Below are 56,877 nucleotides of genomic sequence, written 5' to 3' on the forward strand. Positions count from 1 at the left end.
ATCCTATGGTTTATTATAATGACATTTATTAAAATGGCTAACTTTATCTATAATTTAGTTGAATTATGGATAATGAGTTTTGTGGAAATAATAGTGATTGTTTTTTAGTAGATGCGACTTCACATAACTATGAAGAAAAAAGTTAGAAGAAAAGGAAAAATAAAAAACTTAACTCAACATTCGCAGCTCAAACCTTTAACCAAACCTTGATAGCTGGTTAAGCCAGAGATCCATTCTTGCATTTGACAAATCAGTCCAAACTAAGTGCTATCTGTAGCTAGTAGAATTCCTCATACAAGAAAGTTATGTGAAAGTACGTGATAGATAAATAGATACACGAAGGAGATGTAGAAATGACAGATTTTACAAAAGTCAAAGTTGGTTATGCTCTTGCTTTACTAGCAGCATTATTTTCGTTAAATCCATTATTAGAGAAAATGGGGGGGAATGGGTTTGAGCTATTTGGTATAAAACTAGAGATTGATGTTTTCTATTACCTAATTATTTGTCTTCTCGGACTAGCTGTATACATTTATTCTATTGGATTTATTACTGAGAAGCCTTTAAGTTATTTTGAAAAGATAGGAAACGCAATCTATGCTAGTTCAGTTATGGTACCTTTATTATACTTTATATTATGGTTGCTATCTTTAATTGGTTCATTTTTTGAAATGATTCTTAAAACTAACTATTCAGAGCTTGTATTCTCCATATTATCTGCAATTATTACTTCAATTGTAACCGGAATATCATTTTATTTAGTTAACAAACGTATGAATATAAAAGATCGTAATTCTATATCAGAACAATACGAGAGGAAAGAAATAAATTTAATAAAAGACGCAGAGACTTTGTATAATTTAGGAATGTACAGTGCAACTGTAATGCATGCATTTTCTAGTCTTGAATACCTGGTCAGAAAATTAATCGCAGAAAAAGGAATGCAAAAAGATAATAATGTAAAGCTATTTGATTATGCAATAGATAAAGGTCTTATACCTATTGATCTTCAGACCGATATTAATACAATAAGAGCAATAAGGAATCGTGCTGCACACCCAACAACAGATGGTGAAATAAATCAAGCAGAGGCAAAATCTGTTATGAATATTACGAAAAAAGTAATGAATTCCATACATAATGTATTGTGATTTTCGGAATGGCTTTATTGAATATCATTGCATTCATGCATGTTGCTTTATTATTTTTACTCGCTTTTACAAGAAGCATGCGCTCCTTTTGGGAACGGATCAGTAAATGATACTTACGTGGTAGTAGTTAGAGCTAATTTGAATTTAGTCGATATAAGATAGTGTAATTTTAGAGTCTATCTACTATAAATATTTCTGAAGTTTAGCAAAATTGATTCAAATAGTTATACACATCCGTTCAAAGGTTGAAATAACAGGTAACTTATTGTTTTGAAAGAGAATTCTGCGATAGAACGTTAAAGCTGGATAATTAACGAAAACAAGCCGAAGCGATAGAATTACACGCTTCGGCTTGTTTTTAATTGTTTCTTTTAACCCAATTCTTACTTCCCACTTACCGATTTAAACCAATCATTCACTTCTTGCGTGATCTGATCTCCACCATTGGATTTCCAATTGGCGACGAATTGGTCAAAAGCATCAACCGGCAGTTGGCCGTAGATGATTTTGTTGAAGGTTTCCATCTCGGACTGGCGGAGCAGGTTCCATTTGGATACCATGGTTGGTGTGGCTGCGCCAGTGAAATAGTTTTGTTTACGGATGTCGATCTGGGACATAACGACTTTACCTGCATACCAGTTTTCCGGTTTACGGAATTCGGCCATTTGTTTCTCGTAAGGTGTTTCAGGCTTCTCGCCGTTGGCCAGCTTCACGAGTGTTTTCATGTACAGATCCGGTATACGTGCTGGGCCAGTCAGGAACGGGAATTCGTTGGAGAAGTCTTTGATCTTCTCTTTGTCACTGGTCGGTTGTCCGTCTACCATATCCCAGTCGTAACCTTTGGCGAAGCCGTATTCATACTCACTGCCCGCAGCCGGGTTAGCCAGGTTATCGAGCAGGTAGTTGTAGTACAGGAAGATGGCTTCTGGATGCTTCGCATCCTTGTTAATCATGATACTTGCGTTGACACCAGAGTTCTGCCACTTCGTACCGATCTTGCCGTCTGGGCCAGCCGGAACAGGGTAAGCTTTATATTTTGAGCCAGGTACGTTCTTCAGCAGGTCAGGTGCAGGCCAATCGGGTACCCAGTTTGCGCCAGGCAGAATGCCCGCTTTGCCAGCCGTCCAGCTCTCAGCGGATTTACCTTCGTCCCACAGGGCGGAGTCGGTATGGATATAACCTTTGTTCATCCATTCAGCCAGCTTGGCAAGGGCTTGTTTCGCACCCGGGTTAACGGAGCCGTACTCCAGATTGCCGTTTGCGTCTTTGTTCCATTGCTCCTCGATTGTGCCGTATGCACCGAACAACCAGTCGAGCTGCCCCATCCAGGTGTTGGTGTTATTTTTCAGCGAGATCGCCAGCGGGAATACTTTGTCTGGAGACAGACCGTCCGGGTTCTCGTTCTTGAATTTGTCCATGATGTTCTCAAGGTCTGCAATAGTTTTTGGAGCTTCCAGGTTCAGCTTCTCCATCCAGTCCTCGCGGAGCCAGAGCAGCGTATCGTCATTATCGGTGTACTCCATGATCGGCATGTTGTATTTCTTGCCGTCCTTGGTGAACGGATACCACAGTTCAGGATGTGCTGCTGCGTGATCTTTCAGGGTCTGACTCGCGTACTTGTCGAACAACTCATCAATGGCTATGAATTGACCGGAGTCGATCAACTGATTGGTCAATACGGCATTGGTCGGTACGGATACGAAATCAGGCAGCTTCTCGCCAGAGGCGATAGCCAGTTGCAGCTTTTGTCTGTATTGATCGTCATTGGCCGGATACCAGGTATCTTTATGCTTCATACCCAGCGTTTCCAGCATCCAGCGATCGTGTACGTTATTTTCTTTGGTATCCCCTTGAACATATTTCTTCGGCATCAATACCGAACTGAATTCGATGGGTGGGTCGTATTTTCCTTTGGCAAAAGCAGCTTCTGCTTCAGCTGAACCGACGGTCGCCGGTGTATCATCTTTGGTACCATTGTCACTGGCTGTATCGCCACTGCCGCACGCAGTGATCGTGATAAGCGCGATAACCATGAGCAGTGACCACCATGTTTTGAATTTGATCATTGTTCAATCCCCCTACGATGTATGATCTTTACAAGTGTAACTGTACCAATTTGGGCGGGAGGGCATCTATATGAGTTTGTTAGTTTCGATAGGACTCTATTATGTTATTTATGTTGGTCTCGGTACTCTTGTGGCGTGACGCCAAACTGGCGCTTGAACACTTTGATAAAATAAGCCGGGTCCATATAGCCAATCTCCATGCTAATTTCATATACTTTTTTGGTGGTCGTGACCAGCTTGTGACAGGCCCGATCCATGCGCAGGCGAGAGATATAATCACTGATGCCTTCACCGGTTTCGATCTTATAAATTTTGGACAAATGGGTCGGATGCAGATTAACATGGTCGGCCAGTACACGCAAAGAAACATCCAGATGCAGGTTTTTATCCGTAAAATCCTGAATCTTCTTCACATACTCGGATCGGATATCTTTGATCTCGTTGGACGTACCTTCCTTGAGTTTGCTAAGTACACTAAGCGACCATTTGCGCAGTTTACTGATGGTGGTAAAAGCTTCTCCGCTCTGTAACCACTCGATATCGTCACCCATTAAATTAGCCAAAGTCAGCCTGTTTCGGTGTGCGAGATTCGTGAACGAAGCCGTAATTAAAAAACCAGCCTCCATACAATGCTCCCATGATTCCGACCATTTTTCATCCAGCTCCGTACAGACGGCTAGTATTTTTTCTTCTGCCGCATCCCATTGACCACTCTCTAACAGATGAATGAAAGTGGGTGGGGTATACAGGACATCCAGCGGGCCTTGTGCCGACAGAGTCTCCACGTCGCTGACCCGCATGACGAACTCACGCTCGTCACCGACAATTTGCCGGAAATAAGCGGAGGCCTGCCGAAAACGATCATATAGCTGATCGGGAAACGCGAACCATTCGGTGATGACGATGGAAAGGGACCCCTTCAGAAACTGCTTAACTTTGGACTGAAGCTGTACCGAAAGCTTCTCCAGTATGGTTTCTTTGCCAATGTCGGTGTTGTTCATTTTCAGTTGAAGCAGAAACACCAGATATCCATGCTCCTCCTTGACGCCCCACACTTCCATAAACTCTCCCATAATCTCTTCCGCCATATTGATGACCGCATATTCAAGCAAGGTTTGGTCGTTGTTGTCATATTGCCCGAATTCTTCTTCCATACGTACGAGCATTAACGCGCAATCCCCGGCGTAGAAGGGTAGATCGTAATTCGCAAGTTTCCGTGCCCATTCGCTGGAGGCAATTCGATGTCCCTGCAAAGCCTCAAGCAGCAGTCGACCCCGCAAATGCGGTAGGTTCTCTCGAAGGGTAAACTGGGTTCGTTTCAGTGAACTTACGAGTTCCCATTCGGTATTTAATTGATCGATGGCTTTTTGAACGGCTCCCATCAATTCATCGTCTGTTGGCGGTTTCAGCAAGTAATCAACGGCCTCGAACTGGATGGCTTTTTTGGCGTAATCGAATTCGGAATGTCCTGATAAAAGAATACATTTTATTTTTTTGTCACGGACTCTGATCCGTTCGATCAGTTCAATGCCTGTCATTTCGGGCATCTGAATATCCGAGATCACAATATCTATAGGGTGGGTATCGATCAGTTGAAGTGCTTCGTGCGCCGAGTATGCTTTGTGCACCTGTTCGATCCCCAGCGTATGCCAGGGTTTGGTCATGGATAGGTTATCTACCCAGTGTGCTTCATCGTCTACAATGATCATTTGCATGGATGTTTGTCTCCCTTGGTGGTTGGTATAAAAGTAGAATCTCTGTATTACACGTGGCCACTCCGCGGTCAGAACCATCTTTCGATCGCTGTTATCCCCAGATTTTTTTGAATCCCTTATATAAAGGGGAAATCCGGGGATAAAGGCGAGCGCTTCGCTTCTCCAGATTTGTTCTGCCCACTCCGTTTATCGTGTAATGTAGTTCAACTTATATTAGTATCGTTATTCCTCTTTGGGAATCTCCCAGATCATCTCGGTTCGGAATCCGCCGAGAGGGGAGGGGCCGAATAGAAGGTAGGACTGATTGCCGAATAGGTGCATGATTCGCTGATTTGTGTTCCATAGGCCACAGCCCATTTCCTCCTGCAGCGGCTGCTGCATTTTAAGATTCAACGCCTCCAACTGATCCGGGCTCAAGCCGGGTCCGTCGTCATCGATGTAAATTTTGCAGAACCCGTTTGAGCTCTCGCCCGTAATTCGAATTTCGCCGGATGAATACGACTTCGCCACGCCATGAATGACTGAATTCTCTACAATGGGTTGCAGCATTAATCGTGGTACGGACTGGGCAAGCATATCTTCAGGAATATCGATATGATATTCAATTCGTCCATTGCGCAGCTTCTGGATATCCAAATAGTTGATGAGCAGATTAATCTCTTCTTTCAGGGAAGACGTCTCCCGTTCCACTCGTGTGGTATAGCGATAGTAGGCACTTAGGTTATGCGCCATAGAGACGACGGCTTGCTCGTCCTTCATCTGGGCCATGTTGATGATATAGCCAAGACAGTTATATAGAAAATGAGGGTTGATCTGCGCCTGTAGCTGTTTCAGCGTAGCTTCCTTGGCCCTGATTTTTTCCTGGAACACGTTCTCGATCAGGTCTTGAATCTGATGTGACATATCATTGAATCGATGGAACAAAAATGAGAATTCATTCTGATCCTTGCTATGCAGACGGACGGAATAATCTCCGCGCTGCACGCGGCGTAAGCCCTCGATCAGCTTTTTGATCGGATATTGAATGTTTCTATATAACAGAATCGAAGCGGAAATGCCCACCACAAACAGTAGAATCATAAAGAGATAGAATAAGTTCCGACTGAGCGAGATCGGCTGTAGAATCTGATAGAGTGGTACCACATCGACCAAATGCCAATCCAGATAGGAGGACTTCACCGAGCTCACCAAATACTTTTTCCCGTTCAGCTTGACGACATCCTGTGTGGTATCCTCGGTCGAGTGTTCATCCAGATAACGAATGAGTTCTTCGGACAGCTGCTTGTCTGCACTACGGTTCAGAATGGGCGAATTTCCTTTGTGATAGAAAAAAGGATCACCTTGCCCACCTTCCTTATACGTATCCAGCATGTTCTGAATGTTCTCATAACTGAAGCTGGCTTCAATCACCAGATTGCTTCCCGTCAATGTTCCCGGCTGGGCCAAGGAATCCGTAAAGAACCAGTAAAAAGATTTCATGTCCTCTTGAGATTCGGTACCATCACCGTATGTCCATTGTCCGCTCATATTTCTTTTCAGGTAATCCTCATCATACCCGGATGTTCTATTATAGTTGGCGATGACATCTTGATTCTGCTGTGAATGCACAGCATATCGGGTAGGCCATATATCGGTAACCCCGGCTTGCAGCATCAGCTTTTCCTGAATGACATATCGGGTCTGCATCTTGTCATATCGATCATTCCATATGTTCAAGCCATTAAATGCTCTGACATTGGGATCTCTTGAGAGAATAAGACTGAAATCCATCATCTGATTGATTCGGGAATCGATCTGACTGGACAGAAACGTGAGCTGCTTCGTATTAGAGACCTGTAGCTCTTTGCTTACAACATCATAAGTGACGTTGTTTGAGTAGGTATACATGATAATAATGGGGATGAACAGAACCACAATTAAACAGTTTATTTTGGCAAACAGACTAAACCGGGATCTGGACGTTCTTCCCAATGATATAAAGCGCTTCCATGTATTCATAAAAAGTCTCCTTCAAATTCGTGTGTAAACAACCTCTTCAGATGATGTTCCTAACAAAACACTATCAAGCCTAACAATGTTATATAGTCAGACCTGAGAAATGCCTGATACTATTTATAGCAGAGATCCCCATTACACACAAAAACTTTTTTTGGGAACAGGAGCGCGCTATGGAGGCTAATATGGAAGCTAACCGGGTACCTCAGGCGGACATTGGGAGCAAGCCGAACAGAAAAACAAAAAAACGCTACAAACAACCATGGATTCTGCACTTGATGGTGTTGCCGGCGGCCATTATGGTCTTTATTTTTTCATACATTCCGATGTCCGGGATTTTGATGGCATTTCAAGACTATAAACCTGCACTGGGTTTTTTCGATTCCGAATGGGTCGGACTGAAGCACTTCAGATACATGTGGGAAAATGATTATTTCCTGCAAATTACATGGAATACGCTGTTTTTTGCCTGTTCCAAGATCATTATGAACCTAATTATTCCGTTTGTCTTTGCCTTATTGCTCAACGAGGTACGGAAGATGGCGTTGAAAAGAACGATTCAGACGCTCGTGTATCTTCCTCACTTTCTATCCTGGGTTACGTTGTCAGGCATTCTGATCGACATTCTGGCGCAGACGGGTATTGTCAATCAGTTTCTGGTTTCGGTATTCGGTATCAAGCCGATCTTCTTCCTTGGGGATGGTAGCTGGTTCCGATTCACGATTATCGCGAGTGATGTCTGGAAAGAGTTTGGCTTCAATACGATTATCTTCCTCGCGGCACTGTCCGGCATTAATCCGGCGCTGTATGAAGCAGCTGAAGTGGATGGGGCGGGACGCTGGAAGCAAACGATGTATATTACCATCCCGGCACTTATTCCCATTGGGATCGTAATCGCAACCCTGGCACTGGGTAATGTGCTTAACGCCAACTTTGACCAGATCTTTAACTTATATAGTCCATTGATTTACCAGCAAGGAGATATTATCGATACGTTTGTGTACAGAGAAGGTCTGCTCAGTGGGCAGTTCAGTTTCGCTACCGCCGTGAATCTGTTCAAATCGGTTATCAGCCTGATCCTGATTGTGATCTCGTACCGACTGGCTTACCGATTCGCCGGATATCGAATTTTCTAGAAAGGATGACGAACTCATGTATCATAAAACGATGCCTTACCGCATATTCAGCATAATCAACAATGTGTTACTGACCATCCTTTCACTGCTCTGCTTGCTGCCATTGTATCACTTGCTCATGGTATCGCTTAGCTCAACTGCACCTGCCAATGCTGGACTCGTTACGTTCTGGCCGATTGGTTTTACACTGGAGGCATATGCCAAGACGTTTGCTAATACAAATTTCCTTTCATCCCTGTGGGTGTCCGTAGAGCGGACGGTACTTGGAACAGGGCTTGCTTTAATCGTCAATACGATTGCAGCCTATGCGCTCTCCAAGGAGACGCGGGTGTTCCGCGCACGTAACATCTATCTGTGGTATTTTGTCATCACGATGCTGTTCAGCGGTGGTCTCATTCCGGGGTATATCCTGATTCTGAAGCTGGGACTGATGAACACATTGCTGGCCTTGATCCTGCCAGGATTGGTTGCGGTGTTCAACATTATCCTGCTGCTGAATTTCTTCCGTACCGTTCCCAAGGATCTGGAGGAAGCTGCATTTATTGATGGGGCAGGGCACTTGCAGACATTTATCAAAATCTATCTGCCCGTCTCCGTACCCGTTATTGCAACGGTTTCGCTCTTCATGATGGTTGGACATTGGAACGCGTACTTTGACGGGATCATCTACATCCGTGATGCGGAAAAGCTGCCACTCGCGACATTCATGCAGACGATTATCGTGCAGGCCGACATGTCGAAGCTTGATCCGGCAGCTGTTGCGAATCTGTCCCAACGGACCATTCGGGCTTCACAGATCTTTATCAGCGCGCTGCCGATCCTGCTTGTGTATCCGTTCCTGCAACGTTATTTTGTAACAGGGATTGTGGTTGGAGCTGTGAAGGAGTAGTTGAATGTAGGGGTTAGAATAGGGTTGTAAAATGGAGTCACTGAACTGGGGAAGGCCAGGAAGGTGGCTTCTTTTTTTGATAAAAGAATAAATGTGTGTTTTTACCTATCCCTTCAAAATAGTGGAATAAGAAACCTTTAAAACTCCATGCTCATATCCTTCAATTAACGAGCGCTTTTCTCTTATTCAAGAAAAGCGCTCGTTAATTGAAGACTTGATTTAAAGATAACTTTATGCCTCACTCACTTTAAATGTCCGTCAACGCCTACCGCTGAACCGTTTGATCGCTTCCTCGGTCACCGGTTCGAAGAGGTTAACGAGGTTGCCGTCGGGATCACGGAACAACACAGAACGATTCCCCCACGGCATCGTGGTTGGTTCCTGTACCCAATCAGCGACAAACGGCTTCAAGCGTGCGTATTCGGCTTCGACATCGTCGACTCGGAACTCGATGATGACAGTATGATTGTTGGCTGCCACTACGGAACCAGCGCCGAATAGTTGCGCTGTCTGAGAGTGGCCGATTGCCAGGGTGCATGATGGCACAACGAGTTCGGCAAAAACGGGTGCGGGGCGCTCAGCAGTAACACCCATAACTTTCTCATAGAACTCGACGAGACGATCCACGTCGTCGGTAATGATGCGTACAGAAGCGAAATTCACTAAATATCATCCTTCCTATAATAAATAATACGATATATCATTTTGGACCAGAACCAGCGAAGCTTCCGTAAGGGGCAGAGTAGCTGTAGTAAATAGCCAAGCATCAAACAGCCCATTAGAAGGCCTAATTTGCGGGTTGGCCGATGTTCGCTAGTTCTACCTCGCGTTGGTCTAAAGACCATCCTTCCACGCCTAGTTGCGGCTCAATTGATCCATAGAGTGTCCCCAGCGGATGCAAGACATACTTCTCATTTATCTCGCTCCTTTGCGTTACTTTTCTTCAATTATAAAAAAACGCTACTGACAACGGTATGTCAGTAGCGTTTTAATATCTTTTTGGCTTCCTCACGAATCCAATTTCGGTACGGATTATGGCTACGGACAAGAAAGGGTACTGCATGTTCTATCATCGCCAGAGGTAAACGTGATTTATTTTCGCAAAGAGGCATGAAGATATAGAATTTAAAACGGATCATCAGACTTTATATCAGGAAATTCAGGGGATCGGTGCCGAAATATCATTGTAGTACCATGATACCGTTACAGCGTCGAAGTATCTTTGGCATAATTCAGTCCCAAGAGATGCGCCTGGTTCAGCAATGTCTCATAATGCTCAGGCTTGGCATCCAGCGTTTCATATAAAAATTCAACGCTCGACTGGGGCACGCCGCAGTAATTGGCAATACCCACATTGAGCAGATTCGTGATTGATTCATCATAGTTTCGCTTTTGCATCTGTTCTTCCGTCACGCCAGCGAGAGCAATCCACAACATCTGCTGATGATGAAGCTTGTTCGAGCCGTAGGCAAACCCGTTGTTCATGACACGATCCACATACCCTTTCAGCATGGCTGGCAGATGCCACCACCAGAGAGGAAACACAAAAGCGACAGCATCGTGCTTCTTCAATCGCGCAATCTCCGCTTCTATCTCAGGTGAGAATACCTGATGTTCTTCGGTAAAGTCAGGTTCATCTATGCCTTGGAGGACAGGGTCGAAGCCAATGCCATGCAAATCCAATATCTCAAAATCATGACCCGCTTCGGCAAGGCCCTGCACGAAACGATTGGTAACCTGAAAGGTCAGGGAATCTTTTCTCGAATGCGACACAACGACTAATACATTCATCTTATCTTTCACTACCTTTCTGCATTGCAGTCTTGTAGCCATGAATCGCCGGCTGATGCTATTATAAACAGGTATGAAAACATCTGGAAGTACGCACTTTGATGTACTATAGGAAGAATGAAGTGCCATAGGAACATCAAAGTACCCTGAATCACTACCTCGAAATGGAGTTCAAATAACGAAACAAAGAGAAGTAAGAGGGTTATGATTTTACCTCAGCCTCAGCTTGATGAAGGAGGGATAAAAGTTGACGGAACATGGAAAAACGAGCACTCCAAAGAAATATAAAGTCGGTGTGGAGGCGGCCTTGGAAGTGATGGGCGGGAAGTGGAAGCCTTTGATTATATATCATTTGATGACAGGGCGGAAACGTACATCGGAGCTGCGTCGGTTGATACCGGACATCACGCAGAAAGTGCTGACAACGCAGCTCAGAGGTTTGGAAAAGGACGAGATCGTGCAGCGAAAGGTGTATTCGGAGGTTCCTCCAAAAGTGGAATATGAGTTAACGAGTTACGGTTGGGGACTCAAACCTGCTTTGGACTTTTTGTGCTATTGGGGAGAGGAACACCTTGAAAAGGTTCACGGGGATAAGTTCAAGGTATTGGAGCTGCTATACTTTTGCGAATGAAGGGTTTTCATTAAAATGAGAACTGTATTCAGCATGTTTGTTCTGTTCACAGACCTATCGGCAGAGCTGATTTATGTGTTCCTTAAATCCGGCTAATTCCTTTCAAAGCTAGTCCGTTTTCTAGGAAGTTTTCAAGAATAATATTGAAGGAGAAGACAATAGTTATAACGTTTCGTATGATACATCAATTTATTAATTAACAGAAAACGTACGCGTTGAATTACTAAAAGAAAATTTAAACTTAAAGAAATTATGATCCTTGGGGGTTTATTCTATAAAGGGAGGCAAGCTGTTCAGGAGATTGGAAGTATTATTTCTGTTATTAGTGGATCAATTCAAAAAAGAGAAAGGGATAAAAAAAATCGCCGAAAAATTCAATTGGTTTTAACTATTAATGGGATAAATTTCATGAATAGACTAGTACCAATTTATCAAAAACTTGTAGATACTATTTTTAAATCTTTCCAAACACAAGACGCTGTAATACTCATCCAGCTGTTGAAAAAAATCAGTAATTAAACTTAGTGATAAGGAATTCTATCTGATGGTACGTATGCAACAATTGGTTATATACAAACATCCATTTGATAAAATGGCATTCAACCAAGGAAACGCCTTCCTAACTGGGCGTTTCCTTGGTTGAATGCGACATTAACTAATTTGTATCTCAGAAATAAAGTGTGTAAGTATGTTTACTTGTTCGGGGCTTATGCTTTGGTAAGTATAATCATTTCCGATAAGATCGTATGAAAATACATGACAGACTGTGTAAGATTCAGCTTCATTGTGCTCAATGATATAAACACCATAATTTAGGTTTGTTGTTTTATGTTTCCTGCAAATGAATTCCGAAGTAGGGCTAGATTCTATTAGTTGTTTGATGTGTCTGTTTAAATTTGTAGGTAAGAGGAGTGTCTGTGAATCAAAGTTATTTGCTGGAAATTTGTCTTTGTTATTTAGCATTTATTATCATTCCCCCTTGAATTCAGTCCGTAACTAGTTTCATTTCCTTTGTCTTCTATTATACCAAACAAATGTTCTCTTTTTAAGTGAAATACCCACTAAATTTCGTATGATTTTGGAAGAAGATAGGAGGCGATTATACTGCGATTGAAAGTGTTTTCGGCGAAAAAAAGACGATTCTAGGCAGAATTTTGTGACTGCCTCCTTTCATGTGAAAAAATAGAGCGAAAAGATGTGATTAGAAAAGGTACGGCAACCCCTTCGATAACTTTTAGGTTGCAAAAAATAAGTGATGTCATAATTTCGACTGCCGATTCTTCAGGGATATTATAAGATGAAACGTTATGCTACAATATATAATGTCAACCTGTTTTTATGCAATATTGGTTATTATTTTATGTATATTTGTCTAAAATGACATAACTGAGGTAATCAAATGAGATCCATTATAATAAAAAAATAATAAATAATGGCCTCTGATATATTGTGAGACGTAACGAATCGCATTATAATAACTAAAGGTGAATAGGAGGGTAAACATGAAATATAACATTAATTTGTTTGGTTATAATGTAGACTCTGAATTAAAAGTTGAGAATGGAGTATTACGTGTTGAGATTCCAGATGAGAACCAGAATTCATTGAGGCAATATCTACTGCGTGTTCTTCCTAAGTACGGAAGAGAAGTTTCTGAAAATACGACTTTAGAGGAATTAGTACAATTAAGTATAGATGCAGAACGGACCTTAGATGGGCACATGGTAGAACCAAAATTGAAATTACCTTATGAATTTCAACCTGAAATAAAAGAAAAACTTATTGAAGCGGCTGCTCTGCAAGAATTATCAGCAACACAGCTATTGATCCGCATCATAGAAAAGAAATACCAAGAAATTGTAGGATAGGAGGCAAGTGAAATATGGCTTATGGTAATAAAGTAAAGTTTCACTATGATGTTCCTGCGTATATCAAAAAACAACTTGCAGAGGCTGCGAAACAAGTGAAGATGACTGCTACGGAATTGCTATCTAGAACTATCGAAGAAGAGTACGATCGTATAATGCGTGAAAAAGGGAAAGATCACCTCAAACAATCTTAAGTTTTGTTATAATACTACCGAATAATTTAATTTGATATGAGGGAAGGCACTGGGATGAACAGTCCTTCCCTATTTTATCATAGTGATACATATGACATATTTTGTATACTGCTCCAAACTGTTTTTTCTATCAAATATATAAAGGTATTGGGGTATTCTTCATTGATTTCACAAAAAAATAAGGGGAATAAACTCCCGTCAATCATTTCTAAGATATGATGTAAACATCTTGAAATAATACATTCTCTAAGGGTTTAAGTTGATTACAACGTTTTCTGGACTGGTTAGCAGTTTGATTTAGCCCCTTTGTTGTGTATATCAATATATCTACAGTGAAATAAAGAATATATTCCTTAGTAGTATATTTTTTCGTGAAATGTTAGCAGAATCTTTCAATACTCGGCCTTACAATATTGAAATATCTTACATCATTAACCAAAATACAAATTATTTTTGGATAATTATACTAAATTGGAGTGTTAGATATTCTATGTTAGCTCTGCTTGCATTGTAATACAAAGTAATGTATTGAGAAAATTTCAAATATGAGCCGATTCCCATGAAGAGGATCGGCTCTATTAATACTTGCCTGACAGGTCGAAAAAATAACTCTTGGGCCACAGTAAAAGCCCCGTTCTTGCTTCTAATGAGTCCAAGGTTCAACTACTCCCCGGTGGATTCTACCATCGATTGATTCGTTTAGATTCCATGAACTGTAATGTCTGGAATAAGTGCAGTGCTAGTGGGGCTAGTTCAGGCTTATATTATTCGCTTCTCAATCCATTAATGTGTATAGTTCAAGTTGCAGTTTGCATACTACGATCAATTCTTCAACTTACTATATTGTTTTTGCTTATGGCTATGGGTATACCAAAGCAAGTAGTCCTGTTGAAATCTCGGGATCTGGTGTAGAAATTCGTGTTTATGGTTATTGCAATCGTACTACAGGTATTGTAACTAGGTTTAACAAGAAGTATTATGCTTCTGAGCTATACAAAAATGCTCCGATAAGTATACAGTTAACAACTTATAAAAGACATTGTTACTTTTTGATGAAGTAAAAGGCTAGTATTATTAAACAAATAGTTCTTTCTTCAGTCTTAGGTAGCGACCTTTCTCTGTAACTTTCGGGTGAAGGTCGCTCATTTTGATTCAGCTTGATTAGATTCTTTCAAATGCTAATTGTTAGTTGCTAATTGGAGACTTTTCGTTCGAAGAAATCTTTATTAAATTGTCTCAACAATTGCTTAAATAGCATGAGGGTTGTTATTTGAGTGAGCTTTGATTCTTTTATAGACCAAAATTTTTTATAAAATTTAACATTCCAAATGAGAGTATAGGTTAGCTAAATTGAGAGGATTGTTAACTAGTTGGGTCATTATTAGAACAAACAAAAGGAGGATTATAAAGATCGGTTATCACATTCCTAAAAACCGAGATTACAAAGGAATATTAATAGTTTATGACGACACTGGCAAATTGGTTTTTGAACCAAAAGAGGCGTTGGGCGCGGATCGAATAATCCAAGAAATAAGAATGAATCATACGAATTGGATGCTTCAAAATACAGACATTTTCGACAGGCGTAGCTAAAACTAAAGTATATGACAAAGGAAGTTCGTTATCGTCATTTGGACCCCATAAACGGATAAGGCTGTATGAAGCAGTCAGCGTTAACTTTCTGACAGCCGAAAAAAATAGACGTCGGGAGATTATGATGCATGGTGGAGATTCTTCAACCAATTCGTCATTGAGGTGGTATCCTCTTAGACCAACGCATTGCTGCATTCGTTTGTGCAATATGATCAGGGAGATTTGATAGATGTATTGGTCAAAGACGGAAGTACAGGTAAGATAACCGTTCTGCCTCATGAGAATAAAAATAATTTAATAAAATATATTGCGTAACGATACGTTATATTATATAATAAATTCAGGTCATAAATATATTAAATTGAACAAGTAAAGGGGATTTACTTGCTTCGGTTTAAATCCCCGATATTTATGCCACAAATATTGAACTCATTATTGGAGGAATTTATTATGGCATATGTAAATACGGACACAACTTATTATGGATCTAATGCAAAAGAAGTCAGAGCGACTGCAAATGGTGTACCATTTGATCCTCAAAAATTCGAATCGGCCACTGTAGCACTGGTTCACGATTCTTTGAACCGTACGATTGTTCTTAATCGCGTCGTGGAACTAAAAGGAAAAACGACATTCGTAAATCCGCTTCCTATCCTTTCGTCAGATCCTCGTGGTACCTATTATGTATTGGTTATCTGGTACGATAAAAATGGTAACGAATTGACACGAGCAAAATCTAACTTTATTTATTTGACTTAATAATATCGACATCAGTAAGGGTTAGAATCACTTTGGCCTTACTTATTCACCTAATAAATATAAGGAATATGTCATGAATTTAGCAGAATAAAAATTAAAGCGAAAGAAGGTCATTTGAATGGATGCAAGAGTACTACAGACACAAATTTGGCTCAATAATACCTATGGTAACCGAGTAGGGTACAAACCAGTTGTTGAAGATGGATTAACAGGTTGGAATACAATTTACTCCTTGATCCGAGCATTGCAGTTAGAACTAGGAATCCCAGGAGCTGAAACTTCAGATAGCTTTGGACCTAAAACGGAAAGTCTGTTCAAACCTTTGAGCAAACAAACTACAGGTGCACCGGCTAATAACTTCAATTTTATTCTGCAGGGAGCCTTGTTTTGCAAAGGTTATAACCCAGGTGGATTCACAGGAGGCTTTTTTGATGGTACAGAGAGAGTTGTAAAGGAACTTCAAAGTGATGTTGGTCTAGCAGTCCAGGATGGCGTAGTCACGGCAGCTCTAATGAAAGCTCTCCTTAACATGAGTTCTTATAAACTGGCTTCTCTGCGGGGCGGTAGCGCTTCGATTCGTAAAGCACAACAAAATTTGAATCGTGATTATAATCGATATTTTGGTTTAATGCCCACAGATGGTATCTATTCTAGAGACACCAACAAAGCGCTAATCTATGGCTTGCAAGCAGAGGAAGGACTCGCTGTAGGTGTGGCTAATGGTAATTTTGGTCCGAGTACCATTAGTCTGTGTCCGACGTTAAGTGAAAGCAATAGCCCACGAGGGTTTGTGCGTATTTTGCAGTACGCCTTGGTTTGTAACGGATCTGAGTATGATACAGGTGAATTTGACGGAGTCTATGACTCGGCTGTAACCAACGCCGTAAAGAAGTTTCAAAGTTTTATGATGCTGCCAGTGACTGGGGTAGCAAACATGTCAACAATTAAACAGTTAATGACTAGCAATGGGGACACTAATCGAAGTGCTACAGCATGCGATGCTTCTACTATCCTGACAACTGCACACGTAAATACACTAGTCAGCAATGGTTATACAGTGATAGGACGTTATTTAACTGGTAATGTATCTACTGGTAACGGTGGAGTACGTTCTAAAGCGATGACTCCAGAAGAACTACAAATAATCTTCAATGGAGGCATGCGAGTTTTCCCGATTTATCAAGATGGAGGACACCGAGCTACTCATTTTGTTACAGGTCAAGGTAAGGTAGACGCACATAAGGCCCATTTGGCAGCAAGGAACTTGGGATTTAGTTCAGGCACTACCATTTACTTTGCTGTAGATTATGATGCGTATGATTATGAAGTAACAGAAAAGCTGATTCCGTACTTCCGTGAAATTAGAGAGGTGTTTGATGCACTCGCAGACTTGAGTAAATTGCCACGATATAAAGTGGGTATTTATGGCGCGCGTAATACGTGCATTAGAACAGCGAATGATCTTAAAGCAAAAACTGATTACAGTTTTGTCTCTGATATGTCTACTGGATTTAGTGGTAACTTAGGTTTTCCTATGCCGGATAACTGGGCATTCGATCAATTTTTTGAGACTTCAATAGGTTCAGGCGCAGGGCAACTTGCTATTGATAAACTAGCATACTCTGGTAGAGATACAGGCGTCTCTTCTGTAACGCCGCCTGCTGACTTGAAAAGAGAAGCTCTCTTCACTGCATGGGTGGATATGATTACATCATTCCCACTCTTAAAGGATACACCTGCCTTGTACTCCACCAATTTTACATTTAACACGACACAACGAATTTTCTCATCTTTTATGGTAGATATTGATGTGACAACCCAGACAGAGTATGAGTTTACAGGAAACGATATGCACAAAATCAATATCGTGAATGGTCAATTAGGGGTTTCCGCTGAGAGTATTTTAGGGGATACCACAACAAAATTATCTGTCGATGAAGTGAAAGATTTCAAAAACTTTTTAAACAATGTGTCGTTGTCAGTAGAGAATGGTATTATCGCAATTAAAGCAACACCGCAAGGTAATAAACTGATTATGGAAATTAAAGTGTATAAGAGTGAAATTCCGCTCACTGACGGCACAAAGACAAAACTCGAAGTGACGGTTGTCTATACGTTTAAACATGTTCCAACCGAAACAGAGCCAAATTACAATGCACTGACATACCTTGTAGGTGGAGTTGGGGTTGCAGCTGCTATTATCGCAGCGGTTATTTTTGCACCTAGTATTGGGGTAGGGGGAGCAGTGTATGGAACAGCATCGGCGATCATTGCGTTCTTTACATTCCTATTCTCAGGAGATGGAGATGGAGATGGAGGGGCATAACGAGTTTAACTGAGGTAAACTAGAAGAAGTAAAGAAGTGGACATCCTCATCTGGATAGGGGGTCCACTTCTTTTTTAATACGTTCTAAAACTTTAATGTATCGCACTTAACATTTATGCCTGTAGTTTAGGCAAGAGGAAAGTGTCATAGTAGTGTTGAAACTCCTGACTTAATTGTTCACAAGAAATCGCCCTTTTAGGGATAATAATGCCTTGGATGTCGGTCATATATAAAAAGTAATGCTCTGTATCTTCCCTAACAATGGAGATGTCATCCCATTTTAAAAAGGAAGTATTTTTTCCGGTGCTCCGAGAAATTCCTTCATCACTAAGAATCATTACATTATTGCCGAGTATCATACTTAGATTTTGTTTTTTTAAGTTCCTTTTCAACGAAAAAATGGTCAATTTGATGTACGCAAAGGGAAAAGTAATAACAAATAATATAATGATAGCTAAACTTATAAGGGAAAAAGAGGCCCGTAGAACTGTGAAGAAAATAAGAAAAGAAAAAATTATAGTCATAATCAATTTAATTTTTTTATGTTCTTTGGATTTTCGGACAACATCCTCTTGCATATCAGCCAGATCTTTAAGCTCTAGATTAAATTTTAGTTCCATTCTAGCCCTCCAATAAATCATACCTGTCACATATTAAATTATTTCAGTTAGTAGTCTTGAAAAAGTGAAAAGGCAACAACTTGCTGTTGCCACGCGTGCTATATGCAATTACTTCACAAGATTCAGATTTGTCCAAGGAAGCTGTTCTGCGTTGGTACCGTCTGGTAAGTAAACGTCTGAACGTGGAAGAGATGCTGGTTCTTTATTATTTTCCAAAGAATGATAGTCATTAAGTAGGCTTTTCCATGGCATATGGTCAAGTTTAGTGCCATCGGAAGTATAGACACCTGTTCGAATTGTACTTTGAGTTTGCTTCTCATCAACATTGCTCGTTGGAGTAGACATAAATATACTACCAAAAAGTAGGAAACTAGTGGTTCCCAATATAATCAAACTCTTATTCAATGATTTTCTCTCCTTCTTTCAAAAAATTATTTCTTATTTCTATTCTTTAAATTATATCACATTATTTACTAAAACAAGTTTACAATGTTGTTCCAACCTTTTTGGTTCTTATAAAAAATTATACATGTGAAAAGGTCAATCTCACCATAGTTATGGACAGCCATTTCTGGAAGAGAAAAAACTCCCTAAGCTGTGTTGTGTATGTTTATAGATCAGAAGCTCTGTTAAGAAGCTATCAGCCGTCCTCAAATAGCGTAATTGGGGTAAGTAACTGCAAAGAAGACCCCAACCAAAAAAATGAGCTGCCAAAATCTATAATATGACTATTCGCTGGAATTAAAGTCACCAGATGTACTTCTCAACATGTCCATCTTGCGGTTAGCATAATAAACCAAACGATCGAATCTATCGATGCACCTGAAGGGTGAGATCCTGTCGGTACAATCACTAGCATACGTTGACCTAGGATAGTGGGAACAATCTTTCAGCCTAGGATCCTACAGTATGCACAGTGTTAGGGATGGCTCAGCCTTTGTCTAAACAAGTAACGGACTGGGGAAGCAATAACAAGCTAAGAATCCGACAGCTTTAGTAAAAGCTAGCTCTTCCAGCTTTAAACGTCATATCCTAATTAGTGACTCGTCATACAATATAATTATACAAACGTTATTCTTACATTAGAACTCGGTCTGTTCCTGAGGTGTAGCCTAACACCTTTGTCTTTTTTATGTATTAGAATCAAAAATGGGAATAACATTTATATGGCAAAGAAGGAGAACATGACAGTTCTTCACTGTCTATGTTCCCCTGTTTACTGATTGTGATTAAGTTTTTGGAAGGAAGATACACGTTTCTTGTAGGATTAAGGATTGGAATATAAACATTGGATATTTTAAGCTATGGTACCTGAGCCGATATAGTATTCAGTACCATTAATGGTTCCCCATGCTTCAACAGTAGTTCGGTTTCCGTCATCATTGTGCCAAGAAGTACTACTATCATCCAAAAAATAAGCATGGTTTTCGGTAGAATAGTAAGACCAATTTCGAACTGATCGCACTACGCCGCGATAAGTAATCTGTGTTCTAAAACTGCTGTAATCCTTGGTCGGGTACTGTAGACCATCAATATGAATACCAATTCCACCATGTCGTTCAAAAATGCCGCTAACTGTTGCCATAAAAATCAATCCTCTCATAAATAGATAGTTTTAATAAAGAATAGAAGAAGTACTCAGGATACGTTAAGAGCAGTATCAATAATTTTAAAACGTTACATTGCGTATTGTTGCGCAATATAATATGTCTGATTATTCAGTACTGGAAGTAGGAAGGAACATTTTCTCCTAGATTGTGAATGTTAAGCATTGCAATAAAATGAATACTATTTATTAAAATATGTTACCTGATCCGATGTAGAATTCAGTACCATTAATGTTTCCCCATGCTTCAACAGTGACTGGGTTCCCGTCATCATTGTGCCAAGCAGTGCTACTATCATCCAAAAAATAGGCGTGGTTTCCAGAAGAATAGTAAGACCAGTTTCGAACAGATCGGACAACTCCACGATAAGTAATCTGTGTTTTAAAACTGCTGTAATCCCTTGTCGGGTACTGTAGACCATCAATATGAATACCAATTCCACCATGTCGTTCAAAAATGCCGCTAACTGTTGCCATAAAAATCAATCCTCTCATAAATAGTTTTAGTAAAGAAAAGGAGAAGCTCTCACAATCCTTTTAGAAAAAGTATCACTTCCTGATTTATACAATATCATATTGCGTTACGTTACGCAATACTAATTCTAAATTATTTAACTCTATATTTTGTTGGATAGAAAGATATCAGGGCAAACTCTTGAACTGGGTAGACCAAGTACAAGCGGTGTAGTAAAGAAATGAGATATAATTGAAAATAGAAATACGATAGGATCTGGAGATAAGTAATGGAAAGTTAACCTCCAATTGAATCAACTTGACTAACAGAATCCCACGTGATGATTTCCTAATTTTGGCCGGTACCATATTGCATCATGTTAAAACACTATGAGATACATTCTGTAATATGAGAATAATAGATGAATAGATTATTTTTCAAAAAAAGTATTGCGTAACGTAACGATATATTATATTGTAGATGTAAGATATCTAGTTTGCTTTTAACTCCATTGATGCCAGATACATCTATGAAGTTAAATATCTGAGCAAACAATATCTCCTAAAAATCTATCAACCTATTTATATAAGGAGTGAAAGTCAATGGCGCTACATTACATTGCAGTAAATAAATCAGGAGTTGCAGTACCTGTTTATACAGACCAGAATAATAAGGGCTCACGTGTCGGTACAATCTATAATCGAGAGGTATATTGTGTGACAGGTTATACAGAGGGAGGAGATACTCCCATCATGTTCCGTAACTCGAGTGGTAATATCGTATACGGAATCTTTAACCTCGGTCTTTTAGGAATTTCAGAAAGCGCAGAGTCGCCGATTGATGAATACGCATATCATAATAATGCTTCGTTGTATATTCCTGGACAGGGGAATTTCGCTGCAGTAGAATACAAGACAAGACGGTCTCTACGAGCCCTAAATCAATCAGGAAGTTTCTGGACAAACATCCCCTCTGGTTCTTCAATCTTTGCTAAGAAATCTTACGGAGCACAGAATGGCGAAATTAATGAACAGTACCTTCAGTTTAATGCTTACAGAGATCCAAATGGTAATTTGATCTACGCACCTTCAAACATTGGTTTTATTGATATTGGCATCAGTGGTGGGTCCACACCAACATCGATCGGACTATATGGTACTTGGTAGGTGTTATTAGTTAGTACCTAGCATTGATGACTCAGTAAGAGCTATAATTACAGCTCTTACTGAGTTTATTATCGTTTAAGAGACCTTGTGTTTTACAGTACGTCGAATAAATGTGTCGCTGAAGAAACGTGTGGTTCTTCATAGGCAATATCGATCATATATTTTTTTGCCGATATAAACAGGAAAAACTGTAAAAAAAACCTGGAATAGCGTACAATAAAGAACGACAGTATCATGTTGAGCTGTTCATTTTACGTTATCCATGCACCATGCAGCTAAGGACAACAGTGATATTATAGGGCGATGCGAACAAGTTAAATGCGGAAATACAAGAGAAATCATTACTTCATAAGGATGGAGAACGAATGAACAAAAAATGGATTGTTGTTATTGTTTTAGTTCTGATTGTTGGAGCGGGTACTATTGGATATGTAACAACAACAAAGAATAGCTCAATGGTCGAAACAGAGGGGCCTCAATCTCCTTCTGAAGAAACAAATAATTCTATGGACTATCAATTTATAGGAGATCTTCCCGAGACTCTTTCTTATAAACGTCTGTTAGCAGCTGTAGATGAATGGTATGTTGCTCCACATGGCCCAATTAAACCAGATGATGCTGGTAAGGTTGCAGAAATTGAATTCCCTGAAACCCAGCCTCAATCCTTAACCGAGTTATTGGCTGAGATGGCAGCAATGTATCGAGGGGAGACACCGTTTACTCAGGCTCGCATCGTTTCTTTTGAGTATTTTTCGAGTATTGAACCGATTTCGATTGAGATTGAAGAATATGGACCATTGCCAATTCCAAACATAAGCGACGCAGATAACCAGGATATCCGTGTAGTCGATATAGAAAATGCATATAAGAACTTCAAAGCATATGTTAATAACGTTAAGGTTACTACATCATGAAACTAAAAAAGGTAACGACTTAATAAAGCACAGTTCTAAAAAAATATAGCTTGTTAAAAAAGGTGATTCCTGTATTCTACAGGGTCACCTTTTTAAGCCTCATTGTTATCTCTAGTGATCATCATCTGCTGTTAAGAATCCGACTCATTCTGAATGCATGAGGTATCTTAATAAAGCGAAGAATCATCTTATTCTCAAAAAGCGTGTGCACCTATTTCCAGTTACATATTTCAGTGAGGGGATCAGCCATCTGCTAGCTTCGTACATTGAGTGACAATGCCGACTACATTTTAATTCATAGCCGATTCTATTTAGAGATTCGGCGTTTTTTTCATAGGGTGGAATGTTGTTTACGGGCTAGTGGATTTTCTAGTTCCAACATGGACCATTAAACTCTCAGTTGCATTTCCGTCAACAAGCAGGTCGATACGTGTAACTTCCCTGACTAGTTGTTGTCACTGGTGCAGTATTTTCAGGAGCAGAACCCTGCACTGGACCAGAAGAATTAAGTTTGCTACCACAGCCTAGCGCTAGTATGCTTATGGTACAAATAGTGATAGCCAGATAGAGTTTTTTAAAGGTGCTTGTAATCAGTGGGTCGATGTTAGCCAAGACGAGTCGGGAGAGAAAAATGACGATCTGGCCGGCACAGCGGGATCAGTCTGTCGTGGGGACCGGTACGGTTGGTTTCGATATTGATGAGATACCATGGACTATAGACACCTTTGATGAAGAAAAAGAGTTTATGCTACGCATGATTACCACTGCAATCACCGAAGCAGCGTGGACGAAATTATGTTATGAACCACGTAAAGATGGGGTCATACAATGTTTTAGTGAGGAGGAGAATCCGATGAGAGCCTATATACAAACTAATAACAATGGAGACTTCTATAATGTTAATGCGTTTATTGCTAATGAAGGCTTCAGTTCATTGGGTTGGGAAACCATTAAGTTTTTTGATTTACGAGAGATCCAGGATCATAGCCCCGAAAGCCTACTAGTGGGAGGCATAGGCAATGTAAGAAAGCGTCTAGAACAATTAGGATTGGGAAGAACACAAGGAGAAATAGATTATCCAACTGCCTTAGCAGGTTACCTGAGAAGAAAAGTATGGAGTACAACGATAAATGATCTTTTTCAAGATAAAGAAAGTTGGAACGTGTTCATCAAACCCAAGGATACTACCAAAAAATTTGCAGGAAAAGTGGTGAAAGAATACATCGATTTTATTGGACTTGTGGAAGAGAACGAGGATACTAGCATATGGTGTTCCGAGATTGTTGATTTTAAGACAGAGTGGCGTTGCTTTATACGTTACGGAGAAATTCTGGATATCAGGCGATATAAAGGAGCATGGGATTCAACGTTGGATTCTAGCGTTATTGAGAAAGCAATCAGCGATTTTAAGGATGCACCGGCTGCATATGGAATGGATTTTGGCGTAGATCAAGAAGGAAATATGAAACTGGTAGAGATCAATGACGGCCATTCTCTAGGAACCTATGGAATCAGTCCAGTAAACTATGCGAAATTCCTCTCAGCCAGATGGTCAGAATTAACGAGTACCATAGATTATCTAAGAACCTTATAGACAAATGGAGATTGCCGGAAAGGAAGAGCACATGCGAAACTCCAAATTCACACCGTATTTAAGTTTCATAGGTTTTGGTTTAGTCATTTTGACCTTAAGCGTGAATGTAAGCTTTAAGCTAGGAATTGAGAAAGGTTTGGATGAAGGTTCGCTTATGCTGTTGTCAGTTGCTAATGCAGTGTTACTGGTATACCCATTGGCGTGGGGATTATTTGCAGTACTTGAGTTCTATATGTTATGGAAAGAAAAACAAAAGATCAAGTCTAAGCTGGAACGCGGAAAAATGAACAAAGAAGAGTGCTTGGATCAGATCAAGAAAGTTAAGACCAGCTTGGGAATCAACATCAGTTATATTGTGATCCTGCTGTTTCAGCTTGGATACGTCATTATTAACTGGGACGAGGTTGATGTTTAGTCTTCTGATCGGCCTTCCTGTTTTTGAATAGAAGGATACATAACATTTAGGAGGAATATTCATTGAAAGCATTATCGATCATCAGCCTTATTTGGTTCGTACTTAATTCTTTATTAATAGCAGTTTTTTTTCTAGATAGTTCGCAAGAAAGTTCGGATGCCGCAGCAGGAATGGGAATTCTGGGTGTCTTGTATGGTCTGTTTTTCTCAATTCTAGCTCTGATCATATCTAGCAAGAGAAAAAAGGCTCCGGTGAATGTTCATGAACAACTGCTACAGTTGGGTGAATTAAAAGAAAAGAATATCATCTCGGAATATGAATTTGATCAAAAGAAAGAGAAGCTGCTTTCCAAGATTAAGTAGTTCAGAGACAACTACATACAAAAATAATGGAGGCTCACCTAAGATAATAGTTATCAGGGTGGGTCTCCATTATTAATAAATATCTTCGTTAATTAAATGATCTAAATCGACCTTACTCGTTCGTAATATTTAACGTTTCATCGGTAATGGTCTTACCATCACTCCCCAATGCCTGAACAATCACATGGTGATGCAAAGACTTACCCACAATATCCCAAGTTATCTTCCAACCATCGTCCTCGTTGGTATCATACCCAATAAGTTCTCGTTCTCCCCAAGTCTCAGTTCCTGTTGGAACGGCCCAGAAAAGAAGTGTTTCCGCGTTAGTGGCCTCTACTGTCACATTTAACTCTGTGCTATCTGTAGGAACTACAATCCAACCTTCTTTTTCGGGATAGTTAGTCTCAACATTTGCAATCATGGGCATAGCCTCATTTCTTGGGATAACCTCAGTGTCATGATTTTCAGTAGGAACTTCTGAAGCGCAGGCTGTGAGAAGAAGGAAGAGCAGAAGCAACGGGAAAAATGCTCTATTTCTCATGATTATTACCTCTTTCTATATAGTGGCATTCACAAATCCTCCAGGGTAATTCCGTCGCACGTGGTTTGACAATACGATATATGCATGTAAACATAACAGTTAATCAAATACAGTTTAATATAAGTAAGGAGTTGTCAATCAGGATGGAATTCTTTGGAGCTCTTATAGCGTTGATCCTATGTTTTATTGTGTTTCTTATCGTTGCTGCAGTTATACGTTATGCTATAGATTCATCAAAAACATCGAAAAGACTTGAGGATCTAATAAAAGAAGTACACTATTTGAGAACTGAAATTAAAAAACAAAATAACAATAAACAAGGCGATAATAAATATATTATTGACGAGAAAGTATAGTATAGGTGCCTATTCAAGAAGCAATACCTTGCATCATGCAGGTCGTTTTATGGAAGGAGGGTTAAGATGCAAAGTGATTTCATTGAGCTCTTGGAAGAAAGTGATGAGAGGTACAAATGTTATGTTTTGAAAAATACAGTCCAAATATTTAAGCAATCCAAAAAGGATGAAGATTTAAAGGATGTCCGAATCTATATATCGACGACTATTCAGTTAGATGCAATTGCTGATGTAATAGATTCATATCTTCAATGGTTTACGGAGTGTGAGGCCGTATTTCGAAATTACTATGAGAACGAACTTCGTGAAAAAGTACATAAGGATTGGTTTAATGAAATTGAAGTATATCAAGTAGATATCACATTTAATAGTAAAGAGGACTACGGAGCAACAATAGCCTGTGGAGACAATGTGTTACAAGGTCACATCATGATTATTGATTTTGATCGAGAACATATCCAGGCTATCCACTTAAATGGATAGGCTAATTATATATACCATCTATGATGATATTTTGTAGTCTATTGTTTTCTCTTAGCTCCAGGTAGTTAAGAAATAGGAGGAGCGTTATCAGTACAAGGATCACAGACGCGAACTTTTGGAATTTCCCCATGGTAGATTTAACCTCCCCGTTATATTAAGTAAATTACGTTGTAAAACAAGTTAATTCGATACTGCCATCTGTATTACATAACACCCGAAAGGAATTAAAGTTACGTGCAAAATGAAAAACAGGACTATTCCTCTAACGGGAATAAGTCCTGTTTCTATTTACAACTGCTCATCTCAATGATGATGATGCGCATGAGCATCCGGTGCGTCACCTTTGACGGTGCATAATACCGAGGTGTCGTGAAGATGCTTCTCAGACTCGACTTGCAAGGTCACATGTTTGATTTCCTTATGCTCCAGCAGATGTTCAATCTTCTGAACAAGTACCTCAGATGCGTATACATCCATCGTTCCATCGACCACGATATGAGCGGTCAGCGCATTCAGGTTGCTGGTAATGGACCAGACATGCACATCGTGGACGCCTTTGACGCCATCTACTTTCTGAATGGTTTGCACAAGGTCATTCACATCGACATTCGCTGGCGTTCCCTCCATCAAGATATGCAAGGATGATTTGGTGACAAAGAATCCACTGCGCAGAACCAGTACAGCAACAATGACACTCGCGAGTGGATCGGCCCATCCCCAACCGAAGAACATCATGAGCAAAGCCGCAGCAATGGCGCCAACCGATCCCAGCATATCACTGATGACATGGAGATAAGCACCGCGCATATTCAGGTTTTTCTCTGTATCGCTACCACGCATCATGATCCAGGCAACCAAAATATTGATGAGTAGTCCAATGGTACTGATGATCAGCATGCCGACCGTTGCGACTTCTGGCGGATTAATGAATCGCCCAATTGCTTCATAGAAAATGTAAAGAGAGATGGCGATTAAGGTGACCCCATTTAACGTGGCTGCCAAAATCTCAAAGCGTCTGTACCCGTACGTTTTGCCTGTGTTCACCGTTTTTTCGCCAAAGGTGAACGCCAGCAAGGCGATCCCCAAAGCTATGGAATCAGACAACATATGACCTGCATCGGAGATGAGGGCCAAGCTGTTGGTGATGAATCCACCAACGGCTTCAACTATCATATAAACGGTAATAATAATGAAGGAAAACAACAGTACTTTCTTGTTATTGGTATTACCATGATTGTGTCCATGGTCGTGGTTGTGATGATGTCCGGACATATGAGATCCTCTCCTTTGGAGCCGTGCTCCGTTATGTAATTGATTTCTTTTGTAACTAAAGTGATCCTCGACAATGATAAAGTGCTAATACATGAACATATGAGCATTTATTCATATGTTATGGTTTTATTATAGATGTGCCTAATAATAGTGTCAACCAGATTTGAGAAAATATAAACATGCCCGCGGGGCCTCATTGCATGTACGCTGGCGATTTACGGTGCTTTTGTGCTACCATCTGTGCAGGATCAAAGTCGCGAATCTATATTATTGGAACTTACAGAAAAGGGGCGGACAACAATATGAAGAATCTGCTTCTGGCGGACGACGACGCCAATATTAGAGCACTCCTCCGGCATGTCATGACCAAGGAAGGGTATCGGGTGCATGAAGCACAGGATGGAGTGGAAGCGGTCAAGGTTATGCAAGCAACGCCGATCGATCTGGCGATTCTGGATGTGATGATGCCAGGTATGGACGGACTGGAGTTATGTGATTTTATTCGGCAACATTATGACATTCCGATTATGCTGTTGACAGCACGGGATCAACTATCCGACAAGCGGGATGGGTACTTGAGAGGTACAGATGAATATGTGACGAAGCCATTTGAACCCGAGGAACTGGTCTACCGGGTTAAGGCATTATTTCGCCGTTACCATCGCACGTCCAGTGATATCATTCGCATGAATCGCATCGTGATTGACCGGAACAATGTCGAGGTCTCCGATGGGCAATCCATTCTCTTTTTACCAATGAAGGAGTTCGAGCTACTCTCTCAACTTGCTCAGTTTCCGGGGCGCTTATTCTCGCGCGATGAACTGATTCGGTTAGTCTGGGGTGCGGATTACGAAGGAGATGATCGCACCGTGGATGTACATATTAAGCGGCTGCGTGATCGTTTTGCCGATTATGCGGATGATTTTGTCATTCAGACGGTACGGGGGATTGGTTATAAGATTGAGGTGAAAGCGCATTGAGATCACTGTACTTTCGGGTGTTTATGATTACAATCGCGGTGATTCTGGTCAGCGCCATGCTGGGTTTTCTTTTATCCAATATTTATTATCATGCGAAGCTGAAGTCTTTCAATGACGAGAAGTTAGTTGGCATTGCGGCGCAAATGAAGCAGTTTGTAGAGCAGGAACCAGCTACGGTAGAGCATTATCTGAACAATGCCGCAGAACTCGGTTACGAAATTTATGTGACGGATGGAAAAGGGAATGACCAATTCTATGGCCGTGAATTCCGCCAGAAGGATCTGGATAAGCAGGCTGTAGAGCAGGTGCTCAGTGGTGAGATATACCACGGCGTCGCTGAGTTTCCCAGCAAACCTTTCATTACCGGTTTCTTCGATAATCAATTGAGCAATACCGTTGGTGTTCATCTACAGATGGGCAATGCAAGTTATGCGTTGTTTATGCGCCCGGATGTCATTTTGCAATTCGGTGAGCTGCGTATCTTTTTTGCGTTGATTGGAGCGTTTACGGTGGGCATTAGTATCCTGCTCTTTATAATCAGTACCCGCTATCTGGTGAATCCGATTGAACGTCTGTCCGAGGCGACCAAACGCATTGCTCAAGGAAACTATAATCTGAAATTGTCCACGACTAGGCGTGATGAGATTGGACAGCTGGCCCAGCATTTCATGACCATGAGTCGTGAATTGGAGCGAGTGGATCAGGCACGACAGCAGTTTGTATCCAACGTATCTCATGAGATTCAATCGCCGCTGACCTCGATTCAGGGTTTTGCCCAACTGGTCGCGGATCGGGATCTGCCTGAACTGGAACGGGAGCACTATGCCTCCATTATTGAAGAGGAGAGCCGCCATCTCTCGTTGCTCAGTAAACAATTGCTGCTGTTGTCCTCTCTGGAACAAGGTCATGAGGATTTGACCAAAGTGAGATTTTCTCTACGAGATCAATTCCGCCAAGCGGTTCAGGTGCTGCAATGGCAGTTGGAAGAGAAAGAACTGCTGCTCCGGATCTCGGTACCCGAATCCATTCAACTCTATGGCAATGAAGTGCTGCTCATGCAAGTATGGATGAATCTGCTGGGTAATGCCGTGAATCATCTTCCACAGGGGAGAAGTATCGAGATTCGTGCAGAAGAGACCAATGCCCAGTGCGTGATCCATATTCGGGATACAGGAGATGGGATTGCGGCAGAGCATTTACCGTTCCTGTTTGATCGTTTCTACCGAGTAGACCGTGCGAGAGAACGTTCTTCCGGCCGAACCGGACTTGGGCTTGCCATTGTGCAGAAAATTATCCGCATTCATGACGGCACGATTGAGGTCTCCAGTTCGACCGAAGGAACGGTCTTTACCGTGACGCTCCCGCAGATGTAATCTGTTATTCATTTGCCGTTCATTTTCGCCTCCTATACTTGGGTTATCAAGAGGAGGTCAGAGAATATGTACTTGGCTATTAGAGAGATGAGGTTTGCCAAAGGGCGATATGCATTAATTGCTACAATTATGGTGCTTGTATCATTTCTGGTTTTGTTTGTCACAGGTCTGGCACAGGGGCTTGCGTATGACAACGCGGCATCCATCAAAAATATGGCAGCAACCCATTTTGTTCTGGAGCAGGATTCGAATCATCGTTTTACCCGCTCTCAGGTGAATCAGGATCATCTGGAACAGACACGCTCCGTTGTGGGGCAAGAGAATGCTGAACCGCTGGGTGTAAAAATGACAACAGTCAGTCCAGCTGGCGATACAAAGAAGATTGATGTAACGCTATTCATGGTGAACCCGGAAGGTTGGCTGGCTCCAACCGTAACGGAAGGCTCTCCAATTACGGATCTGAAAGACGGGCAGGTTGTAGTAGATCAAAAGCTGTCTGAATCTGGCGTGACGATTGGGACGGAACTGGTCGATCAAGCCTCGGGAACGAAGTGGACCGTAGGTGGATTTGTGGAAAATGAGTCCTTCAGTCACTCACCGGTTGTGTTCTTAAACGAGCAGGAATGGCTCGCTATTCAAGAAGGTTCTCGTACTTCGCAAGGAACAGCAAACTCTAATGCTCCGGTATACAATGCGATTGCCGTTAAAGATGCAGGTGAGAAGGTAGACAGCCTCAGTTCCGCTTTGCCGAATACGGAAGTGATTACGAAGTCCGATGCGGTATCCGCTATTCCTGGGTACAAGGAAGAGCAGGGCTCACTGCTCATGATGATTGCCTTTTTATTTGTCATCTCGGCGTTTGTGCTTGCGGTATTCTTCTACGTCATCACGATTCAGAAAACGAGTCAATTTGGTATTTTGAAAGCCATTGGAACGCGAAATTCATATCTGGCGGGCAGTGTTTCATTGCAAGTATTGCTTCTGTCCATCGGCAGTCTGGTGATCAGTGTGCTGTTGGTTCAGCTATTTGAATCGATCTTGCCAGCTTCAATGCCGTTTCAATTAAGCTTGTCCACCCTGGCACTAACCTGTGTGTTATTCGTGGTGATGTCTATGGCGGGTTCGCTATTCTCGGTGTGGAAGGTTACCAAAATTGATGCGCTTGATGCGATTGGGAGGACAGCAGCATGAGAAACCGACTGGTATTGCAGGGAATTACACAGACATTCGAAGATGGTGGGGTCAAACGGACGATATTGGATAAATTGGATCTTAAGGTGGCCGAAGGAGAGCTCGTCGCGGTCATGGGGCCTTCTGGCTCAGGCAAAAGTACATTTCTGTCCATCGCAGGTGCACTGCTTGAACCGACGGAAGGACAGGTTATGCTGGATGGCGCATCGATTATGGGCAAAAACAAACAGGACATTTCCGATGTACGGCTCCAGCAACTCGGGTTTATTTTTCAAAGTGCCAACCTCATTCCGTATCTGAAAGTGGAAGAACAACTGATGGTGGTCGCCAAGCTCGCTGGAACGGACAAAAACAAGGCAGAGAAGCGGGTCGATGAGCTGCTGGATACGGTAGGTTTATCGCATCGTCGTAAGGCATATGCCGAGAAGCTTTCCGGCGGAGAACGCCAGCGGGTTGCCATTGCCAGAGCTTTGATGAATGATCCAGCCGTCCTGCTCGCGGACGAACCGACAGCCAGTCTGGATGCGGAACGCGGACTAGATATTGTGAGCATGATTGCACGGCTCGTGAAGGAACAGGGTAAGAGTGCAGTCATGGTTACGCATGATGAGCGGATTTTGCCGCTATGTGATCGGGTTCTCTTTTTGGAAAACGGGAAACTGGTACACCATTAGTGGTCAGAGTGAATAGTATAGACATTCTTTAGTTCAACTGAAATGACAATAGAAGGTCCATGGATTCCCGATGGGAAAAGTGGCCTTCTTTTTTCTTTTTTGATCTATAATGAGAGATAGAACTTATAATGGAAGATTTATTTTACATAGAGAGGATCGGATAGAAAAATGAAGACTTTGGATCGGGAACAGTTCCCGGCGCTCAGCACATCGATTCACTGGGGAATTGTTAAAGCGGAGTTTAGATTGAATGACATCGTGGATGAAACGCTGGTAAGCAATGTGAGCATTATCCCGTTTGTGGGGGAACGAGTGGTTGTTTTTCAGATCGATAACGGAAAATGGGAGCTGCCCGGAGGAACGTTGGAGGTAGGAGAGAAGTATATGGATGGACTGCAACGTGAAGTGATGGAGGAGCTCGGAGCCAAGTTGATCACGTATCGGGTGTTTGGGCAATTTCATTGCATGTCGAGCGCACCTGAGCCGTATAGACCGCATATTCCACATCCTCATTTTGTGAGAATTATTGGCTATGGAGAAGTTGAGCTGGTCGGTAAACCATTGAATCCGGCAGATGGGGAACAGGTAATTGCTGTAGAGGTTGTGGAGATTGGTGAAGCGATTAAGAGATTTGAAGAACAGAATAGATATGATATCGCGGAAATGTACCGATTAGCCTATTTGCTTCGAGAAGAAGCAAACGGTGAGTAGCTGGAATGCTAGTGTATTCTAAATCTTAAATCTTAAATCTTAAATCCAATAAACTTCGGAGGTTATGATGATTAGAGATGAAATTAATGAGCTGTTGGATGCTCTACCGGACCATGAACTGAACGTGATTTACTCGCGAATCGAGCTTGTGCACCGCAAATATATGTATAACAAAAATTTGGAGGACAAGGGGGTCCTTGTGACTGAATTGTGCGAGGAATCCGAAGAAATGATACAGAAATGGGATAACACATTTGCCAAGAACATCAGTGAAGAGGTAAAAGAGGCTATCTATTATAGCCAGTACAAGTGGCATATGTTCAGTTATGAGAAACAGGATTGCCTAACAGACGATGCAGCACGAGATGCTTTCAATGCCGAAAATAAAAACGAATTGTATGTCATGTATCAACATACACCATTCATACAGGTATTTCAGAATGCGAATAAGGTCATCGCAGAAGATTTTGATTCGGAACAGGATATTTATATTTTTGACCAAGCGTTCACGTGGACGTATGTACATACCCATGAATCCAGGTGCGGACCGTATTTTTATAAAGTGAAGTAACAAGGAGCAGTAAGGAGTCACGAGTGAGGAGTTTGGAGTCTACTTAATAAACACACGAATATCTGCCGGAGGAGCCATCTGATGCGTAAGAGGTCGATTAAAATATTCAGACGCGCCATGCTTAGTATTCTTTTACTCGTAATAATCGCACTAATCTTTCCCACTTGGACCCCTGGGATCAAGGGAGAGAATAGTATCAGCACATTAGGACAGGTTGAGATCAATGGTGCAGGTCATGAGGTTATGATTCGCGGTGCGGATCGGAACAATCCTATCCTTCTTTTTGTACATGGTGGCCCTGGTTGCTCCGAGATTCCTTATGTAAGAAAGTATCAGCAGGAGCTTGAGCAACATTTTACCATTGTGCATTATGATCAACGTGGAAGCGGAAAGTCATATCATTTCATGGAGGATTATTCGGATGTGACTTCAGATGTGCTTGTAGATGATTTACTGGCTTTAACGGATTACGTCACTGCTGAACTGGAGCAAAGAAAGGTTACGCTGGTCGGTCATTCATTTGGTACATACATAGGGACAAAAGCGGCGGCCAAAGCACCTGAAAAATTCGTTGCGTATGTAGGTATTGGACAAGTAGCTGATACTGTGCAGAGTGAGTTGGATAGTTTGGAATATACGATCACACAAGCGAAACAAGCCGACAGTACAGCTGATGCGGAAAGTCTGGAACGTCTTCGGAATCCGATTGAGCGAGGCGAGAAATACACACCAAGAAAGTTGGTTCGCAAATACGGCGGTACGGCTAGGCTTATTGATGACAACAGGGACTATATGCTCGGCTTTCTTTTGGGAACCGAATATAATGCACTGGATGTGATTCGCTATTCCATGGGAGTGCAGGCTACACAGGAAATTCTCCTGAAGGAGGAGTCCACCAACCATTTGCCAGATATTGTAGATCAGCTGGAGATACCGACTTATTTTGTTATGGGAAAGTATGATTATATGACGTCTGTGGATGCGGCAAGGGATTATTTCGATGAGCTTGGAGCACCCGAAAAAGATTTTGTTGTATTTGAAGAATCGGCTCATTACCCACAGTTCGAGGAGAAAGAACGATTTGCAGCGTGGTTGATGGGGGTATTAAACTTTTGAATAAGCGAGGGATCTTGATGGAGCAAATTAATACTAAACTCATAACTAGACTTGCGTTACCGGAGGAAGCTTCCATTGTGTTGAACCTATGGCAGGAGTCTGCCCGATGGCTGAACTCCAAAGAGATATTTCAATGGCGTCCTGAGTATTTCAATTTGGAACAAGTAAATGAATTCATGACGGATGGATCTGACGTATATCTTGCTGAAATAAATCATGAAATCGTAGGGACGTATACCTTAACGTGGTCAGATCCCCTGATTTGGGAAGAGCTCGACAACACCAATTCCGGATACATACACCGATTTGCAGTGAATAGAGATTTTAAAGGGCAAAATATAGGCCTGCTCCTTCTAAAATCAGCAGAAGAGAACATTAGGCAAAAAGGTAAAACTTTGATCAGGCTGGATTGCATGGCAGATAACCTGAGACTTAATCAATACTATAAAGACTATGGATTCCAATACATTCGCAGAATGAAACAGGGGAACTGGAGTGCCAGTCTGTATGAAAAACAATGATGGTGTCTCTATCGACTTCATTAAACCCGTAAGTGTATAAAAAGGGGGACTATTCATGCTTTTATCCTATCAACCAATGAAAATAGTTGATGCAGAAAAAATCGCTACCTGGAAGTACGAACATGAATATGCGATGTACAGTTTCTCTGAATCCAATGAAGATATTCAAGAATTGATGAATGGGGAGTACTTTTCAGTCATGGATGAAATGGAGAGGGTAGTGGGATTTATTTGTTGTGGGGAATCAGCACGTGTACCGGGAGGAACCTCAATCGGACTGTATCAAGAAGAAGGATATCTGGATATAGGCCTTGGATTAGATCCAGATCTGACAGGGCAAAAGATAGGATCGGTATTCCTTAAACAAAGTTTAGCATTCTTGCAAAACCAATTTAATAGTTCTCATTTTCGACTGGTGGTTGCCACATTCAACGAACGAGCAATTAAAGTGTATGAGCGGATAGGCTTTAAAAGAGATAAGGAGTTTTATAGCAAAGTGCATGACGAGGACATGTTATTTATCAGTATGAAAATGGAAATGCCCTGCTACTCTTTTGAAGAAATAACGGAACAGGATTTGACTGAAGTCAGAGAAATATATAACTACTACGTTTCCAACACGACCATCTCATTTCATACCGAAGAATTGACCCTGGAAGAAATCAAAGCATCTGTCATAAACAAAAATCCGCGCTTTAAATCGTTTGTCATTAAAGAAGAAAACGAAATTAAAGGGTATGTGCTAATTACTCAATACAAGAGCAAACAAGCCTACGACTTCTCGGGAGAAGTAACCATTTATTTGAAACCGGATATCGTAGGGAAGGGTATTGGTGGAACGGCACTGGGATTTATAGAGAATGTTGCGCGCGAGCAAGGGTTCTACACCTTGATTGCTACGGTATGCATGGAAAACACACGCAGCAAGTCCCTGTTCGAAAAGCATGGGTATGAGCAATGTGCGATGTTTAAAGGCGTGGGATATAAATTTGATCGCAGATTGGATATTGGTAGTTTCCAAAAGGTGTTGTAACGTATGAATAATATTCAATATAATCTAAAATTCGAAAAACTCGTCGCTGAATTAGAACTTGGTGAGTTGATCAGTACACCCAAGGCAATCTCGGGTGGGCTTTTACATCGCATGTATGCCATTGAAACTACACATGCCAAATATGCTGTGAAAGCACTGAATCCTCAAATTATGAGTAGACCTACAGCTATGCAAAATTATATTCAAACCGAAAAAATAGCAAACGTGGCAGCAAATTTTATCGATGCTCAACCTGCCAAAGTGATAAGCGGTTCTTCGATGCAGATCTTAGATCATCAATGTTATCTTATATTTGACTGGCTTGATGGTAAAAGTCTGGAGCTTCATGAAGTAACCGAAACCCATTGTGAGCATATGGGCATGATTCTTGCGGATATTCATAAAACTGATTTTTCACAGCTTCATATTCCTGACCTTCAGTTGGATGATTCCAAAGAAACCGATTGGAATGATTATTTAACCAAAGGGCAGACAGAAAATTCGGATTGGACAATCTTATTAGCTGACAACATTCAAAAGCTCTATGAGTGGAGTACCCAGGCAAAAAAAGCATCAGTAATGCTGGCCTCAAATACAGTTATTAGCCATAGAGATCTTGAACCTAAGAACGTGATGTGGCAGCAGGACAACCCCATCATTATTGATTGGGAATCAGCGGGTTATATCAATCCGATGCATGATCTGGTGGAAACAGCGATGTATTGGTCTGTAGATCAGACCGGAAACGTGGGCAAAGAAAGGTTCTTGGCTTTTATAAATGGATATCGGTCTCGAGTGGGGAATTTAAACGCCAATTGGAGAAGGGTTCTCGATAATGGTTTTTCCGGAAAATTGGATTGGCTCGAATACAGTCTAAAACGCTCTTTGTGGATTGAATGCACAGACGATGAAGAACAACAAATGGGAACATCACAAGTTACATGGACTATAGAGGCTTTAAAACAATATGAGGATATGATCTCAGATGTTGAGAACTGGTTGAGTAGCTAAATCCGAGATAATTGTTATCCGATACAGGAAGGGGTGACTAACATGGCAAACACTAAAGGAACACTAAGAACATGCGAACAAGGGCATTCCTATTACAAAAGTAGCGATTGTCCAACTTGTCCGGTATGTGAGAAGGAACGGAAACCGAAAGAGGGATTTCTCTCATTGCTGTCGGCACCCGCTAGACGTGCGCTGGAGAACCAGGGAATTACGACATTACAGCTACTCTCGCAATACACAGAAAAAGAGATTTTGAAGCTGCACGGGATCGGGCCTTCTGCGATGCCAAAACTTCGACAAGCACTTGAAGAAGAGGGATTATCTTTTAAAGAGTAACCCTCTTTTTTGGTCAATGGCTTTAATTGGAGAAATTGGTATCGCATCACTTCCTCGCATTGTATAATAATACAGTTGTGTAAAAGTTTACACGAGAAAGAGGAGTCATCTCAGAATAACAAAACAGAATAGGAGGTGTTATTTAGTGGAACCACAAATTGAAGAAAAGAAGGTTGATTATCGACCTTTGGGTATATCAGGACTTGGGGGATGGTTGATTCTTGTCCATGTTGGACTTTATCTCACCATCATTATGCTTGTTGTGCAATTATTTCAATACCTTGTACCTTCAATGACGAGAGAGACTTGGGAGCTCTTAACTTCCAAACAATCTGACTATTATCACGCATGGTGGGGCCCGGTTCTCATTTTTGAAACGGTATATAATGTGCTATTTTTAGTATTTAGCGTATACACGCTGATTACGTTTTATAGAAAGAAATCGATATTCCCTCGTCTTATGATTATGTTTTACAGTGTCAGTCTAGCCGTGGGCATCATTGATTATCTGTTGTTACTTCAGATTCCTATGGCGGTAGAACTTGAGGATGGAAGTTCGTTAAAAGGGATAGGTAGGACGGTACTCACCTGTGCCGTATGGATTCCTTATTTTATAAAATCAGTTCGAGTTCACAATACGTTTGTGAAATAAAAACATAAGCCCCGACCTAAGATGGAAGATCTAGGGCCGGGGTTTGTTATAAGAGGATTCAAATAGAGGAGGAGATATCTTGAAGATTTTCTTAGTAAGGCACGGCATGGATGAGGAGGGTTACAGAGGTGGTTGGAGTCAGCGAGGGCTCATTGAGGAAGGTATTACTCAATCGGCGAGGCTCGGAGATTACCTGTACCAACATTCAGAGCAATATAAGATAAACACGGTGATTAGCAGTGATCTTCCGCGTGCAGTACAGACTGCCAAAGAGCTTGAAAAAAGACTGTACATAAAGGGGCTTTATCTGAAAGACTGGAGAGAAATGAACAACGGAGATTTGGCTGGAATGCCAAATAAGGAAGCAGAAGTGAAATATGCAGGAGTTTATTTTAACACCCTTGGAATGGACACCCCGTTTCCAGGAGGAGAAAGTCCTCGGAATTTTTATAACAGAATATGTACATCCTTTCGGGATTTATGCCGAAGTATAGAGGAGCAACAGATCAAATCGAATGTTCTACTGGTCACGCACGGCGGAGTAATCAACATCCTTTATTATCTCTTAGGAAACCAAAATTGGACCAATACATCGGAGTTTCATTCTATTGGGAATACCAGTGTCCATACGCTTGAAAAAGGGGTAAATGGTTGGGAGTTTTGCAGCATGAAAATGATGAATCATCTGGGTTAGAAAAAGGAAATACGCATAAGCTGAATCAAAGTCTTCATTGCTGCCCTGCCATAACCTTTTCCTTGATGCTTCTCGTCAATCATTATGGCAGGAATCCAGTAGTTATCATCCTTGTCTGGCTTCGCACAGAATACGAGAAAACCGACTAAAACCTCTTCCGAGTAAATAGCACGCAATTCAAAATCATCAACATATTTAGATTCAGCAATCCAATAAACGACAGGTGCAGGAAAGATATTAAGCTGTTCTGGCTTAACTTTAAGCTGGGTACATTCACACCAATTTTCATTAGACACTGGCTTTAATACAACTACCATACAAAACTCCTCCCAAATTTTACTTCGCAGAGGAATTTATCCTCTGCACTTACTTCGTATTCTTCCTAAAAATCATTGCAACATGGTTATTCTTCATACCACATCACTCCTTTCGAAATGAAAAGCTCTAATGTAGTTTATTTGATTTTTGCTTAATATATCCTTCTTTTATCAGGGGAAATAGATTGAACATATCAATTATTTCAAAACAAATAGTTGAGTAAATGGCCTATTACGCTACAATGGAATGAAATGGAAGTATAAGGAGGTTGCCGAGATGAGTGATAAACCAAGTGATTTGTTGCGTGGGTTGAAGTCCTTGTCTGGACCTTTTCCAGCTTGGAATACCGAGCTTTTACCGGATCGACCAGGGGATCTTTTTCTGGAATGGCTGAGACTGGCTATAGATTACGGGGTGAAAGAACCTCATGCGATGACGATTTCGACAGTGGATTCGAATGGTTTTCCGGATGCACGAGTATTGATTTTGAAAGACGTGGTTGACGATGCTTTTTATTTTGCATCTGGCTCGGAGAGTCGAAAAGGACAGCAGCTGGAGAACAATCCGTATGTGGCACTGACCTTTTACTGGCCTACATTGGGCAGGCAGATCCGCATAATGGGAGACGCCGTGGATATGGGCGAGGAAGCAGGTGCAGCGGATTTTCGGAAAAGATCGATAGGGGCACGCGCAGTTGCGATGACAGGACGACAGAGTCAGGAGCTGGAGAGCGAGGAAGAATTGGAACGCGCCATTGCCGCTCAGAAAGAGCGGATCAGCCGAGATCCTGATGTTGTGACACCGAATTGGAGACTGTACGCCGTGAACGCAAAGGAAGTTGAGTTCTGGCAGGGAGACCCGGAGCGAAAGCATGTGCGAATCCAATATGTTCTGCAACATGGGCAATGGAAGCACCGGCGATTATGGCCGTGATTTGATAAAGGGGGAGTATTGATGAGTCGTAGAACTACAGGGACACTGCTGCTGGTCATAGCGGCATTTCTATACGGTGTTCGATATTTGAGTGCTGCCATTTTTGGTTCTGGAGTAACTTCGTGGGATTCGGACTTGTTTCAGGAGTTGCTGAATTATGTTGGAACCGCTCCGCAAAGTTGGAGTATAGCTGCTTTAATCTTGGGCCTGTTCTATTTAATATGGGCGGAATATGAAGCAACCAGCTCCAAAACCAAAGAAAGTCTCAAGCGTTTTGTGAGTGATGGAATTGTAGATCAAGAAGCGGAAAGCCAGAACAAAACAGAATAACGGGATAGTGTGATTCCTTATCAATAACGGTTGTTAAACTAATTTGAATAAGCCGGGGAGGCATGCATATGAAGTCCATTGAAAGTTATTTTGACCCATTTCCGATATTGGAAACAGAACGCTTGCTCCTTAGGCCCATTACCTATGCTGATCTGGATGAGATGTACCGTTATTGCGCGGTTCCTGTGGTATCGGAGTACACAACTTGGGACGCACATCAGAGCAAGGAGGATACCAAAGTCTTTATTGATTTTGTCATGAGTCGATATGAGGTAGATAAGCTGGGGCCATGGGGAATCGAGGATAAACAAACGAAGAAGTTGATTGGCAGCTGCAATTATTTAGCATGTGACAGCAACAGTATGAGGGTGGAATTAGGTTATGTGTTATCCAATGAGTACTGGGGCCAAGGAATCATGACGGAAGCGGTTAGCCGAATCATTCAATTTGGATTTGAAGACATCGGGTTGGAACGAATTCAGGCTAAATGTCTGGTGGGTAACATCGGTTCCGCAAAGGTCATGGAAAAGACAGGCATGAAATTCGAAGGGCTTTTACGGAGTTACATGAAAATTAAAAACGAAATGCAGGATTTGAATTTGTATGCGATGACCAGAGAAGATTTTCAATCGTTATAACCTGCTGAACATGTTTGAAAGGAATGTTATTGTTGACCAAAGGAATACTATTTGTTGTTCTTTTTATGACTCTTTTAAGTACCTCTGAAGTATCCGATAGTCTTTCCGAAGTCTCTAATCTGCCTCCTGCGACTACGATACTTACAGAAGAAGAATTTAAAGTTCAGAATAAAGCAAAGAATATCACCGTTAAAATCGGAGATACTCGAGCAGAGGTTGAGCAGCAGTTGGGGAAACACGTGGATTATTATTATCATACGAATGTTTACCAGTATAAAGGTATGTGGATTCATTACAAAGAAGGAATTGTGGATGGAATCGTGATCGATGATGCGGCAGCAAAATCAAAAAAATATAAAACGCCAAGTGGCATAGGCTATGGAAGTACAATTCAAGAAGTAATCCAGCAATACGGAAAGAAAGCCTTTATTGATTCTAATCAAAGAAAAGTACGCACGATTACGTATCTCATGGAGAGAGATAAACAAGGCAACTACAGTGTAATAACATCATTTGATAAATTCGTACTTGAAGGTGGCTATGAAAATTTGATGATTTTATCCATGGTGCTCGATCAGCAAAGTCGTGTGTCATTCTTGATGATTGCAGACTATGAATTTGCATATCATCCTGAGCATAGATGGACTGAAACTCAATAAAATGGCTGGGGGTTACTCTGTTCTTCACATCCCAACGTACATAATGTCATATCGAGCATCGACCGGGATCCGCTATAATCTCCAAGTTGAAAAAACATGGATAAGGAATCGGGAGGTACATTAAATTGACAACGAAAAACAGATATAAATCACTTGAGCTTGAAACACCCGGCGTATATGAACTGGAAGGACTGGAGGTCGGCGTGACCTCCAATTGCAATTACAAATGCGACTATTGCTGCGCCTACAATCGGGACGATGGGCAATGCATCAGCGGTCAGGAGGTTATCCGAATCATCCGTGAGCTTCCGCGGCTCAAGCGGGTGCGTTTGTCCGGGGGAGAGGTGACTCTGAAATATCAGGATTGCCTGGAGATTGTGACGTATTGTGGGGAACATGGCATCGACACGCAATTAAATACCAATGCCAGCCTGCTAACGGAAGAACGAATTCATGCTTTGCGGGATGCAGGCTTGTCCAATATTCATATATCTTTTAACTATACAGACCGGGAGGCTTATGCAGCCTATTACCGTGTACATCCGCGCATGTATGAGCGATTGGAGCATAACATTCATCTTTGTACTGAAGCGGGGCTGGAAACTGTGCTTGAAACGCTGTTATTCGAAGGAACCCAAGCGAACATGCAAGCTATTAGCGATAAAGTCTATGAACTGGGTGTGCGCATCCATGAGATTCAGAACAGCATCGTGATGCCACACAGTAAATGGAGCAAGATTGCCTCCAAGGAGTCCCTCATCCAGTCCGTAAATGATCTGATCAAGCACAAGAAAGAAGATACGACATTATATTTTACCTGTATGGATCGTTTCGCGGAGCAATTGGGGTTACGAGAACAACCGGGTGTGTATTTCTCCAATTGTGTGGATGGGACGAAGCAGCTGCATTTACACGGTAATGGGGATATTCTCATCTGTGAGTTATGCCACCCAGTCGTGATCGGCAATATCTACGAGGGTACGTCTTTGAAGGATATTTATACCAAGCAGCCACAAGCGTTAATGGATTATCTAGAAAAGCAGCCCTGCCCTGCATACGATGCTCTTTTTGCTGGTGAACAGTCCCGTTTATAGAAAGTTGTTTAGCATCGTACTTGTCCCTATTTAGGGTACATATATAGATTGAGATCCATCATTATCACTTATATGGAAGGTTGTCTGATTTCCTCTCGGGGGAAAGGATGACCTTCTTTTTTTGCGTTCAGCCTGTTTCAGATTCATTTAAGCTAGCCCGCCTATGATGAGCCTTAAGAACTTAGAAGAAGAGGTGAGCTTCACATGATGAAGATCTATCCAAAAACCAACGAGAAAGACCCATATAAAAATGCAAAACCAAGGCGCAAATGGCTGATAATCACCCTTGTTATTGTTCTGGGAATTGGTACCGTGATATACAGTCTGGCAGATCGCTACTTAATCCGGCATGTACAGGTTGTTGTAGCGGATGACAATACATCATCAGCAACCAGCACCTCCAATGATACTTCAACCCCGACCACTGAAGTAAATGCAACGTCAGATGACTGGAACTATTCCAGCGATGATATGCAGGTCAAAATCGACAAGGTGCAGACGGGGTCCGGCTCAGATCAGATTACGTATTACGTCGCAGATGTACAGCTGACAGATGCGAGCAGCCTGCGCTCGGCTCTGGCAGATAACAGCTTTGGCACGAATATTACCGAAAACACTTCAGAGATAGCATTGGCCAACAATGCCATCTTTGCTATCAATGGTGACTATTACGGCTTCCGTGATGATGGCGTAATTATCCGCAATGGTACGGTATATCGGGATGATCCGGTGCGTGATGCGATGGCATTGTTCAGTGATGGCACGATGAAGACATATAACGAGACGGAAGTATCCTCATCGGAATTGCTGGCTGAAGGTGCGACCAATACGCTATCTTTTGGACCAATTCTGATTCAGGACGGTGAGATTGTAAGTGACTTCAGCAGTGTGAAAATCGATAACAACTTTGGCAACCGGTCGATCCAGGCTGCCAATCCGAGAACTGCAATCGGCATGATCGCCCCGAATCATTATGTATTTGTTGTGGTTGACGGCCGGCAGGATGACAGCCGTGGCATGACGCTGGCAGAGCTTGCCGATGTCATGAAAGGTCTTGGAGCAACGGAAGCCTACAATCTGGACGGCGGCGGTTCATCCACAATGTATTTCATGGGTCGGGTTGTTAATAATCCGCTGGGGAGAAACCAGGAACGCGGCGTAAGTGACATCCTTTATCTGAAAGAGGGACAATGATCATGACTATATTAATTCCATCATACGAACCGGATGTTCGTTTATTGAATCTCGTGTTGCAGTTGCAGACGTTTCAGTTAGGACCCATTGTCATTGTAGATGATGGTAGCGGACCAGGTTACAGGGGGATTTTCGAGACGGCAGAAGCCTATGGGTGTACAGTCCTGACACATACAGTTAATCTGGGCAAGGGACGTGCACTCAAGACAGGATTTCAATATATTAAGGAACATGGCCCACAGGGCGGTATTGTGTGCGCAGACAGTGACGGACAGCATCTACCGCATGATATCAAACGCATCTTTGATGTACTATTGGAGCAAACGAACCCGGGGATTGTACTGGGGAGCCGTCGGTTCAGTGGAACCATTCCAGCGCGTAGTCGTTTTGGCAACACGGTCACACGAGGTGTCTTTTCTCTCACGACAGGTACGAAAGTATACGATACACAGACAGGCCTGCGAGGTTTTCCGTACTCGATGCTGGACTGGCTGTGCCAGATACCGGGGGAACGATTTGAATACGAAATGAACATGCTGCTAACAGCACATAAAGAAGGGTATGAGATTACAGAGGAGTTTATTGATACGGTCTATCTGGATCATAACAAATCTTCTCATTTTCGCCCATTGGTAGATTCATTCCGCATTTATATGCCGATTCTGATGTTCAGTACGTCTTCGGTGTTATCGGCCTTGATCGATTTTGGCTTACTGTTCGTGATCCAGTACTTCACGCATAATCTGTTCCTATCGGTCGTTGCAGCGAGACTGTGCAGCTCCATCTTCAACTATACGATCAATCGGAAATATGTATTTTCAGCTGGAAAAACGTCCAGAGTCCGTCAGTCTTTACCGAAATACTTCTCATTGGTCATTCTGGTGCTGTTATTAAATTACGGATTGTTGTACTTCTACAATGAAAAATTGATTATCCCGCTGATTGCAGCCAAGCTGTTAACAGAGGTATCGATCTTTGTGTTCAGCTATTGGGCGCAGCGCAGATTTGTATATTAACTTTGTATATTAAAACTCATAGACCACAAGAAGACACGGCCACTCAAAAGAATATCATGCGCTTCTTGGTAATAAAAAAGGTCGAGAACAGGGTAAAGCATACCCCTGTTCTCGACCTTTTGAACTCAAGGAGGACGAGCGTTACATCAGTTTCTTAATCTCATCCTTCAGAATTTCGGACTGGGTGCCGAAGATGACCTGCACAGCTCCGCCACCAAGCCTCATGATGCCGGAAGCGCCAAGCTGTTTGAGCGCCTGGTCGTTGACGGCTTTGTCGTCTTTAACAACAAGACGGAGGCGAGTGATGCAGGCATCGATGCTCTCGATATTATCTGTTCCACCGATCTCGGCGAGCACTTTGCCAGCCTTGGTGTCGCCAGACGCCGCTGCCACGGCGGAAGCATCAGTGGGGCCATCGGCATCATAAGCGTCATCCTCGCGCCCCGGCGTTTTCAGGTTGAACTTGAGAATCATGAACCGGAACAGGAAATAATAGACGACCGCAAATGCGAGTCCGACTGGAATCATGAGCAGCGGATTGGTCGATAGCTTCATGTTCACGAGGTAATCAATCAGACCTGCGGAGAAGGCGAAGCCCAGCTTAACATCCAGCAGGTACATGATCAGGGCCGCTACACCGGTAAGAATAGCGTGCACCACATACAGCAGAGGCGCCGCGAACATGAAGGAGAACTCGAGCGGCTCGGTAATACCCGTTAAGAACGAAGCCACCGCTGCGCCGATAAAGATCGAAGCGACCATTTTCCGCTTTTCAGGCCGGGCTGTATGAATCAAGGCAAGCGCCGCCGCCGGAAGAGCGAACATCATAATCGGGAAGAAGCCAGACATGAACATGCCTGCCGTAGGGTCTCCGTTGAAGAAGCGGGTCAGGTCCCCGTGCACGACTTCCCCGGCTGCATTGGTATAATCTCCGATCTGGAACCAAGCGATGGAGTTGAGGACATGATGCAGACCGAGCGGGATGAGCAGGCGGTTGGCGATCATGAACACCATGGAGCCAACGCCTTCAAAGCCTACAATCCAAGCGCCGAAAGCGCCGATGGCATCCTGAATCGGGCTCCAGACCATGCCGAACAGGATGGCCAATACCAGCATGGAGCCGGCGGTGACCATCGGCACAAAGCGTTTGCCGGAGAAGAAGCCGAGCCAGTCAGGAAGCTTGATATTATGGTATTTTTTATACATATAGGCTGCAAGCAGTCCGGCAAATATCCCACCCAATACGCCCATATCCAGCTTGACATCGTCAGGAATATAGCCGAATACACCTGGAACGGCTCCCAGAATCCGCGTCAGCACCATATAAGCGATCAGGGCGGAAAGAGCGGCGACCGCATCCCCCGCCAGTCCGATTGCCACCCCGATGGCGAAGATGAGCGCAAGGTTGCCAAAGATCGCCCCCGCTCCCTCATTCATGAATGGAACTACATACTGATTGAGAAATCCCCCTATCACGGGTCCAAGCGGAATGTCCTTTTCATAATTAAGAAGACCCAAGCCTTGAAGAATACCTGCTGCAGGCAGGGTTGCTACAGGAAGCATCAGGGATTTCCCTAGCTTTTGCAATGCTTTCAGCATATTGTTCTTCCTTTCTTTTTTAGATTCATGTTATTTGGGCAAGCTGACTTTCATGATAGTTCCCAAGCCCGCTTCTACGTTGCCATACGTCGGGTGTGACTCCCACGGCTGTTCTGCCGCATTCGCAACGATGACAGGGGTGATGACCGGATAACCAGCCGAAACGATAGCATTCAGGTCAAATTCGATCAGGGTCTGACCGACAGCGACCTGATCCCCGGTCTGCACTTGGGGTGTGAAGCCCTGTCCTTTCAGACTGACAGTATTCATACCGATATGCAGCAGCAGCTGTAGCCCAGAAGCATGCTCAATCATTACGGCATGATGCGATTTAATCAGGTGCACCACAGTGCCGTCGATAGGTGCGACCAGCCTGCCCTCCTGGGGAATCACTGCAACTCCTGGACCCATTAGTCCTTGCGCGAACGCTTCGTCAGGCACTTCTTCCAAACTGACGCAGGTTCCGGTGAGTGGGGAGACGACGGATATTGTCTCAGATGTTTTGGCAGATTTATTGTTTTTCCATTTCCAGATCATTGTGTGTTATCCTCTCTGTTGTTGGTTTTGGCTTGGGTTTGAAAAAGCCGGTATAAATGCATGGCGAGAAAAGCCGTTTCTTCCTCGGGTACCTCTGTACCCAAATCCTCGGCCATTACAGCACTTAGCTTTCTGGCCAGCTGGTATTCGGACGGATATTCATTTTTCACATATTGTGCGAAGGTGGGGGCCGTCATCGGCTGCTGATACAGGCGTTCCATGGAGAAGCGCAGGTGTATCAGGAGTCTTGCCTGGCTAAGGCTGCCCTGCTCAAAGCGAACGCCACCCTGCTCTTCAATAATGGACTGAAGCTTGCTGATCACATTGGATACCTTAACCAACTGTCCGACAGGGACGTGATTCACGGAGGAGTACACATGGTATGTCAGGAACCCGGCCTCATCCTCCGGTACCTCTACGCCAAATGCCTCTCCGATCATGGCCGCCGCTTCCGAGGCGATTTCGAATTCTTTCGGAAAACTGAGCTTTGTCTCCGTGAGGAAAGGATTCAGAATCTCCATCCCGTTGCGGATACGATATAAGGTGAACTGAATATGACTTGGAAGAGCAAGGTAGATCTTGTCATTCAGCTTGCCAGGAAACTGATCAGCGATGAGACGGATAATCTGATCAGAGATGTCGATGACATTGGGGTCCAAGTCCTTCATCAACTCCTGCGCCTGCCCCCACTCCTCCCGGTCCTCCAGCCGGAACCTTTTCTCAATCCGCGGATCATCGGACTGAATGGTGCTTTCCACCTTGAACGCAAATCCCAACCCTTTGCCGATCAGTACGTACTCCTTGGTATTCTGGTGCGACCGGGCCAGAACAATATTGCTGCCGACGACCCGCTCCACCTGCAGCATCATTCCTTTACTCACGGTTCACCGCCTCCTCGTTTCTAAAGTTAACGCTTCCAGGTCTCCGGAACGCAAAAAGAGCCAAGAAGCGAGTATAGTCTCATGTTCGCTTCTTGGCTCATGCCCTCTGGGGTGGTAACACGCCAATTCATTTTATGTTTTTATGCAGAACGTTCTTCCTACATAATATAGAAGCTGATCTGCCGCCGTCAACCATAATTTTGTCATCCGTCTGTTCGTCGTTTAATATAGGGAATGTGTAAATGAAAAGCTACCTTCGCCATGAAAGACTGATGCGGGGAAGTAACTGCGTCTATTCGGCTTCGATGCTCATGGATTATCTGACGGACTGCGCGCTTCTCGGGCACACCCGCTTTCTGCATATGGGCGCTTTTCAATCCGATCCAGGCTATCAGATGGTCAAAGAAATCAAGCGATTCCCGGACGAAAGCACGTGACGAACGGCCTCAATCCCCACTATCAAGGTCGTCCTTCGTATAAGGTATGGCAGGAACGGGAGAACTCATCCACACTCCGAATTCATGTTAAAAAGATATGGGAGGAATAATTTATGGTTCCACAACGAGTGAGTCTGGTCACCATTGGTGCAATGAATTTGCCTGAGCTGCGTTCGTTCTATCAGAAGCTTGGGTGGAGTGAGACCGCAATCAGTTCAGATCAATACAGTGTTTTTGAAACAACAGGTGTATTGCTATCGTTATATCCCATTCAGGAGCTGGAGAAAGATACGGGGATGATATTCAGTGCATCTGATGGGTTGAAAGGAACGCTGCTGGCCATCAATGTGGATCAAGCGGAAGACGTTGACGATACCATTGTGAATATCCGCGCTGCCGGAGGCAATGTAATCAGAGAGCCATATGACGCTGCCTGGGGCGGGAGAATCGCTTATTTCCTGGACCCGGAGAATAACTGCTGGGAAGTCACTTGGAATCCAACCGCCGTATTTGATGAAAAAGGAGCCATGATCACATTTTAGGGTGAAATGAGTGTGACCGGATGTTGAATCGTGTTCGCAAAGATTTGCGTTATTATCTTCAGGAACATCAGGATCGGAACAACCTCATCTTGCATTATTTCGCATTTTTATCGGCGTTTGCGGCTTGGATTTTCTTGTTTATTAATTTTAAAGTCATGCTGGTTCTGGCACTTATCCATTACGCCCTTTCCTGGATTGGGCACTTCTATTTCGAAGGCAACAAACCGGCGGCATTCCGATATCCGCATATCGGTTTTTATGCCGGGTTCACCTGGTTTTTTATCAGGACCATTGAGATCATCACCCGCAAAGAAATCATCCATCCGTGGATCAATAAACAGGACTGAAACCAGCAGGAGTCGAACTTTATAAAATAGGAGTGTGTCTATGTATCTTCGAAGTGTGGAGTTACTGTCTGCTAAAGTCGAGAATCCGGATCAATATCCGTTTCACATACCGTCCATACAGTCTCTGGAGCGATTGGAATTCAACAATAACATTACTTTCTTTGTTGGTGAGAATGGATCGGGTAAGTCCACACTGCTCGAAGGTATCGCTCATCAATGTGGATTTAACACAGCAGGGGGCGGGAAAAATAATGCATTTGAGATTGATGCTGCTGAATCATCATTAGGTGACTATTTGCGTCTATCCTGGTTGCCCAAAATCACGAATGGTTTCTTCATGCGCTCGGAGTCCTTTTATCAATTTGCATCGCATGTAGATGAATTGGGGCCGGAGTCGCTCAAGTATTATGGTGGGCGTTCGTTGCATGAACAATCCCACGGGGAGTCTTTTCTCAATCTGTTCGTGAACCGGTTCAATTCCAAAGGCATTTATCTGCTCGATGAGCCCGAAGCCGCCTTATCGCCAGCCCGTCAACTCTCCTTATTGCGTATTCTTCATGATCTATCAGGCACTTCCCAATTTATTATCGCGACGCATTCGCCGATTCTATTGGGTTATCCGGGTGCATGCATTTTGAGTTTTGACGATGGTGGTATTCAGGACGTAGAGTATGAAGATACAGAACATTATCAGATCACCCGCAGTTTCCTGGAAAATCGCAACCGGATGCTGAATGAGTTGTTCAAGGACTAATTGTTTTTATTTTGAAAGGAGACAGGAGCCGAACATGAGTATCAAATTGGTGCTGTTGGACCAACTCGCTGCCTGTCATCATGACAAGAGCTGGTTTGTCCCGCTGGATGAGATGTTACGTGATGTAACCGCTACGCAGGCCTTATCGCTGAATGATGAGGGGCAATCCATCTGGAGGTTGGTGAATCATCTGACTTTCTGGAATGAAACTTGGTTGGATCGGTTCATTAAGGGTGAAGTGGTTATGGACAATAGCATAGATAATGATGAGACGTTCATTATTAACCCATCCCTGGTAAGTGAAGAAGATTGGCAGAAAAGCATTGCACACGTTGGTGCAACATTTAGTCGCTGGATACAGGCTGTAGAGGAATGTGATGATGCAAAATTAGGGATGACCATCCCATCGTACTTCAATGCCCCATGGTGGAATGTCATATCCAATCTGTGTATTCATAATGCGTATCATATTGGACAGATCATGATGCTGAGAAAGAAAGTAAGAGGAGAGATGATATGAAAATAGGTTTACTGATCGTGGATATGCAAGAGAGTATTGTACGAGATAAGTTAGATCAAAAAGCTATAGACCGCGCTTGTGAATATATCAATCATGTTGCAGACGTGCTTCGTTCGAGCGGTCATGTGGTAGTTCATGTACAAGACGTGGAAGGGATGGAGAATTCAAATTCTGAGGCGTATCGTATTATTTCTGAGGTTGATGTGACTGAGAAGGATCTGACAGTGACGAAGGAGAGTTCCAATGCATTCTGGCAGACAGACTTGGAGCAGATTCTGAAGAGTCACGGTGTTGAGCTGTTGATCATTTCGGGATTTGCCGCCGAAGAATGTGTTTTGTTTACCTATAATGGCGCAATGGAGCGAGGATTTAGACCGGTCATGTTGCAAAATGGGATTCTAAGTACGCATTCCGAAGCGGTGATTTCAACCTATAGAGACCGGAACGTGATTTCTTATCCTGTAGTTAATTATCTAATCCATTAAGTGAGATTACTCATGGACGCGACGATGTCGTGTCCGTTTTTGGTTAAACATATCCTTTTATGATGGGAAGGATTCTTCATCGTTTAAATTAAACTTTACCTATATTTACTGGAGTTGAAGCGATACATTTAAGTGGTAAGCAGGGGCGTGATATGCAACTAAAGATGGGGAATTGTGGTTTATTAATAAAGTGAGGTGTAATGACATGAATGTACAAATCACGAGTATTTTGGCAGAAAAGAAAGAATTATTTTTAAACTTGTACAACCTTTATCTATATGATCTTTCCGAATTCTCGGGTGAGGATTTGCTAAAAGAGGGGAAATTCGATCCAACGAATACCTATCTCTATCTCGAACGGGCGGAATTACATCCGTTTTTTATCCAATATGATGGAAAGGTAATCGGATTTGTGCTGGTTTGCTCTCCTCCTTATGTAGATGATGATGTCGATTATACGGTACAAGAGCTGTTTCTGGTCAAAAAGTATCGTGGACAAGGATTAGCGGCTCAGGCGGTTGATCTGGTGTTTGCACAATTTCAGGGCAGATTCAAAGTGGAGCAACTGGCTAATAACCGATCGGCTGTTTCATTATGGAAAAAATACTATGAACAACATCACATTGAATATGTAGAGTCGGAGTATAGCATTGAAATTGAAAACATCGCTGGTAGCCATCGGATTCTGTCTCAAACCTTTGTACGTGCAAGAACGGATTAGTCACTATTTCAATCTAACTCATTCCATGTTCAAGAAGGTTCTGTCTCCTCCCTACTTTGGGAGTCTGAGAGGATCTTTTTTGTGTTCTGTCTAGCCCAAAAGGAGTTGAAAGTAGATCATTCTGAGCTTATATAATAACTTCGCATTTACCAATACATGGGTTATGATGATTGAAAAGAGTTCACTGGTGAGAAAACATGAGTTATTTCATAGGAAGGGGACGGAAATATTTCGATGCACCATTTTGTTATTGAAAATAAGTCGGAAATAAATGAATCTATCTACACCTCCTACTCATGGGATACTCATGGCGGTATACATAAAAGCAGACTAATGGCAGAGGAACATGCTTACTTGGAAGATGAGTTTATTTCATACATTCAAGATTCTCTTAACTGGCTGAATACATGGAACCCATCTACCTGTAAAAGATGTAGTGGACTGAACAACTATGGAATAACGGTTATTGAAGAAAAAGATACTTTGTTGAAGTTTCATCAACTAATTCGCGCATGGATTGATGTATTCAACCTTGCTCCTGATCAGATGAAGCTTACAGGAGATTATTGTTTTGATGGAAATGAACAGAGGGGCTATTACGAGAAACTCATGTATAACAGAGTTGAATTGATAAACGAATTAAATAAGCTTGCGAATATGGCAAAAGATGCTGAGGTAAATGGGAAATGCATTTTGCATTTTGGTATTTGATCATTTAAATACGTGTGATTGCATCCAAGCTAGCATATTCCTCAATTGAAGATGCTGAAGATACTCAAAAATTGGTTTGCTCATATTTTATATGACAAACGCTTTTCATAATCTTACATTTAGCTGAAAGATGAATCACTCAAGTCATACATTTAAGTTGCAGTAGTAACCCATCATCCTTGGCATATGAAAAAGTAAAGGAGAAGCCTATGAACCAGTTTTCAGTGCCTGAGTCGATTGAAAATTCTGTAGAATCATTAAGAATGACAAACACCTCCACTCAAATTTTTTTCGAGCTTTTAGTTCTAAGTGGGTCGCAGACTGCAACAGTTGATCGAGAAAAAGAATTTATCATTTGGCTTGCGCAACACGACCAAAATTGTGTAGGCCGTGGGAACGTTGGGTTTGATATGGATGAAATGCCATGGACAGAAGAAGATTTTTATCCTATGAAACAATTCTTGTTAAAGACAATCAAAGGGGCGCTACATAAAACGGGATGGGCTGTGTTGAATTATGAGCCCAGTGTGCAATGGAGCAACATCACATTTCAGCATTTCTATCAAATGATTGAAAGTTTTGAGCAAAAACATGTAAATTCTCAAAATTACCTTGAATGGATAACACCTTATGAAGGTGACGAGGTGCCAACGATCCCAGAGGGCTATCCAATGTGTAATCAGCATTCGGTGTATTTATCATGTTTTGGATGTATCATCTGCAATTCTTTGTAATGTAAATCCCCCATTTTAATAGAGATAGGAGCATTTATTATGCCTTGGCCCATGGTTCATTTTGCAATCGCATCGGAATTATTATCTGATCCAACCCCTGAATTAATAGTGGGAAGTCTTGCCCCTGACTCCATTCATGTGAGAACGAATGAAAGAGTCGAAAAGTCAAAAACTCATCTCATGCCAGAGACAGCACGGTTCGCAACAGACGAAGAGCTCAGGGCATTTTTCAATTCCAACAAGAAAGTTGCGGATAGTGACCCTAAATTCATGCAATATTTGTGCGGTTACATTGCTCATGTATATACGGATCGTGTATGGACTTTCGAGATTTATCCTGCATATGAAGTTCATCCGAGTGGACGAAGTATTTATACGGAGGATGTTACGAAGCTGGAATTTATGATTTTGAGAAAAGGGTCTGATGGCCATGATTTGTTGAATAAGCTGGAAGCGGGTAAAGCTTTTGATTTAGGTGGATTGCTGGAGCAAGAGGTGTACCAGTATAGAAAAGAAAAAGTAGACTTTTTGAATAACCTTGAACATGAGCCCTTAGATGATTTGAACATTTTATCTATGGAAGCTATAGAAGAGTTTATACAAACAACGTCCCAAAGACTTAGACAGTTGTTTACAAAGTGGGATGTGTTTGAAGATTTATGCTGCATTGCTTGAGCAAGGGAGTGATATTCATGAAGGTATACAAGAAAAAAGTCCGTAAAATGGTGATAAAAGATGTTTCGTTCCTGTACGTTGTAGACGAGCAAGCACAAGACATTATAATCCGTATATTTTCGAATACTTATAAATCTACATTCGTGGAGTTTGTTGTCCCTTGGGAAGATACGTGGGATATATTTGTCTATGAGCCCAAGCTGATTTCTAATCTCATTCAACATGCATTAGAACAAGGATGGGACTGCCGCCAGAAAAATAATCGGATGAAATTCGACAACGCGACAAGTATCATAAGAGTGTTAATGGCAAAGAAAGAAGCTTGATGATGGGCATGGTTATACCATCTGATTCACTAGAAGACTTTAACAAGGAAAGGAGAGGTGTTCTAAATGAAAAAACGGATTAGCCTCGCCCTATATAATCAGAAGTACGCTCAAGACTTGGCTAATTTTTCATTAAGTGATGAACAGGTTCAGTTTACTGCAATGCCTGCGGAAGTGATTGAGGAGGCATGGCAAAATCCGAACAAATATCCGGTAGTGATTTTAAATGATGAGACTCCAGTTGGTTTCTTCATATTACATAAAAATTCTGAATACGTAGAGGAAAGAGATACTTCCCGTACAATACTGGTACGTGCATTATCCATTACGTTGGAACATCAGGGGAACGGGTATGCACTCACTGCCATGAGGGAACTGCCTACACTGGTTAAGCAGCTTGATCCGAAGGTCGATGAAATTATTTTAGCTGTGAATGAGGGGAATATTGCAGCACAAAGGCTGTATCTAAAAGCAGGTTTTCTGAATATGGGAGAACGGAAAATGGCATCAATGGTCTTCAACTGATTTTGCAATATAGAATGGTGTAGGGGGATGAATTACGGCAGACAAGACGGCTTATTTGATAAAAAGGAGGAGTAATGTGGCGAACATACACAAGGGAAGATATTCGGCTGAGATCGATGGCGAGTTTGTTGTTTTTATTATTGGAATGAGAGTTAATCGCCTGTGGGCCATACATAAGTGGTTACCTGTTTTTAAATCCATGGGCCCAATGATCAAAGAATTGTACATGAACCCAGATACCGGGCTTCTGGGGACAGAATTTTTTATGAGCTGGCGTGGAGTGACTCTGCTGCAATATTGGAGATCTTATGATGAATTGGAGAAATACGCACGCGGTGGCCTGCACTTGGAGGCTTGGAAACGTTTTAACCAATCCGTTGGATCGGATGGAAGCGTGGGCATATATCATGAAACGTACAAAGCTCAATCCGGTTCATATGAGACCATCTATGCGAATATGCCCAAATTCGGATTGGCTAAAGTGTCTAACCATGTTCCAGCGACAGGCAGGAAAGAAACGTCCAGACGTAGAATGGGTGGAGAGAGTGATCCGGCAGTAGAAACACCAAAGAATCCTTAACATATGATTAGTGAAGTTCGAATGTACAATCATCGCAAGTAGAGAGGAGCATGTTATTGAAAGTTAATGTCAAACCAGAAGATTTGGGTTCTGAGCAGCTTAGTTGGCTGTGTGTCCAACCGATGTTGATCTCCGTTCGTGGTAAAGATGTTGCAGCAAAGGTAGAGGTATATCGGCAATTACATGAAGGACAACAAGCGATATTCTTGTTCTATTCCTATCATAACCATACGAAGAGCTTGGCGGAGTTTTATTGGTTTTCGGCGTACAACATTATCGACATGAAGAGCTGGAATGGAATTAAGAACGGGATGCGCTATTTTAACCAAGATGGAATGGTAACTCTGCTGGACGACATCGAGCGTTTGATTACAGATAAAAATAATGATGGAGACACGTGGCGTGAGGTCTTGCCCACGGATTTGGAGAAAGATCCGATTCTGCTGCAAAGAACGGAAGAACTATACGTTAAATATCGAGCCGCGGCTCAGGAAGCAATTTTACACATGAATGAAATAATTCGGCAAAATCAGGAGATGTATCTGGAGATTACGGAGATCAACGCCTAAAGTAATCTCAAAATATAAGGAGTGATCATTTCATGAAATCTCCAGGTGGATCTATTTTTCCTTATTATTATAAAGGTGGAGAAATCCATTGTCTGAAATATGGCAGCAAGCATAAGGACCAAAATAAGCTTTTCGATGTGATGAGACAAGAAGAGGCTTTCATCTTAGGGATCAATAAAAAACTCAAGGTTTGGGTGGATATGTATGAGACGAAGATTACCAAAGAAGTCTTGGAACAGTTAATCTGCAACATAAATAATTTCAAAGATCATGTGGATAAGCTCTCATTTGTAGGACTATCAGGGATGGATCGTTGGAAATTGAAAAGAAGATTGAAGAGCCTGGGGATGGGGCAATCTGTATCATTTTATGCTGATCCTGAAGAGGCAAAGACATGGCTGATAACGGATCGATGATTTGATCTTTAGCAGCAGGTGTGGGAATAGGTCAATAGGAGAGCTACTCTTCATGGAGTAGTTCTTTTTTTCATGATTATGAAGGCGAAACTATGCTGTGTTAATTCGAAATTCTTCTAACATAACAAGTACTTCACATAATTCAATTCTATTTCTATGCTAGAATGGATAGCAGGAAAAAAGCGGAAGAATTAAACAATATTCTGAAGTAAGCAAGGGGTACTGAAATGAACGAAGAAGAGGTTTTGGAGTTGTACGGTTTAGATCCCGATACCAGACACAGGCAGCAAATCAGAGAGTTGTTGCAGCAGGAAATCGAGAATCAAGAAGCAGTGGATCATGAGTATCTCAAAACCTTATGTATTATGTTATTCTGCATCGGAAATGTAGAGGACACTGGGCTGATCTGGCAGGCAAAACGCAAGAATCAGGATACGGGCAGTTATATTGATGTGCAGCTTCTGTGTGGTGCCGGTTATGAGAAGACAGTGATTTATCTGGAACAGAATCTCGAGGACTCAACGGGAGAGCAGTTGAACTATCTTAGACAGTGTGAGTTATATGATTTTGTTGATT

65 protein-coding genes and 1 pseudogene (1 of these 66 only partly in view) are annotated in these 56,877 nt (G+C 42.2%); 51 read left to right on the forward strand and 15 right to left on the reverse strand.

What is annotated here, in order from left to right; all coding sequences use genetic code 11:
* Positions 1–353 precede the first annotated feature (353 nt).
* Complete coding sequence (locus G3352_RS05540) at positions 354–1,151, forward strand: HEPN domain-containing protein (protein WP_163754803.1); 798 nt, start codon at positions 354–356, stop codon at positions 1,149–1,151.
* 383 nt (positions 1,152–1,534) lie between these two features.
* Here the strand turns inward: G3352_RS05540 and G3352_RS05545 are convergent, their stop codons facing one another.
* The 3 genes from G3352_RS05545 to G3352_RS05555 form a co-directional block, all read right to left on the reverse strand.
* On the reverse strand, positions 1,535–3,217 hold the full coding sequence (locus G3352_RS05545) for a type 2 periplasmic-binding domain-containing protein (RefSeq protein WP_163754805.1): 1,683 nt from the start codon (positions 3,215–3,217) through the stop codon (positions 1,535–1,537).
* Positions 3,218–3,321: 104 nt separating this feature from the next.
* The gene (locus G3352_RS05550; RefSeq protein WP_163754806.1) at positions 3,322–4,932 is read right to left on the reverse strand and encodes a response regulator transcription factor; all 1,611 of its coding nucleotides are present in this window, start codon (positions 4,930–4,932) and stop codon (positions 3,322–3,324) included.
* Positions 4,933–5,154: 222 nt separating this feature from the next.
* Positions 5,155–6,930, reverse strand: a complete 1,776-nt coding sequence (locus tag G3352_RS05555; RefSeq protein ID WP_163754808.1) for a sensor histidine kinase — start codon at positions 6,928–6,930, stop codon at positions 5,155–5,157.
* A 275-nt stretch (positions 6,931–7,205) separates the two neighbouring features.
* Here G3352_RS05555 and G3352_RS05560 point away from each other — a divergent pair, with 275 nt between their 5' ends.
* Positions 7,206–8,063, forward strand: coding sequence for an ABC transporter permease (locus G3352_RS05560; RefSeq protein ID WP_371129260.1), 858 nt, complete (start codon positions 7,206–7,208; stop codon positions 8,061–8,063).
* Positions 8,064–8,079: 16 nt separating this feature from the next.
* The gene (locus G3352_RS05565) at positions 8,080–8,952 is read left to right on the forward strand and encodes a carbohydrate ABC transporter permease (RefSeq protein WP_163754810.1); all 873 of its coding nucleotides are present in this window, start codon (positions 8,080–8,082) and stop codon (positions 8,950–8,952) included.
* A 258-nt stretch (positions 8,953–9,210) separates the two neighbouring features.
* Here the strand turns inward: G3352_RS05565 and G3352_RS05570 are convergent, their stop codons facing one another.
* Both G3352_RS05570 and G3352_RS05575 read right to left on the reverse strand, forming a co-directional pair.
* Positions 9,211–9,615, reverse strand: a complete 405-nt coding sequence (locus tag G3352_RS05570; RefSeq protein ID WP_053780275.1) for a VOC family protein — start codon at positions 9,613–9,615, stop codon at positions 9,211–9,213.
* 540 nt (positions 9,616–10,155) lie between these two features.
* Complete coding sequence (locus G3352_RS05575) at positions 10,156–10,743, reverse strand: NAD(P)H oxidoreductase (RefSeq protein ID WP_163754812.1); 588 nt, start codon at positions 10,741–10,743, stop codon at positions 10,156–10,158.
* A gap of 316 nt (positions 10,744–11,059) precedes the next feature.
* Between G3352_RS05575 and G3352_RS05580 the strand changes: the two genes are divergently transcribed.
* The 5 genes from G3352_RS05580 to G3352_RS05600 all read left to right on the forward strand — a co-directional run bounded on the left by G3352_RS05580 (position 11,060) and on the right by G3352_RS05600 (position 18,114).
* Entirely contained in the window at positions 11,060–11,374 is a 315-nt protein-coding gene (locus tag G3352_RS05580) for a winged helix-turn-helix transcriptional regulator (protein ID WP_205524732.1), read from the forward strand.
* Between the two features lie 1,502 nt (positions 11,375–12,876).
* A complete protein-coding gene (locus G3352_RS05585) occupies positions 12,877–13,242 on the forward strand; it encodes a hypothetical protein (protein WP_163754816.1) in 366 nt (121 codons plus the stop codon).
* A gap of 14 nt (positions 13,243–13,256) precedes the next feature.
* Positions 13,257–13,436 (forward strand): hypothetical protein, encoded by a 180-nt coding sequence (locus G3352_RS05590; RefSeq protein ID WP_163754818.1) that lies wholly within the window; start codon positions 13,257–13,259, stop codon positions 13,434–13,436.
* A gap of 2,043 nt (positions 13,437–15,479) precedes the next feature.
* Positions 15,480–15,788, forward strand: coding sequence for a hypothetical protein (locus G3352_RS05595; protein ID WP_163754820.1), 309 nt, complete (start codon positions 15,480–15,482; stop codon positions 15,786–15,788).
* Between the two features lie 118 nt (positions 15,789–15,906).
* Positions 15,907–18,114, forward strand: coding sequence for a glycoside hydrolase domain-containing protein (locus G3352_RS05600; protein ID WP_163754822.1), 2,208 nt, complete (start codon positions 15,907–15,909; stop codon positions 18,112–18,114).
* 113 nt (positions 18,115–18,227) lie between these two features.
* Here G3352_RS05600 and G3352_RS05605 read toward each other — a convergent pair whose 3' ends face one another.
* From G3352_RS05605 to G3352_RS05620, 4 genes are all read right to left on the reverse strand, one after another.
* Positions 18,228–18,734: a YcxB family protein gene (locus G3352_RS05605; RefSeq protein ID WP_163754824.1), complete on the reverse strand. Its 507-nt coding sequence runs from the start codon at positions 18,732–18,734 to the stop codon at positions 18,228–18,230.
* A 108-nt stretch (positions 18,735–18,842) separates the two neighbouring features.
* Positions 18,843–19,139 (reverse strand): hypothetical protein, encoded by a 297-nt coding sequence (locus G3352_RS05610; protein ID WP_163754827.1) that lies wholly within the window; start codon positions 19,137–19,139, stop codon positions 18,843–18,845.
* 892 nt (positions 19,140–20,031) lie between these two features.
* Complete coding sequence (locus tag G3352_RS05615; RefSeq protein ID WP_163754829.1) at positions 20,032–20,319, reverse strand: hypothetical protein; 288 nt, start codon at positions 20,317–20,319, stop codon at positions 20,032–20,034.
* A gap of 210 nt (positions 20,320–20,529) precedes the next feature.
* On the reverse strand, positions 20,530–20,835 hold the full coding sequence (locus G3352_RS05620) for a hypothetical protein (protein WP_163754830.1): 306 nt from the start codon (positions 20,833–20,835) through the stop codon (positions 20,530–20,532).
* 561 nt (positions 20,836–21,396) lie between these two features.
* Between G3352_RS05620 and G3352_RS05625 the strand changes: the two genes are divergently transcribed.
* From G3352_RS05625 to G3352_RS05645, 5 genes are all read left to right on the forward strand, one after another.
* A complete protein-coding gene (locus G3352_RS05625) occupies positions 21,397–21,960 on the forward strand; it encodes a hypothetical protein (RefSeq protein WP_163754832.1) in 564 nt (187 codons plus the stop codon).
* A gap of 365 nt (positions 21,961–22,325) precedes the next feature.
* Positions 22,326–22,874: a hypothetical protein gene (locus G3352_RS05630; RefSeq protein WP_163754834.1), complete on the forward strand. Its 549-nt coding sequence runs from the start codon at positions 22,326–22,328 to the stop codon at positions 22,872–22,874.
* Positions 22,875–23,505: 631 nt separating this feature from the next.
* Positions 23,506–24,468 (forward strand): ATP-grasp domain-containing protein, encoded by a 963-nt coding sequence (locus tag G3352_RS05635; RefSeq protein WP_240342955.1) that lies wholly within the window; start codon positions 23,506–23,508, stop codon positions 24,466–24,468.
* Between the two features lie 31 nt (positions 24,469–24,499).
* On the forward strand, positions 24,500–24,883 hold the full coding sequence (locus G3352_RS05640) for a hypothetical protein (RefSeq protein ID WP_163754836.1): 384 nt from the start codon (positions 24,500–24,502) through the stop codon (positions 24,881–24,883).
* 62 nt (positions 24,884–24,945) lie between these two features.
* A complete protein-coding gene (locus tag G3352_RS05645) occupies positions 24,946–25,245 on the forward strand; it encodes an SHOCT domain-containing protein (RefSeq protein ID WP_163754838.1) in 300 nt (99 codons plus the stop codon).
* Positions 25,246–25,357: 112 nt separating this feature from the next.
* On the opposite strand, the gene G3352_RS05650 is transcribed toward G3352_RS05645, so the two are convergent.
* Positions 25,358–25,786 carry a hypothetical protein gene (locus G3352_RS05650; protein ID WP_163754840.1) on the reverse strand — a complete coding sequence of 143 codons (429 nt, stop codon included), beginning with the start codon at positions 25,784–25,786 and terminating at the stop codon, positions 25,358–25,360.
* Between the two features lie 143 nt (positions 25,787–25,929).
* Here G3352_RS05650 and G3352_RS05655 point away from each other — a divergent pair, with 143 nt between their 5' ends.
* Together G3352_RS05655 and G3352_RS05660 are read left to right on the forward strand one after the other, a co-directional pair.
* Positions 25,930–26,142 carry a hypothetical protein gene (locus G3352_RS05655; protein ID WP_090894809.1) on the forward strand — a complete coding sequence of 71 codons (213 nt, stop codon included), beginning with the start codon at positions 25,930–25,932 and terminating at the stop codon, positions 26,140–26,142.
* A gap of 66 nt (positions 26,143–26,208) precedes the next feature.
* Positions 26,209–26,625 carry a hypothetical protein gene (locus tag G3352_RS05660; protein ID WP_163754842.1) on the forward strand — a complete coding sequence of 139 codons (417 nt, stop codon included), beginning with the start codon at positions 26,209–26,211 and terminating at the stop codon, positions 26,623–26,625.
* Between the two features lie 303 nt (positions 26,626–26,928).
* On the opposite strand, the gene G3352_RS05665 is transcribed toward G3352_RS05660, so the two are convergent.
* The gene (locus G3352_RS05665; protein ID WP_163754843.1) at positions 26,929–27,897 is read right to left on the reverse strand and encodes a cation diffusion facilitator family transporter; all 969 of its coding nucleotides are present in this window, start codon (positions 27,895–27,897) and stop codon (positions 26,929–26,931) included.
* 302 nt (positions 27,898–28,199) lie between these two features.
* Here G3352_RS05665 and G3352_RS05670 point away from each other — a divergent pair, with 302 nt between their 5' ends.
* From G3352_RS05670 to G3352_RS05730, 13 genes are all read left to right on the forward strand, one after another.
* The gene (locus G3352_RS05670; protein WP_109999414.1) at positions 28,200–28,877 is read left to right on the forward strand and encodes a response regulator transcription factor; all 678 of its coding nucleotides are present in this window, start codon (positions 28,200–28,202) and stop codon (positions 28,875–28,877) included.
* Positions 28,874–30,250 carry a sensor histidine kinase gene (locus G3352_RS05675; protein WP_163754845.1) on the forward strand — a complete coding sequence of 459 codons (1,377 nt, stop codon included), beginning with the start codon at positions 28,874–28,876 and terminating at the stop codon, positions 30,248–30,250. The genes G3352_RS05670 and G3352_RS05675 overlap by 4 nt, the downstream gene beginning before the upstream one ends.
* 66 nt (positions 30,251–30,316) lie before the next feature.
* Positions 30,317–31,441, forward strand: a complete 1,125-nt coding sequence (locus tag G3352_RS05680; RefSeq protein WP_163754847.1) for an ABC transporter permease — start codon at positions 30,317–30,319, stop codon at positions 31,439–31,441.
* The gene (locus tag G3352_RS05685; RefSeq protein WP_163754849.1) at positions 31,438–32,115 is read left to right on the forward strand and encodes an ABC transporter ATP-binding protein; all 678 of its coding nucleotides are present in this window, start codon (positions 31,438–31,440) and stop codon (positions 32,113–32,115) included. The genes G3352_RS05680 and G3352_RS05685 overlap by 4 nt, the downstream gene beginning before the upstream one ends.
* Before the next feature lie 168 nt (positions 32,116–32,283).
* Positions 32,284–32,826, forward strand: coding sequence for an NUDIX hydrolase (locus tag G3352_RS05690; protein ID WP_163754851.1), 543 nt, complete (start codon positions 32,284–32,286; stop codon positions 32,824–32,826).
* 67 nt (positions 32,827–32,893) lie between these two features.
* Positions 32,894–33,397 carry a DUF4275 family protein gene (locus tag G3352_RS05695; RefSeq protein WP_163754853.1) on the forward strand — a complete coding sequence of 168 codons (504 nt, stop codon included), beginning with the start codon at positions 32,894–32,896 and terminating at the stop codon, positions 33,395–33,397.
* Positions 33,398–33,478: 81 nt separating this feature from the next.
* Positions 33,479–34,513, forward strand: a complete 1,035-nt coding sequence (locus G3352_RS05700; RefSeq protein WP_163754854.1) for an alpha/beta fold hydrolase — start codon at positions 33,479–33,481, stop codon at positions 34,511–34,513.
* A 77-nt stretch (positions 34,514–34,590) separates the two neighbouring features.
* Positions 34,591–35,034 (forward strand): GNAT family N-acetyltransferase, encoded by a 444-nt coding sequence (locus G3352_RS05705; RefSeq protein ID WP_231952635.1) that lies wholly within the window; start codon positions 34,591–34,593, stop codon positions 35,032–35,034.
* A gap of 55 nt (positions 35,035–35,089) precedes the next feature.
* On the forward strand, positions 35,090–36,067 hold the full coding sequence (locus G3352_RS05710) for a GNAT family N-acetyltransferase (RefSeq protein ID WP_163754857.1): 978 nt from the start codon (positions 35,090–35,092) through the stop codon (positions 36,065–36,067).
* Between the two features lie 3 nt (positions 36,068–36,070).
* Entirely contained in the window at positions 36,071–37,078 is a 1,008-nt protein-coding gene (locus G3352_RS05715; RefSeq protein WP_163754859.1) for an aminoglycoside phosphotransferase family protein, read from the forward strand.
* A gap of 42 nt (positions 37,079–37,120) precedes the next feature.
* A complete protein-coding gene (locus G3352_RS05720; protein WP_079696416.1) occupies positions 37,121–37,414 on the forward strand; it encodes an RNA polymerase alpha subunit C-terminal domain-containing protein in 294 nt (97 codons plus the stop codon).
* Between the two features lie 145 nt (positions 37,415–37,559).
* Complete coding sequence (locus tag G3352_RS05725; RefSeq protein ID WP_163754861.1) at positions 37,560–38,066, forward strand: DUF2569 family protein; 507 nt, start codon at positions 37,560–37,562, stop codon at positions 38,064–38,066.
* A 79-nt stretch (positions 38,067–38,145) separates the two neighbouring features.
* Complete coding sequence (locus tag G3352_RS05730) at positions 38,146–38,760, forward strand: histidine phosphatase family protein (protein WP_163754863.1); 615 nt, start codon at positions 38,146–38,148, stop codon at positions 38,758–38,760.
* Here G3352_RS05730 and G3352_RS05735 read toward each other — a convergent pair.
* Complete coding sequence (locus G3352_RS05735) at positions 38,757–39,077, reverse strand: GNAT family N-acetyltransferase (RefSeq protein WP_163754865.1); 321 nt, start codon at positions 39,075–39,077, stop codon at positions 38,757–38,759. The two genes, G3352_RS05730 and G3352_RS05735, sit on opposite strands and share 4 nt — an antisense overlap.
* Before the next feature lie 277 nt (positions 39,078–39,354).
* Between G3352_RS05735 and G3352_RS05740 the strand changes: the two genes are divergently transcribed.
* The 7 genes from G3352_RS05740 to G3352_RS05770 all read left to right on the forward strand — a co-directional run bounded on the left by G3352_RS05740 (position 39,355) and on the right by G3352_RS05770 (position 44,942).
* Positions 39,355–40,011, forward strand: a complete 657-nt coding sequence (locus G3352_RS05740; RefSeq protein ID WP_163754867.1) for a pyridoxine/pyridoxamine 5'-phosphate oxidase — start codon at positions 39,355–39,357, stop codon at positions 40,009–40,011.
* Positions 40,012–40,032: 21 nt separating this feature from the next.
* Positions 40,033–40,341 carry a hypothetical protein gene (locus G3352_RS05745; protein WP_205524722.1) on the forward strand — a complete coding sequence of 103 codons (309 nt, stop codon included), beginning with the start codon at positions 40,033–40,035 and terminating at the stop codon, positions 40,339–40,341.
* A 68-nt stretch (positions 40,342–40,409) separates the two neighbouring features.
* Entirely contained in the window at positions 40,410–40,979 is a 570-nt protein-coding gene (locus G3352_RS05750) for a GNAT family N-acetyltransferase (protein WP_163754869.1), read from the forward strand.
* A gap of 32 nt (positions 40,980–41,011) precedes the next feature.
* Positions 41,012–41,638 carry a hypothetical protein gene (locus G3352_RS05755; protein ID WP_205524723.1) on the forward strand — a complete coding sequence of 209 codons (627 nt, stop codon included), beginning with the start codon at positions 41,012–41,014 and terminating at the stop codon, positions 41,636–41,638.
* A gap of 125 nt (positions 41,639–41,763) precedes the next feature.
* Positions 41,764–42,732, forward strand: a complete 969-nt coding sequence (locus G3352_RS05760) for a radical SAM protein (RefSeq protein ID WP_163754873.1) — start codon at positions 41,764–41,766, stop codon at positions 42,730–42,732.
* 204 nt (positions 42,733–42,936) lie between these two features.
* Positions 42,937–43,926: a phosphodiester glycosidase family protein gene (locus G3352_RS05765; RefSeq protein ID WP_163754874.1), complete on the forward strand. Its 990-nt coding sequence runs from the start codon at positions 42,937–42,939 to the stop codon at positions 43,924–43,926.
* 2 nt (positions 43,927–43,928) lie between these two features.
* Positions 43,929–44,942, forward strand: a complete 1,014-nt coding sequence (locus G3352_RS05770; protein ID WP_099855051.1) for a bifunctional glycosyltransferase family 2/GtrA family protein — start codon at positions 43,929–43,931, stop codon at positions 44,940–44,942.
* A gap of 141 nt (positions 44,943–45,083) precedes the next feature.
* Here G3352_RS05770 and G3352_RS05775 read toward each other — a convergent pair whose 3' ends face one another.
* Genes G3352_RS05775 through G3352_RS05785 form a run of 3 tightly spaced genes read right to left on the reverse strand, consistent with a single transcriptional unit; the run spans position 45,084 to position 47,959 of the window.
* Positions 45,084–46,541 (reverse strand): PTS transporter subunit EIIC, encoded by a 1,458-nt coding sequence (locus G3352_RS05775; RefSeq protein WP_090808442.1) that lies wholly within the window; start codon positions 46,539–46,541, stop codon positions 45,084–45,086.
* A 30-nt stretch (positions 46,542–46,571) separates the two neighbouring features.
* A complete protein-coding gene (locus G3352_RS05780; RefSeq protein WP_063564075.1) occupies positions 46,572–47,078 on the reverse strand; it encodes a PTS sugar transporter subunit IIA in 507 nt (168 codons plus the stop codon).
* On the reverse strand, positions 47,075–47,959 hold the full coding sequence (locus tag G3352_RS05785; RefSeq protein WP_244552152.1) for a PRD domain-containing protein: 885 nt from the start codon (positions 47,957–47,959) through the stop codon (positions 47,075–47,077). The genes G3352_RS05780 and G3352_RS05785 overlap by 4 nt, the downstream gene beginning before the upstream one ends.
* Positions 47,960–48,237: 278 nt before the next feature.
* On the opposite strand from G3352_RS05785, the pseudogene G3352_RS30835 reads away from it, so the two are divergent.
* The 16 genes and pseudogenes from G3352_RS30835 to G3352_RS05860 form a co-directional block, all read left to right on the forward strand.
* Positions 48,238–48,393: pseudogene (locus tag G3352_RS30835) on the forward strand (IS1380 family transposase); the annotation flags it as partial.
* 116 nt (positions 48,394–48,509) lie between these two features.
* Positions 48,510–48,938: a VOC family protein gene (locus tag G3352_RS05790; RefSeq protein WP_163754875.1), complete on the forward strand. Its 429-nt coding sequence runs from the start codon at positions 48,510–48,512 to the stop codon at positions 48,936–48,938.
* Between the two features lie 20 nt (positions 48,939–48,958).
* Complete coding sequence (locus G3352_RS05795) at positions 48,959–49,285, forward strand: DUF962 domain-containing protein (protein ID WP_063564077.1); 327 nt, start codon at positions 48,959–48,961, stop codon at positions 49,283–49,285.
* A 40-nt stretch (positions 49,286–49,325) separates the two neighbouring features.
* Positions 49,326–50,039 carry an AAA family ATPase gene (locus tag G3352_RS05800; RefSeq protein ID WP_163754877.1) on the forward strand — a complete coding sequence of 238 codons (714 nt, stop codon included), beginning with the start codon at positions 49,326–49,328 and terminating at the stop codon, positions 50,037–50,039.
* A gap of 34 nt (positions 50,040–50,073) precedes the next feature.
* On the forward strand, positions 50,074–50,559 hold the full coding sequence (locus G3352_RS05805) for a DinB family protein (protein WP_163754879.1): 486 nt from the start codon (positions 50,074–50,076) through the stop codon (positions 50,557–50,559).
* Positions 50,556–51,044, forward strand: a complete 489-nt coding sequence (locus tag G3352_RS05810) for a cysteine hydrolase family protein (protein ID WP_163754881.1) — start codon at positions 50,556–50,558, stop codon at positions 51,042–51,044. The genes G3352_RS05805 and G3352_RS05810 overlap by 4 nt, the downstream gene beginning before the upstream one ends.
* Before the next feature lie 205 nt (positions 51,045–51,249).
* Positions 51,250–51,765 (forward strand): GNAT family N-acetyltransferase, encoded by a 516-nt coding sequence (locus G3352_RS05815; protein WP_163754883.1) that lies wholly within the window; start codon positions 51,250–51,252, stop codon positions 51,763–51,765.
* 333 nt (positions 51,766–52,098) lie between these two features.
* Entirely contained in the window at positions 52,099–52,476 is a 378-nt protein-coding gene (locus G3352_RS05820; protein ID WP_205524725.1) for a hypothetical protein, read from the forward strand.
* Between the two features lie 209 nt (positions 52,477–52,685).
* Positions 52,686–53,210 carry a hypothetical protein gene (locus tag G3352_RS05825; RefSeq protein WP_163754888.1) on the forward strand — a complete coding sequence of 175 codons (525 nt, stop codon included), beginning with the start codon at positions 52,686–52,688 and terminating at the stop codon, positions 53,208–53,210.
* A gap of 51 nt (positions 53,211–53,261) precedes the next feature.
* The gene (locus G3352_RS05830; protein ID WP_163754890.1) at positions 53,262–53,885 is read left to right on the forward strand and encodes a hypothetical protein; all 624 of its coding nucleotides are present in this window, start codon (positions 53,262–53,264) and stop codon (positions 53,883–53,885) included.
* Positions 53,886–53,902: 17 nt separating this feature from the next.
* Complete coding sequence (locus tag G3352_RS05835) at positions 53,903–54,211, forward strand: hypothetical protein (RefSeq protein WP_163754892.1); 309 nt, start codon at positions 53,903–53,905, stop codon at positions 54,209–54,211.
* A gap of 66 nt (positions 54,212–54,277) precedes the next feature.
* Positions 54,278–54,736, forward strand: coding sequence for a GNAT family N-acetyltransferase (locus tag G3352_RS05840; protein WP_163754894.1), 459 nt, complete (start codon positions 54,278–54,280; stop codon positions 54,734–54,736).
* 76 nt (positions 54,737–54,812) lie between these two features.
* Positions 54,813–55,316, forward strand: a complete 504-nt coding sequence (locus tag G3352_RS05845; protein ID WP_163754896.1) for a monooxygenase family protein — start codon at positions 54,813–54,815, stop codon at positions 55,314–55,316.
* Between the two features lie 56 nt (positions 55,317–55,372).
* Complete coding sequence (locus tag G3352_RS05850; RefSeq protein WP_205524727.1) at positions 55,373–55,885, forward strand: hypothetical protein; 513 nt, start codon at positions 55,373–55,375, stop codon at positions 55,883–55,885.
* Between the two features lie 32 nt (positions 55,886–55,917).
* Positions 55,918–56,301 (forward strand): hypothetical protein, encoded by a 384-nt coding sequence (locus tag G3352_RS05855; RefSeq protein ID WP_163754901.1) that lies wholly within the window; start codon positions 55,918–55,920, stop codon positions 56,299–56,301.
* Between the two features lie 227 nt (positions 56,302–56,528).
* A protein-coding gene (locus tag G3352_RS05860) for a hypothetical protein (RefSeq protein ID WP_163754903.1) crosses the window boundary here: on the forward strand, positions 56,529–56,877 show its 5' portion. 53 nt of this gene lie beyond the right edge of the window; 349 of the gene's 402 nt are visible here — the first part of the coding sequence; it begins with the start codon at positions 56,529–56,531; its stop codon lies beyond the right edge, outside the window.

Source organism: Paenibacillus sp. ALJ109b (assembly GCF_010747435.1).
Taxonomy (GTDB): Bacteria; Bacillota; Bacilli; order Paenibacillales; family Paenibacillaceae; genus Paenibacillus; species Paenibacillus taichungensis.

What these genes read in the sequence shown, in the direction of transcription:
- G3352_RS05540 (WP_163754803.1), top strand. Translation starts at nt 354, where the DNA reads ATGACAGATTTTACAAAAGTCAAAGTTGGTTATGCTCTTGCTTTACTA.
- G3352_RS05545 (WP_163754805.1), bottom strand. Translation starts at nt 3,217, where the DNA reads ATGATCAAATTCAAAACATGGTGGTCACTGCTCATGGTTATCGCGCTT.
- G3352_RS05550 (WP_163754806.1), bottom strand. Translation starts at nt 4,932, where the DNA reads ATGCAAATGATCATTGTAGACGATGAAGCACACTGGGTAGATAACCTA.
- G3352_RS05555 (WP_163754808.1), bottom strand. Translation starts at nt 6,930, where the DNA reads ATGAATACATGGAAGCGCTTTATATCATTGGGAAGAACGTCCAGATCC.
- G3352_RS05560 (WP_371129260.1), top strand. Translation starts at nt 7,206, where the DNA reads ATGGTGTTGCCGGCGGCCATTATGGTCTTTATTTTTTCATACATTCCG.
- G3352_RS05565 (WP_163754810.1), top strand. Translation starts at nt 8,080, where the DNA reads ATGTATCATAAAACGATGCCTTACCGCATATTCAGCATAATCAACAAT.
- G3352_RS05575 (WP_163754812.1), bottom strand. Translation starts at nt 10,743, where the DNA reads ATGAATGTATTAGTCGTTGTGTCGCATTCGAGAAAAGATTCCCTGACC.
- G3352_RS05580 (WP_205524732.1), top strand. Translation starts at nt 11,060, where the DNA reads ATGGGCGGGAAGTGGAAGCCTTTGATTATATATCATTTGATGACAGGG.
- G3352_RS05585 (WP_163754816.1), top strand. Translation starts at nt 12,877, where the DNA reads ATGAAATATAACATTAATTTGTTTGGTTATAATGTAGACTCTGAATTA.
- G3352_RS05590 (WP_163754818.1), top strand. Translation starts at nt 13,257, where the DNA reads ATGGCTTATGGTAATAAAGTAAAGTTTCACTATGATGTTCCTGCGTAT.
- G3352_RS05595 (WP_163754820.1), top strand. Translation starts at nt 15,480, where the DNA reads ATGGCATATGTAAATACGGACACAACTTATTATGGATCTAATGCAAAA.
- G3352_RS05600 (WP_163754822.1), top strand. Translation starts at nt 15,907, where the DNA reads ATGGATGCAAGAGTACTACAGACACAAATTTGGCTCAATAATACCTAT.
- G3352_RS05605 (WP_163754824.1), bottom strand. Translation starts at nt 18,734, where the DNA reads ATGGAACTAAAATTTAATCTAGAGCTTAAAGATCTGGCTGATATGCAA.
- G3352_RS05615 (WP_163754829.1), bottom strand. Translation starts at nt 20,319, where the DNA reads ATGGCAACAGTTAGCGGCATTTTTGAACGACATGGTGGAATTGGTATT.
- G3352_RS05620 (WP_163754830.1), bottom strand. Translation starts at nt 20,835, where the DNA reads ATGAGAGGATTGATTTTTATGGCAACAGTTAGCGGCATTTTTGAACGA.
- G3352_RS05625 (WP_163754832.1), top strand. Translation starts at nt 21,397, where the DNA reads ATGGCGCTACATTACATTGCAGTAAATAAATCAGGAGTTGCAGTACCT.
- G3352_RS05630 (WP_163754834.1), top strand. Translation starts at nt 22,326, where the DNA reads ATGAACAAAAAATGGATTGTTGTTATTGTTTTAGTTCTGATTGTTGGA.
- G3352_RS05635 (WP_240342955.1), top strand. Translation starts at nt 23,506, where the DNA reads ATGACGATCTGGCCGGCACAGCGGGATCAGTCTGTCGTGGGGACCGGT.
- G3352_RS05640 (WP_163754836.1), top strand. Translation starts at nt 24,500, where the DNA reads ATGCGAAACTCCAAATTCACACCGTATTTAAGTTTCATAGGTTTTGGT.
- G3352_RS05650 (WP_163754840.1), bottom strand. Translation starts at nt 25,786, where the DNA reads ATGAGAAATAGAGCATTTTTCCCGTTGCTTCTGCTCTTCCTTCTTCTC.
- G3352_RS05655 (WP_090894809.1), top strand. Translation starts at nt 25,930, where the DNA reads ATGGAATTCTTTGGAGCTCTTATAGCGTTGATCCTATGTTTTATTGTG.
- G3352_RS05660 (WP_163754842.1), top strand. Translation starts at nt 26,209, where the DNA reads ATGCAAAGTGATTTCATTGAGCTCTTGGAAGAAAGTGATGAGAGGTAC.
- G3352_RS05665 (WP_163754843.1), bottom strand. Translation starts at nt 27,897, where the DNA reads ATGTCCGGACATCATCACAACCACGACCATGGACACAATCATGGTAAT.
- G3352_RS05670 (WP_109999414.1), top strand. Translation starts at nt 28,200, where the DNA reads ATGAAGAATCTGCTTCTGGCGGACGACGACGCCAATATTAGAGCACTC.
- G3352_RS05680 (WP_163754847.1), top strand. Translation starts at nt 30,317, where the DNA reads ATGTACTTGGCTATTAGAGAGATGAGGTTTGCCAAAGGGCGATATGCA.
- G3352_RS05685 (WP_163754849.1), top strand. Translation starts at nt 31,438, where the DNA reads ATGAGAAACCGACTGGTATTGCAGGGAATTACACAGACATTCGAAGAT.
- G3352_RS05690 (WP_163754851.1), top strand. Translation starts at nt 32,284, where the DNA reads ATGAAGACTTTGGATCGGGAACAGTTCCCGGCGCTCAGCACATCGATT.
- G3352_RS05695 (WP_163754853.1), top strand. Translation starts at nt 32,894, where the DNA reads ATGATTAGAGATGAAATTAATGAGCTGTTGGATGCTCTACCGGACCAT.
- G3352_RS05700 (WP_163754854.1), top strand. Translation starts at nt 33,479, where the DNA reads ATGCGTAAGAGGTCGATTAAAATATTCAGACGCGCCATGCTTAGTATT.
- G3352_RS05710 (WP_163754857.1), top strand. Translation starts at nt 35,090, where the DNA reads ATGCTTTTATCCTATCAACCAATGAAAATAGTTGATGCAGAAAAAATC.
- G3352_RS05715 (WP_163754859.1), top strand. Translation starts at nt 36,071, where the DNA reads ATGAATAATATTCAATATAATCTAAAATTCGAAAAACTCGTCGCTGAA.
- G3352_RS05720 (WP_079696416.1), top strand. Translation starts at nt 37,121, where the DNA reads ATGGCAAACACTAAAGGAACACTAAGAACATGCGAACAAGGGCATTCC.
- G3352_RS05735 (WP_163754865.1), bottom strand. Translation starts at nt 39,077, where the DNA reads ATGGTAGTTGTATTAAAGCCAGTGTCTAATGAAAATTGGTGTGAATGT.
- G3352_RS05740 (WP_163754867.1), top strand. Translation starts at nt 39,355, where the DNA reads ATGAGTGATAAACCAAGTGATTTGTTGCGTGGGTTGAAGTCCTTGTCT.
- G3352_RS05745 (WP_205524722.1), top strand. Translation starts at nt 40,033, where the DNA reads ATGAGTCGTAGAACTACAGGGACACTGCTGCTGGTCATAGCGGCATTT.
- G3352_RS05750 (WP_163754869.1), top strand. Translation starts at nt 40,410, where the DNA reads ATGAAGTCCATTGAAAGTTATTTTGACCCATTTCCGATATTGGAAACA.
- G3352_RS05765 (WP_163754874.1), top strand. Translation starts at nt 42,937, where the DNA reads ATGATGAAGATCTATCCAAAAACCAACGAGAAAGACCCATATAAAAAT.
- G3352_RS05770 (WP_099855051.1), top strand. Translation starts at nt 43,929, where the DNA reads ATGACTATATTAATTCCATCATACGAACCGGATGTTCGTTTATTGAAT.
- G3352_RS05775 (WP_090808442.1), bottom strand. Translation starts at nt 46,541, where the DNA reads ATGCTGAAAGCATTGCAAAAGCTAGGGAAATCCCTGATGCTTCCTGTA.
- G3352_RS05780 (WP_063564075.1), bottom strand. Translation starts at nt 47,078, where the DNA reads ATGATCTGGAAATGGAAAAACAATAAATCTGCCAAAACATCTGAGACA.
- G3352_RS05790 (WP_163754875.1), top strand. Translation starts at nt 48,510, where the DNA reads ATGGTTCCACAACGAGTGAGTCTGGTCACCATTGGTGCAATGAATTTG.
- G3352_RS05795 (WP_063564077.1), top strand. Translation starts at nt 48,959, where the DNA reads ATGTTGAATCGTGTTCGCAAAGATTTGCGTTATTATCTTCAGGAACAT.
- G3352_RS05800 (WP_163754877.1), top strand. Translation starts at nt 49,326, where the DNA reads ATGTATCTTCGAAGTGTGGAGTTACTGTCTGCTAAAGTCGAGAATCCG.
- G3352_RS05805 (WP_163754879.1), top strand. Translation starts at nt 50,074, where the DNA reads ATGAGTATCAAATTGGTGCTGTTGGACCAACTCGCTGCCTGTCATCAT.
- G3352_RS05810 (WP_163754881.1), top strand. Translation starts at nt 50,556, where the DNA reads ATGAAAATAGGTTTACTGATCGTGGATATGCAAGAGAGTATTGTACGA.
- G3352_RS05815 (WP_163754883.1), top strand. Translation starts at nt 51,250, where the DNA reads ATGAATGTACAAATCACGAGTATTTTGGCAGAAAAGAAAGAATTATTT.
- G3352_RS05820 (WP_205524725.1), top strand. Translation starts at nt 52,099, where the DNA reads ATGGCAGAGGAACATGCTTACTTGGAAGATGAGTTTATTTCATACATT.
- G3352_RS05825 (WP_163754888.1), top strand. Translation starts at nt 52,686, where the DNA reads ATGAACCAGTTTTCAGTGCCTGAGTCGATTGAAAATTCTGTAGAATCA.
- G3352_RS05830 (WP_163754890.1), top strand. Translation starts at nt 53,262, where the DNA reads ATGGTTCATTTTGCAATCGCATCGGAATTATTATCTGATCCAACCCCT.
- G3352_RS05835 (WP_163754892.1), top strand. Translation starts at nt 53,903, where the DNA reads ATGAAGGTATACAAGAAAAAAGTCCGTAAAATGGTGATAAAAGATGTT.
- G3352_RS05840 (WP_163754894.1), top strand. Translation starts at nt 54,278, where the DNA reads ATGAAAAAACGGATTAGCCTCGCCCTATATAATCAGAAGTACGCTCAA.
- G3352_RS05855 (WP_163754901.1), top strand. Translation starts at nt 55,918, where the DNA reads ATGAAATCTCCAGGTGGATCTATTTTTCCTTATTATTATAAAGGTGGA.